This window comes from Ruegeria sp. HKCCD7296 (genome assembly GCF_013110775.1).
In the GTDB taxonomy this organism is placed as follows: domain Bacteria; phylum Pseudomonadota; class Alphaproteobacteria; order Rhodobacterales; family Rhodobacteraceae; genus Ruegeria.
Map to the genome: position 1 here is coordinate 57,672 of NZ_WVRF01000011.1, position 57,671 is coordinate 115,342.

Here is a 57,671-nt window from a genome sequence, read left to right on the forward strand (position 1 = left end):
ATCCAAAACCATGAAACCAAAGCGCAATCGATTGTCGAGATTGCCCCCAAACGGCGCCTCCATCGTGTTGGTCAGCGGCGACCAGAACTGATCCAGCAGGTGCCCGTAGGCCTGCAACTCGATCCCGTCCAACCCAGCAGCCTGCATCCGTTCGGCGGCGTCGGCATAATCGGTCACAATCCGCTCAATGTCGAAGTCTTCCATCTTTTTCGGAAAGGCCCGATGCGCAGGTTCACGATAATGCGAAGGCGACAGAGACGGCAGCCAATCGCCCTTGTTCCAACCGGTGCGCCGCCCCAGATGGGTCAGCTGGATCATCACGGCACAGCCATGGACATGGCAGGCGTCGGTCAGTTCACCCATCCAGCGCACGACCTCGTCCTTGTAGGCAAGGATGTTGTTGAAGACTGGCGGGCTGTCCCGGCTGACAGTGGCAGAACCTGCGGTCATCGTCATGGCAACACCCGCTTTCGCACGCATTTCGTGATAGGCGCGGTAACGTTCCTTGGGCATTCCATCTTCGGGATATGCTGGCTCATGACTGGTAGTCATGATCCTGTTTTTCAAGGTCAGGTGCTTCAATTGGTAGGGCTGTAACAGAACATCGCGGGTCATTGCCGCGTCTCCTGTTCCGCAGCATTGGTCACCGCGACATCCTTTGGAATGACCACTGGTGAGACTGCCCAGATCAGGCGGCAGACCCGGTCTGTTCGATTGCGGGCATGGTGCGGAATACGTGCGTCAAAACTGTAGCTGTCCCCGGCGCGCAGAGTAATGAATTCATCACCGATCCGCATTTCCAACTCGCCCTCAAGAACCAACCCGTGTTCTTCACCTTCGTGTTCCTGCAAAGGATCCTCGGGGCGTTCTGAATGCGGCGCATAGACCGCCATACCCATGTAAAACTGCCCACCAATCGAGCTGGACAACAATTGGTCGGTATAGCCAAGCTCTGCCGCATCCTGACCGTAAAGTGTATTAAGGGCACGGCGGTTCTGAGCACGCACAACAAACGCTTGCTCCATCGGTCCAGCACCGGCGCGTCGGGCAAAAAACCAGTCAGGCGTGACGCCTAAGGCGCTCGCAATGTCTTGCAGGACGTCAACCGAAGGTTTGGATACACCGCGTTCAATCGCCGACACATGGCTGAGCGAAATACCCGCCTCTTCGCTCAACTGTTTGAGAGTGAGTTGGCGAGCCTTGCGCAACTGTCGAACCTCACTGCCCAGCGAAGAAATTGCAGATGGCAAAGCGACGACATTGTCAGATGGCATTTGGCTCTCCGGATTTAGGTCAAGCGATCTATTTTCTCCAAAATTGAAATCAGACTGGAATTTTAAAGTCAAATTCTATTTTCAAATGAATGAATGTACTGTATTGCAAATATTCTTGGGATTTGCAGAACTGGCTCGAACACAAAACGCATGTGGCGGATCACTATGGCGGACCAAACCGAACATCCTTTTGACGTTACAGAGACGGACCATCTGTGGATCAGAATGCCGGATGGAGTGCGACTGGCCGCCCGGTTGTGGCGCCCTGTGACGCAAAGGCCTGTCCCCGCCATCTTAGAATACATCCCCTATCGCAAGACAGACATGGTGCGCGCGCGCGATGAACGGAACCACCCTTTTTTTGCTGCCCATGGGTATGCATGCATTCGGGTGGACATGCGTGGGTCTGGCGACAGCGAAGGACATATGTCGGATATGTACGCGCCAGAAGAACTGGATGACGCGCGACAGGTCATCGATTGGCTGGCCGCGCAGCCCTGGTGCAACGGCCGCGTCGGGATGTTTGGTACGTCGTGGGGTGGCACGGCCTCGCTGCAGGCCAGCGCAAATGCGCCAGACGCTTTGAAGGCGACAATCGCTGTTTGCGCCACACATGACCGGTTCGAGGACGACATCCACTATATGGGTGGATGCGTTTTAACGGATACGTTCGAATGGGGTGCAACCTTGCCATCCATTCTGGCCTCACCTCCGACACAAAACGTTGGGGCAGGCTGGAAAACCTTGTGGCAAGAGCGCATTGAAAACCTCTCCTTTCCTTTGGAAAACTGGCTACGCGAGGACGCACGCGGTGCATACTGGCGACATGGGTCTGTAATTCACGAGACAGATGCGTTTTCCGTACCGATCCTGTCCGTAGGGGGTTGGAGCGATCGGTATTCAAACTCTGTCATGACAATGGTCGATGCGCGCCCTGACCTGGTGTGGGGGGTGGTGGGCCCTTGGGGGCACCACTATCCCGATCACGGCGCACCGGGACCGGCGATTGGGTTTCAGCGTTTGGCACTGGATTGGTGGGATCATTGGCTGAAACCAGACACTCCGAAAACACCGGATTGGCCGCGGTTGCGAGTCTGGCTGCGCGAATTCGATACGCCGGGCGATACGCTGGTTGAACGGCAAGGCAACTGGATCGAAAGCGGCCCGACGATCGAGCATGTTGACCCTCAGACAGTCTCTTTGACCAGCCTCGAGTCGTCTGCAGGTCACGAGCCTTGGGTGCTACCAAACTCGCGAAACGTTGGGCAGATGTCCGGGGACACGGGCTATTTCGGACGCGCAGGTGGTTTGCCTCTGGACCAGTCCGACGACGACGCACGGTCTTTGGTTTTTGAAACAGCCCCGCTGTCCGAAGATCTTGTGCTGTGCGGCGCAGTGGACTTGACCCTTTCAGTTGACGTAAAGGGCTATCCTGCGGTTGTCGCAGCCCGGCTAAGCGACGTCAACGCAAGCGATGAGGTGGCACGGATCAGTTATGGCGTGCGCAATCTGGCCCTTGATGAAAACCTGGACAGTCGATCGCATCCCGATCAAACGGGCCGGGTGGATTTTTCGATGCGCCTGCACACGACAGCTTATCGCGTTCGAAAAGGGCACCGTCTGCGGCTTGCCTTATCTTCGGGCCTGTGGCCGCATTTACATTTGCACGCACCACCGCAAGATATTGTAATACAAGATGGTGCGCTGAAATTGCCTGTTTTTAATGGTGCCACCATGGACTTGTCAGCGCAATTGCCGCCGCCTGAACCGCTGCCAAAAAAGCCTTCGCACAAGGTTGTTACGTCAAACAATCTGGTGCGTTGGAATAAACAAATAGCCGGCAGTCACGAGATTGGATGGCATCAGCCGATGATGCTGGTTTTCTATCCAGACATCGGGACAACATTTGGGTATGAGACGCGCATGTCCCACACAACGTCGCTGGATTCGCACGAACACCAGCGAACCCAAGTCGATCATCGGATGGTGTTTGAGCGCACGGACGGAACTGCCGATGTTCGCGTGTCCCTTCTTGCAAGCGCATCACGTGGCGTTACTACTGTTCATGCCAACCTTACGGCAACTTGGAATGGCGCTCCATTCGCGGCACGGACCTGGACTATTCGCCACCCTGCCAAGGGGGGCATTCCAGAACGAGACGATGACAGTTGAGCAAACACTTTTGTCCGCGTGAAGCACGGATCAAGCACTAGCGGTCACCATCATTCAAACACCAAGGTACTTGGTGAGGATCGTTCCATCCTGAGCGACATTCGCAGGTGCAACGGTTTCGCGATCCTGACCGTTTTCAATGAACGTGATACGGTCTGCTATCGACAAAACCGCATCAATCCGCTGCTCTACCAGAATGATGGCATAGCCTTGCGCCTTCATTTTGACGACCACTTGTCGGATCTGTTCGATTATCGAAGGTTGCAGACCTTCGGTCGGTTCATCCAGTAGCAGGACTTTAGGGCGCAGGCACAGCGCGCGGGCTGTTGCCAGCATTTGCTGTTCGCCCCCCGAAAGCGTGGTAGCGACTTGGTCCAGGCGCTCTTTCAGCCGAGGGAAAAGTTCCAGAACCCAGTCTCGAGTGTTCGCGCCTTCGCCGCGTGCCATCAGACCCATTTCGATGTTCTCTGAAACAGTCAGCTCAGGGAAAAGCCGCCGACCCTGCGGGATGTAGCCTATGCCGCGTTTGGGCACGAGGTGCGCCGGCAAGCCACTGAGACGTTCCCCATCCAGCGTGACTTCACCTTGGTTCAAGGGTAGTTGGCCCATAATGGCCTTGAGCAGAGTCGTTTTCCCGGCCCCGTTGCGGCCCATGAGACAGTGTATTTCCCCGGCCTTGACCGACAAAGACACACCGAAAAGAACTTTTACCTGACCATAGCCGGTGTGAATATCAGTGACCTCAAGCATTGGCAGTTGTCCCGAGATATGCGGCTTGCACCGCCGCATTCGCGTGGATTTCGTCAACAGTTCCCGAGGCTAAAAGGCGACCTTGATCCAGCACAGCTACATGGTCGGCGGTCTCGGTGACTACACGCATATTGTGTTCGATCAGTAGGATTGTTGTCTCTTTGGCCATTGTCCGCATCAGCGTCACAAATGCATCCACTTCGCCTTCGGCCAAACCCTGTGTCGGTTCGTCAAGGATGAACAGCTTTGGGTCTTGCGCCAGACCCATAGCAATTTCCAGCACCCGTTGATGGCCATAGCTGAGATCCGAGGCAACCTGATCAGCCCGGTCCCCCAATCCAATCTTGTCCAGAACGGCGGCGGTCTTTTGAGCATGGGCCGTCTTGTCGTGCGCCAGCTTCCGGCCTGCCGCTAGGGCGACGTTGTCTTCGACCGTCAGCCCGGGAAAGATCGATGTAATCTGAAACGTGTAAGCCATGCCCAGTTGTATACGTTTATGTGCAGGCAAACGGCTGATGTCCTGGCCCTCAAAATAAACGCTGCCACTTGTCGGTTTCGTGCGCCCGCTGACCATACCAACGAAGGTCGATTTGCCAGCCCCGTTGGGACCGATCAACGCAGTTATCGCATTCCGCCGCAGGGAAAAATCTATGTCGGTGTTGGCCTGAAGCCCGCCATAAATCTTTGTCAGGCCTTTGGTTTCGAGGATACTTACGGCAGCCATGACACAGCTCTCTTGCGCAATGTGCCCGCAATGCCTTGCGGGGCGAACAGGGTAAGAAGAACCAAAGCAATGCCGGCAACCAGCATATAGGCATTGGTAAAGCTGCTAGAGACATCGATCAGGTAGAACATGAAGATCACCCCGATAAGAGGGCCGACCGTAGTTCCAGCGCCACCAAGCAGGACCCAAAGCAGCGGAAAGATCGAGTAATGGACCGCTGCAAAGCTGGCCCCGACATAGCCGAACAGCATCGCATAGGCAGCGCCTGCCACGCCCGAGAACAATCCCGATACAACCAGCGCGGCAAGCTTCAGCCGCCCCACGTCATAGCCCAGCATCCGGGCACGTTCCTCATTTTCCCGAATGGCGACGAGGCGCTTGCCAAAAGGGCTTTGCACCAAACGCGCCATGGCGAGAAAACAGATCGCGAACAGGATAAATGCCGTGAAATAGCGCGCCGTTTCCGTGGTCAGGTCAATTCCAGCGATGCTGCGTTGCGCCTGTTGGATGATAAAGCCCTCGTCGCCGCGAGTATATTCTCCAAAATAAAGGATCACGAGATAGAAGGTTTGAGCAAACATCAGCGTCACGATCATGAACGCCACACCAATGGTGCGCAACGCCAAAAAGCCAACAGCGACGGACAACAGCCCTGCGGCGGTAACTCCGACAGCAAAGGCGGGCAGAACAGTCAAACCGCCAAAATTCATGCTCAGCCCAAAGCCGTACATTCCGGCGGCAAAAAACATGGCGTGGCCAAGGCTCAGCAGGCCGGTATAGCCAAAAAGCAGGTTGTATCCGATGGCATAAATCGCCAGCACCATGATCCGCGAGAATGCACCCACGTGATAGGCGGGAAGCACGAAGAAAAGCGCCACAAGCGCAAGCAAAACGCAAGAATGCAAAGCGGCTGATCTGAACACCACCATCAGGCCGCCACCCGCCCCATCAGGCCCTGCGGCCTGAATACAAGCACCATTGCCACAAGGAAAGTTGCGATGATTTTAGCCAGGGTCGGCGAGAAAAAGACCGAGATGATGCCGTCACTCATTCCGATCAGAACAGCTGCAATCACCGTGCCGGGCAAACTGCCAAGACCGCCGATGATCACCACGATAAACGCCAACAACAACGGATCTCCGCCCATTAAATAGTGGGCCTGTTGGATTGGAACGACCAGCACCGCGCCCAGCGCGGCAAGCCCTGCTCCCAATCCAAAGACCCAGGAGTAAACGCGATTGACAGGCACTCCAAAGGCCTGCGCCATTCCGCGGTCCTGCTGGGTTGCGCGCATGATCAATCCGATCTTGGTGCGCGTCAGTACGAACCAAAGCACCCCCAGCACCGAAATTGCGGCAAATATTACGAACAACTTGTATGTCGTAACGCTCAGCCCCCAGGGCCAGATCATCTGGAACCCGTCCGCGCCAAACTCGAACCACGGAAGAGCCAGGCGGGTATTGAAGGGCGGCTCAACCGGCCGCGCCTCTGGACCGTACAGCATCAGCGTCGATTGTTGCACGATGTACAAAATGCCGATCGTGGCCACGATGGTCCGATCCACGTCATAGTCGATCCGTTTGAGGATCAACTGATCCACCCCCGATGCAATACATCCGACCAGTACCGGCACGATAAGCAAAGCAGCCACGAAGCCAAAAGCCGCATGTCCACCGATCATCGTGCTGACTGCCCAGGCGAAAACCGCACCCAACATGAAGAATTCGCCATGGGCGACGTTTACAACGCGCATGACGCCAAACACGATGCTGAGCCCCATCGCCGTCAGCACAAGAATAGCCGAGATGACCGCCCCCTCGATGGAGGCGAGCATCAGGTGAGGGCCGAAGTCCATACCCTGCCTCGCTTTTGCCTGTTGATGGGATCAGAAGGATCGCGTGGTGTAATCCACCTCATCCTCATACAACCCGTCCTCGATCGACGCCGTATGCACCACATCCAGCCGGCCGTCACCGACCTTTGAGATAAACTGTTTGCCAAAGGCCTGATGTGTCTTGCCGTTGAAGACTTTATCGCCCTGCGGGTGTTCGATGGATTCAGGCATGTCGCTCATTGCCTCGACCGCTTCGATCAGTTTGGCGCGATCTGCAGGGCCCTGATAATCCGCCGCTTCCATACCGGCTTTGATGACATGCAGCGTTTCCCAACACCCGAACATATGGGCGTAAGTGGCGACGTTAGAAGGGTCATCTATTGCTGCACCACTGTCATTGACACCAACGGCGGCACGATAAGCCGAGGCCGCCTCGGATTCGTTGGCCTGCTTGTAACGAGGCATACCTTCCCAGAAATATGTACCTTCAAGGAACTCCAAACCCGGGCTTTGGATATCAACCGCTTCAAGACTGTCGATAAACCCAAAAATCTCGGGTCGGCTGGGCCCAAAGAACTCGCCCATTTCCTTGACGAAGGTCAGCACGGCCGGTCCTACCATCACGTGATAAATCACCTCGGTCTCGCGAGGGATGTTTGGAAAGTAACGCGTGAAGGTCGTCTCGGTGGGTGGGATCGCAATCTTCGCAACAACCTCACCACCCTGCGCTTCGATCGCTTCCGAGAAAAAGTCGCGGTGATCGTGGCCAAAAGCAAAGTCAGGATAAATCATCGTGACCTTCTTGCCCAGATTGTCAGCCACAAAAGGCGCCATCGAAATGACCTGGCTTTTTACATCTGTAATACCGGGTTGCAGCGTATACCGGTTTAGCATGCCGCTGGCCACGTGGTGACCTTCGGAGACAACAAAATAGGGCAGTTTCAACTCGCCCGCGCGGGGTGCAGACCCGATCACGACGTGGCTGAACAGAGTGCCGAAGGCAACGTCAACTTCGTGCTGGTTGGCGAATTTTTCTAACACTTCGGCACCGCGACCGGGGTCGGTCGCGTCGTCTTCGGTGATGATCTCGACAGGACGCCCATTGATACCACCCATCTCGTTGATGCGCGCAGCAGCGGCGGTCGTCGCAACGTCATACCATCGTCCATATGCCGCACCGATGCCGGTCGCGTGCTTCTGGAACCCAATCTTGATCGGAGCCGAGCTTTGCGCTTGCGCAAAACCAAGCGAACCGGGCAGCACACCGCCTGCCGCCAAAGCTCCTGCACCGGCCCCCAGACCCAGCAATGTCTTGCGGCGACTGATATTTGAAGTCTTTGTCATGACGTTCATCTCCTCTGTTGTTTATAGGGCGGTGCTTCGCCTCTTTTGTGATCAGTTTGTATGTATGCTAACGAGTTGTCTACTTTTTTAAGCGCCGCGTGGACTTGCTAGTAGCCACAACCCGAAAATCGTATAGCAAATCATCAGGATAGACAGGCCCAATTGCAACACAAGTATGTCCCGGCGCGTGTGGCAAAAGGTTTCAGCCGTCCGGTGGCTGAGTATGACCGCCAGCACATGGGACATCACCACGACCCCGGCCTGAGTGAGCCAAATGGCCTTCACAGTGCCGGGGACCGTCAAAAACCCAACCATGACCCGACGGCTACCAAGCCCGAACAGGTTCCAGCCAAGCGCAAAAGGGTCCGCCAATGTTGCGATCACAACCTGTATTTGCACAAGGAACGTCACGAAGTAGTGGGCAAAATGATAACCAATCGCAATCGGCAGCAAAGTGATGGAAAAGTGAATGAACGCGTTTTTGAAGGGTATTTTCTCGCGCACCAGTACGGTTCCTGAAAACACGGCAAATCCAAACACGCAACTCAGCAGCAGGACGCTGCCATAAAGGCCCACCGTTGTCGGCCAGATCAATGCCGTCCGGCCCGGGTACTCCAACGGGTTGACCCCAATCTGCGCCAACCACCAAAAGGTCTCGTACAGGCCGTCAAAGCTGCCTGCTGCCAAGGTTACCAGAACCAAAGCTGCATGGCTCAGATCGAACCTACTGCCTTGAAACACCTGCCACCCCGGCAGACCAAACGCTCCGGCGCGCGCGATCCTCATAGTGCCGATCAAGTTGAACAAAACCGAAAAGCACTCGACTTGCTCCAGCCAAGGTCTGCGCCCAAACAGGGTCATTCCCGCCAAGGTGAACATCCAATACCCGAACGCGAAACGCGCAAGTCGACCGGGGTCATTTGGTGCCGCATCGGCCAGAACAAATCCTTGAAACGCCGCCATCAGAATAACCGCCGGCCAGATCGAAACCTCTTTGGGCAGCCTAAAAAGCGCTTTGTGATCCGGGGCCAGAAGGCGATGCAAACCCGGCCAGGGATTGACCCATTTCCAGACATCAAAAACCAGCGCCTGCACAACAAACAACAGCATCCACCATACTGTCCACAAAACCAAAGGCATCAGGTTCGCTTGTGGATCCGTCGGCCCTCGCAAGCCAATCAGGATCAACCCCGCCAGGCACAGGGACGCGGCAATCTGACCCCAATGGTGCCATGTGCTGTCTCCTCGCCCACGGTTCAGAACAATAGGCCTGAGCACAGTTGCAAGCTGGCCGGGCCTGAGGCAAACAAGAAGCAGGATCGTGATTGTTACGGTCAATGCTCCGCCGGTAATGTAGGCGGTAGTAGGCAACAAAAGAACAAAGCCCTGATCCGCCGCATGGGCAAAAGCCGGTTCCACGCTCGATACTGCAATGAGAAACGCGGCGAGAAGCGGCTTCAAAATCGGCGCCATTTTGTTAGCATACACACAACTTCGTTCAAGGAGGCAGATTAAATGAGAAAACGCTGGTTCGCCGTGGCAGGCATCGCGGCTGCGTTGGGTCTCGTTTACATGTTCACTGGTACGCCGCAAACCACAATGAAGGTCAGCGACGGACGGGCCATCCCGATGGGAGCCTCGGGATCGATGTTCATGGTTACGCTGAACCTGCAAAACGATGGTGAACCTCGCACTCTTCTAGCTGTCACGTCGCCTTCCGGAGGCCAAACATCCATAATGAATCCCGGACGTGACGGACCACTTGTAGTGCCCGGAAGTGATACGGCGCAACTGGCAATGGATGGCGCTCATGTCATGTTGCAAGTCCCGGAGGGCGCGTTCCCCGAAGGTACGTACCATGCGCTTGCGCTGGAATTTGATGACGGCACCGAAGTTGTCACCCGCATCTTGCACCCCGAAGCGACCGGTGGCGCGAGAGGAATGGATCACAGTATGTCCAACGGGATCGCTGTTTCACCCAGTCCAACCATCGAGCTGGCGCAAGATCCAGATGTCAGCACAGACGGGTTCGCCATTGAAATCAGTGTTGAGAATTTCGAGTTTGTCCTCATTGAGGATAGCGCACCACATGTCGATGGTCAGGGGCACGCGCATATCTATCTGAACGGTTTTAAGTTGGGCCGCCTTTATGAAGAGCGCTTTGAGATCGGCGCTCTTGCGCCCGGCGACTATATTCTTACCGTCGCACTGAACTCCAACGACCACCGCCCTTATGTTTTCGAAGCAGCACCTGTTGCTCTGACCTACAGCTTCGGCCTTTAAGAACTTGGTATGAGATAGGGGCTGTCCCTGATCGACACACAGCGCTCCGTTTTTTTCAGATGCACTTCAGACTGGTCGGCTTATTATTCGCATACTAATGACTGAGTTTCGATACACCGCTCTGCCAATTGCTTTGCGATGTTTAAGGCTCGTTCCAGAATTTTCTTGACGCGCGCTTACATCCTATATTCGTATACTAATGAATATCGGGAGGATCTTATGGAAAAACTGGTCATCAAGAACATCGGTATGATCCTGTCCGGCAAGATGGAAGACCCAATCTTTGACGGCGATTGTTTGATTGCGATCGACGGCAAGATCGATGCGTGGGGTTATGAAAAGGACCTTGATACAGACGACCCGACCTCTGTTGTTGACGCGCATGGAGTGACGCTGGCCCCCGGTTTGATCGACAGTCATGTGCATCCGGTTGTCGGCGATTACACCCCGCGACAACAGCAACTCCACTGGATTGACTCCACCCTGAATGGAGGCGTGACCACGATGATCTCGGCCGGGGAGGTCCACATGCCCGGCCGACCCAAAGATGTGATCGGCCTCAAAGCGATGTCGATTGCAGCACAGCGTTGGTACGAGAATTTTCGCCCCTCAGGCGTCAAGGTTCACGCAGGTGCCCCAGTGATCGAACATGGTATGGTCGAAGAGGATTTTGCAGAGCTGGCGAATGCTGGCGTGAAATACCTGGGCGAAGTTGGCCTGGGGTCGGTCAAAGATGGCAAAACCGCGAACCAGATGGTCGAATGGGCCCGCAAATACGGCATTCAGTCAACAATCCATACCGGGGGGCCGTCCATCCCCGGGTCTGGTCTCATTGACGCAGATATGGTGATCGAAACGGGTACGGATGTGATCGGCCACATCAACGGCGGTCACTCGGCGCTGCCAGATGACCAGATCATCTGCCTGTGTGAAACCTGCACCAAGCAAGCCTTTGAAATCGTGCATAACGGTAATGAACGCGCTGCTGTGCTGACCGTGAACACAGCGCGTGAACTTGGCAAGCTGGATCAGGTGATCCTGGGCACTGACGGGCCAGCAGGGTCAGGTGTACAGCCCCTTGGCATCCTGCGCATGATCGCGATGCTGTCAGCCTTTGGAAATGTCCCGGCCGAGATCGCCTTTTGCTTTGGCAACGGCAATACCGCACGACAGCGGGATCTGAATGTGGGCCTGATCGAAAAAGGCCTGTGCGCCGATTTTGTTCTTATGGACCAGGCCCAGCACGCACCGGGGAAAACCATGCTGGAAAGCGTTGCGCAAGGGAACCTGCCCGGTGTCGGCATGACGATCATCGACGGTGTGATCCGCTCGGAACGTTCACGCAACACACCTCCAGCGCAACGCCTGCCGGAACGCATCCTCTAAGCACGACGGAAGGTCAGGTGATCTTTCTGAGCAATGTCAAAAGCGTTTTTTGTTCAGATTTCTTGAGCGGCGCCAGAGTTTCCTGTGAGATCCCTAACCCATCTGCATAAAGCTGGTCTATCAATTGCGCACCCGCATCGGTCAATGAAATGATCGAGCGTCTTTTGTCTCCGGGATCGGCAGTCGCTTGCAACAGACCCTTGGCCTTCAGCCGGTCGACCACCCCTTTGATCGTCGCGATATCCATTGCCGCAAGTCGGCCCAGCTGATTTTGCGAAACCTCTTTCTTCTCGGCCACGCGGATCAGCGTGGAAAACTGAGTGGGCGTCAAATCTCTGGAGATACGGTTCTGAAAGATGATCGAATGGCGTTGGCTGGCCAACCGCAAAAGATATCCGACCTGATCTTCTAGACGGTAGGGATCGACGCTGTCTGACATAAGTGCTCCTAACGAAGCCCGTCTTTGCCTTCTGCGTCGTCGTGGGTCAAGCCACCAACTCGCGGTAGCGGCCGCCCGCTGTCAGTCACTGCCACAGCTACCATAATCTCGTTTGCGCGCGGCGCATCATTCAGGCGCACTTCAATCCCGTCGAAATGGCTGCGCACATAGGCCGCATCCTTGTGTCCAAGAGGCACATCCAGCACCTGACCCGGAGATCCCATCTTTTTCGAGGACGGCACCAAGGCCGCTCCTTTCTCTACTTCTTTCCGCAGTGGTGCGCCGAGTTTAGGATGCAGAATTGCAGCGGCGTGTTCCAACTCGCCATTCTCTCCCACCATGGCCGACTTACCATAGCTTTCAGCTTGTTCGGGCGCGATACCAAGGGCTTCGACGCATTTGCGACCCAACAACGCACCCAATTCCGCGCCTATCTCCATCAGCGCACTCAGGTCTTCCTGATAAGCACCTGCAAACGGGTTCTCGATCACGGCCACTGCAACTGCTTTGCGCGTGGCCGGGTCGATCTTGCGCCCGATTTCGGTATGGGTTTCTTCGATGTTCACGGCAATTTTGCGGATCTTGGCATTCATCTCAGCCCATCCTCTCCTTTGATGTCTTTTGCAGCCAGGCCACCAGCCCGGTCGTGGATGCGGGGCCCAGTGCTCATGACAAGAATAACGGCCATCTCGCCCGCCTTGGGTGCGTCATTCAAGCCAACTTCCATGCTGTCAAAATGGCTGCGCACGTATGAAGCATTGATATGGGTGATCGGCACATCCAGCCGCCCACCCACACCGGCGACCTTTTTGGATGAGGGCACAATCGCATTCGAGTTGTCCAGAAGCTCGCGCATCGCGTATCCGCCGGGCGCGTGCCACAGTGCACCATGCTCCAACTCACCGGCCTCTCCAATCATTGCGCCTTTGCCATACCCTTCGATTTTGTCAGCGCCTCCCAGCATCTCGACCAGACGCTTTGCCATTTTCAATCCCAGCGGCTTGAGGTCCTCCATGAACCACTGAATGTCGGGCTCGTACCGCCCTGCAAACGGGTTCTCGATGATCGCGATCGCCGCCGCCCGGCGCAAGGGTGTTGCAGGGACAGGGCCACCTTCGTGGAAAATCTCCTCAACGGAATAGGCGGTCTTTCGGACGTTAAGTTGGGACATTTTGGATCTCGTGTTGAATGGGTAAAATATGTGCGCCGGTCGTGACGGCGTGGCCTTGAAGGAACAGTGCCGCAGTTCTAAGGCAACCGTGGGTCTTTAACGATGTTGCGCGACGGACGCCGAAGGCCAATGCTTGCTGGCACTCGCTGGCCGATAAAGCGCCACAACCGACAACCACAGGCAAGCCCCCAAGATCGCTGTTCTCGTCAACCCCGCTGGCTGCGCGACGGCTGACCGAAGGGTGCCCTGGCACATCCACTGCATTGGCAACAAGTGTTGCTGCGGCATCAGCCTCGGCGGCAGAGTTAGCAAGAACTGTCACGCTGTCTGCTATACCCAACGACAGGCTACGCCCGTGGCGGCCCGACGTCGCGATACCGCCAATTCGATCCGCACCTGTGACCTCGATCCGGCCCAAATCGCTACCGTCATGGGCCTTGATCGCTGTTTTGAACGAGGTCCCCGGCGTCAGATGTAAGGCAATGTCGCCACCGTTATTGACATAAGCGCGGGTGATATCCGCGTTTTTGGTCATGGCCGCAAGAACCTCGTCTGCTATGCTTCCCGCCACGGCGGCCATCCGGGTTAGATAGCCTACATTCATCAAAGGCAGACACGCATCATGCATTCGGCGTGCCACCGCGCCCATGGGGCGGTTGGTAAATGGTGACAACATCGCACGAAGGTCAGGCAGCTCCTCGACCACCTCGGCAATAATGGTTTCGAACCGACGCATTGCGGCCCGATACGCGTGATCCCGCGCGCCATCCGCCCATACGATCAGATCGCTGGGGCCATGCTGCAAATGCAAGCGCTGGCCATCGGGCAACAGGCGCGCGTGCGGTTTCATTCCGCGTCTGCCTTCCAGCGGTAGTTGCCAAGGTCCATTGGATTCCCCGCTTTGGGATTTTGCCGCACATGACGGGCCTGATCAGAGTTTATGTCACTCACCTGCCGCATATGGTCGACGTGCCCGCCCAACGCGGCATAGTCGCTCACGCGCAGGGTGAACTCGATAGGCGCGACCAGAGCAGGCGTTGGAACGTAGCCAAAAGAACTGGTTGGCATGTCCAGAACGTCCACCATCACAGTGATACCGCCGCCGGGCCAAACATAAGCATCCGCCCCACCGCAGGACACATGCGTCAGCGCCTCCTTAACCGATTTGGTCAGACGCACTGGGTTTTCTGTGACACCCGCCCGCAGCGATCCCCCTGCCCCGCCCATGAACAGGACCGAGCAAACCGATGGTTCGCAGTTCTCCGCGATCAACGCCGCCGAGGACGCAAGTTTCGCGGGCACCTCTCGCTGTTGCGGAACAAGATCAGCATCAAGCTCGTAATATGAGAATTGCTCACCGGTGGTCGACACCATGAACAACCGCAACCCTTCCCAGGCTGTTTTGGGATTGAACGGGCCGAGGATCGCCAGAGGATCTTCAATATCCGTGCCGCCCCACCCTGTTCCGGGTTCTGCCACCTGAAAATACCGCCCCGGCGTCGAGCGGCGCCCCTTGATCTTGATCCCCGTCGCCGGCACGTCTAGCTGCTTGCCTGTTTCGTGCTCACTGAGAACACCGGTTATGTGATCGTCCACCACCACAACGTCGTCCACATGGCCGATCCACTGTTTCGGAAACATGCCAATGGTGGCCGAGCCGCAGCCCACGCGCATTAGGCTTTCGGTAACGCCATTTATGATCGGGGGTTGACCTGCCTGCACCACAACTTCTGTCGCGTGATCCTCTTCGCCGATTATCATGGTCACTGGTTCTCGGTTGCACAGCCGCAGCAGCGCGTCACAAGTCACACGGCCTTCTTTCTTACTGCCACCCGTCAGGTGCTCGACACCACCCAAAGACAACATCTTTGACCCGTATTCCGATGTCATTACATGGCCGATCGGCTCGCCATCCACGCGCACAACATCGCGTTCGTGGCCAATATGGCGGTCGGTGTCGATTTTTACCTTCACACCGCAATAGCTAAAGATCCCCTCGGTCACGACCGTGACCATATCGACACCTTCAACCTTCTGACTGGCGATGAAGGGGGCGGGCTTGTAATCGGGATAGGTTGTTCCTGCGCCAACGGCAGTAACAAACTGACGCTCTCCTTTGAAGATGTCACCATCCCAATCCGCGGACGCGCCCTCTCCCATAAACGGTACAAGATCCGGCCCGCTTTGGATGATGGTCAGCGGATCCAACCGTACCAGTTCACCACCATGGTTTGCATAGCGGTCACAAGCGCCGGACTTGCCGTCGGCGATGTAACACATCACCGGGCAGGCATCGCAGCGGATCTTTTCGGGCTTCGAAGCATTGGTCATTGCATCACGCTCTTCTTCAGGGCCTCATGAACGACGCTGGGGGTCGCAGGGCCTTTGTACAACCGCACCCCGGTTGCGTGTTTGATCGCGTTCAAAAGCGCAGGCGCGGTGGGGATCAAGACGTGCTCTCCCAGACCCTTGGCCCCGAAAGGCCCATGCGCATCAGCCTCTTCGATGATGATCGCTTCAATCGGAGGGATATCCCCAATGGTCGGGATCAGATAGTCATGCAGGTTCTCAGTCCGGCCAGGGATGTATTCTTCCATCAGCGCCATGCCAAGTCCCTGAGCAATCCCACCGTGAATCTGCCCTTCCACAAGCATCGGATTGATAGCCTGGCCGACGTCATGAGCCGCGACAAATTTCACAGGTCGGACAATGCCCAGCGCGGTATCTACCTCGACCACGGCCAAATGCGCGGCATAACCGAATTGGGCGTAAGGATGCCCTTGCCCGTTGTCGTCCAGGGGTTTTGTCGGAGGATCATAGCTTTCTTCCGCACGCAGAACAAAACCGTCTTCATCGGCTGCAAGCGCAGACAGGGTCAAAACATGAGATCCTGCGGCATCGGTTGCATGGATTTCTCGGTCTCTGAAGCCCAGAACTGCATCCTCTGCCACATTCAAACGCTCCAGGATCGCAGCCCGCAACGCTTTGCCCGAAAGCCGCGCCGCATTACCCGAGACAAAAGTCTGGCGCGAGGCCGAGGTTTTGCCCGCGTCAGGTGTTACATCCGTATCCACGCCAACGCGCGTGATCTGACCTGCTTCGACCCCAAGCGCGGTTGCAAATATCTGCGTGATGACGGTGTTGGCCCCCTGACCAATATCCATCGCACCTTGATGCAGCACCACCGAGCCATCTGCGCGAATACCACATTTGATGGTTGACGGGTTGGGCAAAGATGTGTTGCCGCACCCGTACCAGCCACTTGCGATGCCGACGCCGCGTTTCAGCTTTTCGTTGCGGGCGTTGAACCCCTCGGCCTCTGCACGTTCTAAATCCCAGGCAGGCCGCAACGCCTCAAGACAAGACTTGATCCCGACGCCCTGATCAAAAACCTGCCCGCACACGGTCGGCACATCATTGTCCAATGCGTTCGCTATGCGGAATTCCAGCGCGTCCATTCCCAATTTCTCGGCCAGTTCGTCAAAAAGACTTTCTTGCGCGATGGCCGATTGCGGCACGCCAAAACCACGAAACGCACCGGATGGCGGGTTGTTGGTGTGAACGCCCTTGGCCTGCGCTACATAGTCCGCAACGCGATATGGACCCGAGGCATGGACCGGAACCCGGTTCGCCACCGTTGGCCCCCAACTGGCATAAGCACCAGTGTCGAAGCTGCCGCGAAAGTCAAAGCCGCACAGCTTGCCATCTTCATCAGCTCCGATCCTGAGTGTGATGTCGCACGGGTGCCGCTTGGTCGAGCTTTGCATGGATTCCGTGCGTGAATAACAAAGCCGTACCGGCTTGCCTGTTTTAATCGCCGCAAGCGCCAGATAAGGCTGAACGCTCATATCCAACTTGGCACCAAATCCGCCGCCAACAGCAGTAGGAACCACCCGGATTTTGGCGCGATCCAACCCCAGAACAAGCGAAAGCCCGTCAAGATCCATCACCGGGGCCTGCGTGCAGGCATGCACCTCAAGACGACCGTCTACGAGTTCTGCAAACCCCGCTTCTGGCTCTATATAGGCATGTTCCACAAAGCCGCTTTGAAATCGGCCTTCCACAGTCACATGGGCACGCTCCAGCGCCGCCTCAGGGTCGCCGCAGGTCACAAACCCGGTGCACATCACGTTGTTATTCCGCCCCTTATGCAACTGTGCCGCAGAGACACTCTGAGCTGCGCCCATGTCCTGAGCTGCAGGCAACTCAGTCCAAACGATCGGCAATACGTCAGGATCAATCGCGCGCAGAGCATCCCGCGCGCCGACCAGGGCAGCGACCGCCTCACCCCGGAACCGAGTTTCTCTCTCGGCGAAAACGGGCTGATCCTCAAACCCCGGAATGACACCAAAGCAATTCTGGCCCGGAACATCCGCCACCGTCAGGACCGCGTCCAGCCCAGCCGCCTGCGCAAACCCCTCAAGATCACCGATTTCGAAGGTTGCCCGCGCAAAGGGCGAGCGGATTACCATAACCTCAAGGCACCCGGCCGGCGCCACGTCGTCCCCATATTTCACGACAGCTGAGACCTTTTCGATCCCATCCAAGTGTTGGATCGCGTCACCCACCTGGCCTGCTGTTTCGGTTGCCATGGCAGGCGCGCCCATGACAGCGTCGATGATTTTGCGGTAGCCCGTGCAGCGACACAGCACGCCACCCAAAGCGTCTTGCACCTGCGTCTCGGTGGGCGCAGGCACATCTCGCAAAAGCGCGACAGCGGACACGATCATACCCGGCGTACAGATGCCGCACTGCGCCGCCCCATGATCCAGAAAACTCTGCTTTAACCTCGTGGCAACGGGGTCTTGGGCGTTCAACCCCTGCACAGTCTCGACCTTGCGCCCTGCAACCTGATGCGCCGGGGTCAGGCAGGCGCAAACTGGGTCACCATCGATCAGTACGGTACACGCCCCGCAATCCCCTGCGTCGCAGCCGATCTTGACATCACGCTGACTCAGACTTTCACGCAAAACCTCGGACAATCGTTGGCCAGGTGCGACGAGTGGGGCCGCCTCTCGACCGTTCAGTTGGAATGGAACCGGGGTATCTGACAACGCTTTGTTCATGACGTAACCGCCTTGTGAATTGCGCGCTGAACTTGATGACGCACCGCGTCGAACCGGTACGATGCCGCCCCCCGGACGTCATCAATGGGCGTCAGACTCGCGATGTCGTCCTGCGAAATCCTTAGTTTATAGGGATCCTGCCCGATCAAACGCGCTTCCAGCGCTGTCAGCCGCTGCGCCACAGCGGAACAGGACCCTACGGCGACGCGGGCATCTGCGATTTTGCCCTGTGCATCCAGCAGGATGTTAACCGCCGTCATGGCAATCGAGATGACCAAATAGCGGCGGCTGCCTAGCTTCTCAAAGCCGGATGTCATGCGGACATGTTGTTTTGGCACAATGATGGCTGTCACCAGCTCATCTTCTCTAAGCACCGTTTGCCGCACTCCCGTAATAAATTCGCCCAACGGCAGAATGCGTGTCCCTCGCGCTGCGCTGGCAAGCTCAACCTCAGCGTTCAAGGCCAGCAGAGGCGGAACACCATCTGCCGCCGGTGACGCGTTGCAAATGTTCCCGGCAATCGTGCCCGCGTTCTGGATTTGCAGGCTTCCGACCTCACGCGCTGCCTGTTTCAAGGCGTCAAACGCTGCGGGCAAATCCGCTCTAACAACATTCGACCAAGTAGCAGCCGCACCAAACCTTGTGGCGTCTTCCGTTTGCTTGATGTCAGACAGGCCACCGACTCTGGTTATGTCTAACACATTCTCCGTCTGCTCACCCGGTCGTAGTGCCGGATAAAAATCTGTGCCACCCGCGATTACACGAACCCCAGCCTGCTTACGAAGACACAGCGCATCCGACAGCAAGCTTGGTTGTGAGTAGGCCATGCACAAATCCATTTTCGTTAGCGTACTAATGATAAGAGGGAGTTTCCACTAAAGTCAACATGACTGGCCAGGGAACGAAGAAGAACGGGATGCGTTCCGGGCAGTCTGTTGGTGTCGCATTCACTGGAACCCCGAACTGCACACGTCTGTGTTGACAGAATTCCGAAGCTGGCTAGGGAACATGACGCAACAAGTGCTGAACAGATCGGCGCTCCGAAATCGGTGCGGGTCGCCCTCACGCTAGAGGAGGGGATCCGATCCGGCAGGCTGGACAAGGGTGCGCCGCAGGCCAGTGAGAACACGCTGAACAAGCGGTTCTAGGTCAGTCGCAACATGGTACGAAAAAGCCTGGAGATCCTCAGCCGCAAGGGCCTGATCACAACGAGGCGCGGGGTTGGATCATTTGTCACTTTCGGCGGCAAAACCGTCGACGATCACACGGGATGGAGCGTGACATTGTCCTCAGGTGAAACCGAACTCGCCACGCGCGTCTTTCGTTTAGCGCGTGGAGAAATGGATCTGGTAGGTGCACCTGATACGGCTGGCACCGATGTCCTGATGGTCGACCGCCTGCGATTTCGGGCAACCACTGGCCAAAGCGTCTCACTGGAACGCAGCCGCCTTCCTTGGCGTGCAGGATTCTCCGAGATTCTTGAAAGCGGGCTGAAAAAGTCGATCAATGAAAATCGGCGCACCATCTGATGTTGTACTTCAGACTTGCCTTCGAATATGACCCCCTTAACCTGCCTCGCTTTGTTGCTACCATGGAAGCTTTGGCAGTTTGCATGGAAACTTTATTCAACGAAAATGATTGAATTTGCGTCGCGTGGAAATCCTCTAACAATTGTCCGCGAAGTTCAAAATCGAGCAATAGTAACAAACCTAAACAAGCAAAAAAATGATTGATTCCTGTTTGGTTGTCCGCCCATCAAGTGTCTCGCCACGATATTTAGACCGGCTCTTGTTTTTCAAGCCCGACAACGGCGATGGAATTCGCCTGGCTGGTTAAATTCACGTTCCGAAACTAAATAGGGTCGGTCGGTATCTCACCCGCCGTCCCTTTTTCCATTTTGTGGGCGATCTCAGCGTCCAGCGAGTAAAACAACCCTCACCGTGCAGCCAAGATCCTAAAGCTGAACCCGCTTTGAATCCGCTGTTGGTCCAGCAAATTGGTGTATTCAGCTATAAGCAACCGTGTTTTGTTGCTGTATGCCGAGGCCTTCGATGGAAAGTCGAATTTGTTGACCTTCTCTCAGAAATACCGGTTCAGGCTTTTGCCCCATACCGACGCCCGGAGGCGTGCCGGTGGAAATGATATCGCCAGGCTCCAGAGTCATAAACCGGCTGCAATAGGAGATGAGTTCTGCCACTCCAAAGATCATTGTTGAGGTCGAACCATTCTGATATCGAACGCCGTCCACTTCTAACCACATGGCAAGTGCCTGCGGATCCGGAACTTCATCCCGAGTCACCAGCCATGGGCCAATCGGGCCAAATGTGTCACAGGATTTTCCTTTAACCCACTGACCGCCCCGCTCGATTTGAAACTCGCGTTCAGAAAGGTCATTTACAACGCAATATCCCGCGACGTACGAAAGGGCATCCGCCTCGGAGACATGACGAGCAGTTTTTCCAATCACGACCCCGAGTTCAACTTCCCAGTCAGACTTTTGAGAGCCTTTTGGGATAATGACATCATCAAAAGCGCCGACGATGGAACTGGTCGCTTTCATAAACAGGATCGGCTCACTAGGGATCGGCATATTCGCTTCCTTGGCATGATCGCTGTAGTTCAGCCCAATGCACAAGAACTTCCCGATACCGGATACACAGGCCCCCAGACGAGCCCCTTCTTCTGCTAGCGGAAGACTGGAGACGTCCGCGGACCGAAGAACTTCAAGCGCGGAATCGGTAAGCACGTCACTGTTGATATCAGCGACAACTGTCGACAAGTCGCGGATCCTTCCTTCTTCGTCTACAATTCCCGGTTTTTCCTGGCCCGGTGAACCAAATCGCACAAGTTTCATTTCATCTCCGATTTTATGCTAGAGCAGTTGGGCTATAGCCCTAAGCCTAGATTTCGATGCGATGGTGTGGTCAATTTCATCGTTATGAACATAAACCAGCTCAAAACGCTACTCGCAGTCATTGAACAGAAATCTTTTGCTGCTGCAGGGGAAGTCATCGGGCTGTCGCCTTCGGCTGTAAGCCTTCAGATAAAGGCCATGGAAGATGAGTTGGGCGTACAGTTGTTTGACCGTATCAAGCGACCCCCTGTACCGACGGCGCGGGGACGCGCTCTGGCAGAGCACGCGCAACAGACTCTGACCCTCTTCGAAGCGTCGGCGCGTGTAGCACGGGGTGAGATCGTCAGATCAAGATTGGCGATTGGGGCTGTCCCCACGGCCTTGGCAAGCTTCCTTACGGTTGGCCTGAAGGCGCTGCAGACGACCTATCCCGCCTTGCAGGTCGAGGTAAAAAACGGAAGTTCATCTGCATTGGCCCAGAAGCTCACGGATGGGCATGTAGACGTTGCGATATGCACCAAACCTGTGAACCCGATCCCCGGTCTGGATTGGCACAGTATCGCGATTGAACCTTTCGTTGTTGTAGCTCCAGCGCATGCCAAGGGCGACAAATGGCAGGACTTGCTGCGCACGCAACCGTTTATCTGGTTCAACCGTAAGACTTGGGCAGGCCAGAGCATTGAAGAAGAACTGCGTGCTCAGAACATTGACGTGAAAAGTGCGATGGAGATCGACTCACTGGATGCAATTTCCAATCTTGTCAGTGAGGGGCTCGGGGTTTCGATTGTTCCGCTCTGCAAAGGTCGTCGGCCATTTTCGAACCGCCTGCGCACGCTTCCTTTTGGGGATCCGCCGTTTTCCCGAGAGATCGGAGCTTTCACAAACTCCGACGGCCGGGCAGATCTTGTAATCGATACTTTCATAGGGGCGCTGCAGTCTTCATGAGGAAACCTCATGCAAGAAACAAGAAATTGAAACTAACATAAATTTTTTTGGCGATGCTATGCTGACTTTATCAACAAGGCGAGCGCACCATGCTTCAAGACGCTAACTATTCAGCAACCCCGTCATTCGAGCTATCCGTCAGACAACGCGAAATTCAAAACAAGGCTCGGCACATCGCCGAAACCGTCTCCGGCCCGCTTGCTGCAGAAACTGATCGTTCCGAGAGGTATCCGGTCCGCGTTGTCGAAGCGATGACCAAATCGGGGCTAATGGGCATGAGCGTTCCCAAATCGCTTGGCGGTCCTGGTCACAGCTATTTTGACGTCGCACTTGTTGTTGAAGAGTTGGCTGCAAAATGTGGAGTATCGGGTCGGATCGCTGTTGAAGGAAATATGGGAGCCGTCGGCGCGATTATCACCTACGGATCACACGACCAAAAGAAAAGTGCGGCAGCGCATGTGTTGGCCGGTGACAAACCGGCAATCTGTATCACAGAGCCTGATGCAGGAAGCGCCGCGACCGAAATGACCACTACAGCGGTGCGCGAAGGCAATGCATGGGTTTTGAAGGGAAAGAAACACTGGATCACGGGAGGTGGCGTCTCGCAGCTCTATTTGATCTTTGCCAGAGTTATTGAAGAGGGCGAATTCAAAGGGATCGGTGGCTTTATAGGCTATCTGGGCGAAGACGGGCTGATGATCGGCGCGCGTGAGCCGACGCTGGGCCTTCGTGGCATCCCGGAAACCGAGGTCATTCTGGATAATCTGCGCCTGCCCCTGGACCGGTTGATTTCACCGCCCGACGGGCTGAAGCATGGCTTTTCCGCATTGATGAACGCCTACAATGCGCAACGCGTCGGGGCGGCGGCGGTCGCGCTTGGGATCGCACGCGGAGCGTATGAGGCAACGTTGGCGTTTGTAAAAACGCGCGAGCAGTTCGGTCGCCCGATTGCCGAATTCCAGGGTCTGCAGTGGATTATTGCCGATATGTCGATGCAGATTGATGCCGCTCGGATGATGATCTGGCGCGCAGCGGCCAGTGCAGACCGACAGCACTTAGGTTTTCCTGATCCCATGTTGGCGGCGCAAGCCAAGGTCTTCGCCTCGGAAATGGCGGTGAAAGTGACCAACGACGCGTTGCAGTTACACGGCGCACGCGGGTATTCGCGCAACACTCCCATCGAGCGCATGATGCGTGATGCACGAATGTTCACAATAGGCGGCGGCACGGCGCAAATGCTGCGCAACCTCGTGGCTGGACAGGTTTTGAAAATGAAAACCCCGCAAACACGGGGTGGATATCTTCCGAAAAACGAAAACGCTTGAAGAAACAATCAGAGACCAAGACGTATTGGACAAAGCGCATCCCCTGGCTTTGAAGCGGCGCGGAAGGCGTGACGTTTCCCGGAGAATGCACAACCGACGGCGTGAGCAACTTAGACTTGCAATTGGCTTAGCTTTCCAGCGGAATACCTTCACCTTAATTTCAGCTTTTGTTGGAAGGAGTGCGCATGACGGCCGTATCTGAAGTCTCACACAAACGGGCAACTTTCACCGATTGTCGGGGCGTGCCAATCTCGTATAAAGACTCCAAGGCCATTGACGGATTGGAACGCGCGATTGAGATGTCGTTGTCTTTTCGGGGCGACGCGATTGCGGAAATCGACGCGGTTCTGGCCGAGCATCCTGAATTTATCATGGGTTGGCTTTTTAAGGCCGGTTGGCTGACCCAATCCATGGAAACTCGCATCTACAGCGAGATGGTCGCGGCTTTGGACGAGGCGGGCAAGCGCCTCAAATCCGCCAATGATCGCGAGATTGGCCATTACGAGGCGGTCAAAGCCTGGGTAAATGGTGATTTCTACGGTGCGGTGCAGAAATGGGAGGCCGTGCTGGTAAAATACCCCATGGACCTCTTGGCAATGGAGTTGGTTCACTACACCGACGTTCTTCTAGGAGACGTCGCTGGGCAGCGCGACGTGGTCGCCCGCGCCTCCACGCTCTGGGAAGAAAGTATACCCGGATACGAATTCGTGCTGGGTTTCTATGCTTTTGGCCTCGAAGAGAACCGTGACTTTTCCCACGCCGAACAATTGGCGCGTCAGGCTTTGGCCATTCGCCCTGATCACCCCTACGCCGTGCATGCTGTCGCCCACGTTATGGAAATGCGTGGCCGCCAGATGGGCGGCGTGCGGTTCATGCAAGAACGCGCAGGTGAATGGGGCACGTCCAATTTCGCCAATCACCTTTGGTGGCACACCGCACTCTACCACCTTGATATCGAGCAATACGACAAGGTGTACGAAATTTTCGATGCGCATTTGGACTCGCGCCAGAAGGACGGCAATAAATATGAGGAACTGGACGCTTCAGCCTTGCTGTGGCGCATCAACCTTGTTGGCCAAGAGTCTGGCGACCGATGGAAACACCTCGCGGACAAGTGGGAGCCCGCCGCGCAGGACACGCTTTATGCGTTTAACGATGTCCACGCGATGATGACCTTTGTGTCAGATAACAGGGTCGAGGCACAAGACAAGCTATTGACGGCCAATGAGCGATATCTAGAAAACGCGTCTGATGCCAACGTCGCCATGAGCCGTGAGATTGGTATGCCTTTCTGCCTGGCCATGCGCGATTTCAAGAATGAGAAATATGGTGATTGCGTGGATCGGCTTTTGCCCGTCCGCTACCTGACCCACCGGCTTGGCGGATCCTTTGCTCAGCGTGACATCATCGGTTGGACATTGTTGGAGGCCGCCTTACGTGCGCGTCGGTTTGATCTTGCACTGGCCTTGGCCAACGAGCGCACCGCACTCAAACCAACCTCGGCGCAGAACTGGCGGGCCGTAGCGCGGGCGTTCAAAGGGTTGGGCGACACTTCCAATGCTGATCGGGCGATAGCCAAGGCGCAATCCCTAATCCTTGCGTGATCGGGCCAGACCCTTTCGGTTTACATATGAAAAGGCCTTTAAGCGCCCCGACCGGTGACGCTGTGCCGCCATTGTGAAGTGAACTTACTTACCTATTGGGTGGTCAGGTTCGTACTTGAAAAACTGAGAGCCAACATTAAAAGCGAAACGGCACCCAACCACGCTGCAATTACACGGAAAGAAATTCCAACCCACGGCCGTGTAAAGTGCTTCCCGACTAAAAAGCAAATACCCACAAGATACAGCAAACCTAAGTTGGCACCGATCATCGAACCGGACATCGTGAACACCCTGTCTTGGGATGGGCCATCGTCCGGCACCGAAGCATCACCGATCAAAAATGCACCCAGCCCGATCACTAAGGTTGCAAGAAGCGTAGGTTTTCCGGGAAAAAGTGCAGCCGTTGAACAAGCCAAAAAGGCCATTGCAAACATCATTGAATCGATTTCAGCAAAGCCAATCGCGAAAATGAGGCCAGCTAGGCTGGTGACAAAAAAGCTTACAAGAAGAAATCTCGCATGTGCTGGTTTGAACCCGCCAGCAAGCAAACGCAGGCCAATCATCAGCAGGGCTTGCGGTGGCGTTGAAAAGGGGTGGATTATTCCAACGTAAAACCCCTCGATACCCGGCAGGGAACTATGTGCCGACGCCGGATCGGCCACCAACACCAATGGGACAGATGCAAGGGGTTTGGGGTCGTTCATCCTCAGGCGACACCCGTGAGAAACGCAATCCCGGCAAAAGCAATCAGACCACCCGCGCCGCAAAACCACCACCATACCCATCGCCGGAGTGGGCGTACGCGGCAAATGTAGTAAGAAAGTATACCAAAGAAATAGCAAGAAGGCTGTGCACGATACGAGTAGGGAAAACAATTACCCCTTTGAAAAGGGGCCCTTCATTATTGGTAAGCTACGTATTCGAATGATTAAACGTGAGATGATCCAAGCGTTGTCTAAGCGTATGCCGCCCCGCGCAGTTAGGCACTACTATGCCTCCCCCTCTGTTCTGACAATACTGGTGCTGGGATTGGCAGACACATCCTCAAGCATCGCAAGGACTTCAGATTTCCAGCCCGCTTTGATGTTCAGGGCCAACTGTGAAGGAGGGCGGTGTACTGGCTCTAATATCGCGTATTCATACCTAAGTGGGCTTTCGATGGGCAGAAACACGACCTTTCCGCCAGACAGCTGCAATTCCCGTTCGGTTGCAACGGTCAGAGGATCCACGATTGTGCAACACTGCCCCGAACTTACGAAGGGGATCAGGGGTAAAAAGTACTGACAGGTCACCGTCGAGTTATACTGAGCAGAGGCCCCTTGGAACTGTGCCCTTATTTTGCGCTGAAACGGGTGCGTCTCATGAAGACCACCCATTGGAACCCCGTCGAGATCGGAGACCGAGATGCGATCACGTACGGCAAGCGGGTTTTCTCGGTCAATGGCACAGAAACAATCCGCCATAATCAATTCGACGGAATACTGCGGCCCTTTACCGTTGGAATGTTCGAAATCCGCAAAGCCAAAATCGATATTCTGTGTTCCCGCAAGCTCGATAATTTGCGGTGAGCTGCGCGTTGACAAAGTGATTTTAATGTCAGGGTTTTCACCAACTGACTGGCTAATAAACCGCGGAAACAAAAAGGCAGAAGGACCGGGCATGGTTGCAATATTCAGGCTGCCTGAATGCCCTTTAATAAGCCCCTCCATTGTGTTGGAGATCGCAGCTAGACGGTCCAAGATACCAGTCGTCTCAGCAAGCAAATAATGCGCTTCGGGGACCGGCACCAACCGCCGCCCTTTACGCTCAAACAATGTCAAACCCAGAGTTTTTTCCAGGTTCTTCAGTGCCAAGCTGATCGCTGGTTGGGTGCGGTTCAGCTTTCTGGCCGTCTGAGCGATGGAGCCTGTTTCCATAACTTCGCGAAAGACTGTGAGCTGTGTCAGGTTCATAACTCATATATAAGCTAAACTTTAGTTTTGTGAAATATAACAAATTTGTATTAATGAAATTTGTCTTTACGCTCTCAGGATCGAGGTTCGGGAAAACCGAATCCCACGATCCAACAACGGAGACGACTATGAAACTAGTGAAATGTCTGACGGGTCTGGCTTTGGCTGGTGCGCTGGCCGCACCGGCGCTGGCGCAGGATCCGACCTTTTTCCGCATCGGCACCGGTGGAGCTGGTGGAACCTATTTCCCCATCGGTGGCACCATTGCGAACGGTATCTCGGCCCCTCCGGGCTCGCGTCCTTGCGAAGAGGGTGGCCAATGCGGCGTACCAGGACTCATCGCGATTGCACAATCGACAACTGCGTCTGTCTTTAACAATGCTGCCGTACAGAATGGCGAGCTTGAGGCCGGTCTTGCCGCAGCCGACGTGACCCGCTCGATGTATCTTGGCGAAGGCAAATTTGAAGGCAAACCCCACCCCAACCTGCGCATCGTCGCAAACCTGTTCCCCGAAGACCTGCATCTGGTGCTTCCAGCCGGTGAGACGATCAACGATCTGAGCGATCTGGAAGGAAAACGCGTTGGTATTGCGCAGGCCGGTTCTGGTACGCAGGTTGCAGTTTTGCAGATGTTGGACGCCTGGGGCGTCAACCGCGACAACATGGAAGAAGCCGAGCTGAACAACAGCCAAAGCGCCGAGCGTCTGGCAGATGGTCAGTTGGACGCCTATTTCTACGCTGCAGGTTGGCCTGTTGCCGCGATGGTGCAGTTGTCTTCGACCAAAGGCATGAACCTGTATTCCTTCAGCGACGAAGATCTGGCGAAGATCAACGAGATCATCCCAGCCTATATCCCGTCCGCCATCCCTGGCGGCGTTTATGAAGGAATCGACGCAGAAACCAAGACCCCTGCGGTCAGCGCGATGCTTGTGGTGTCCTCTGAGTTGTCGGAAGACCTAGTTTATCAGTTGACCAAAGCTTTGTGGAACGACAACACCCGCAAACTGCTGGACAATGGCCATGCAAAAGGCAAGCAGATCACGCCTGACACGGCGCTGGACGGTGTCGAAGCCTTGGGTGTTCCGCTGCATCCGGGTGCCGAGAAATTCTATAAAGAAGCCGGTCTGCTTCAGTAAACGAACCCAATTGAAACCTGTCGCTGGTGCCCCTTATGCGGGGCACCGCACTCTGGAAATTTGCGAAATCGGGGGGCCATCATGTCCGAGACCCAGAAACTTGATGACCACGAACTGACGGCCGAGGAACTGGCGGCCATCGAAGAACAGTTCGATGAAGGTGCTGCCGTCCGGCAAGTCACGCCCACCACAGGCAAGGTGCTGCGCGTTGTCGCCCTGATCTTTGCGTTTTATGAATTTTTTACTGCCGGATTTGGCCTGCCCGCCGACCATTGGCATATGGGTATCTATTTGGCGCTGCTGTTCATTCTTGTCTACGCCACGATCCCGATTGTCGGGGCCAAGAGCCTATATGCCCTTAAGGTCAGCCGGTTCCGCATTGGGAATATCCCCCTCTATGACCTGGTTTTCATGGCGCTTGGCATCACGGCCGCGTTGTATGTTGGTCTTGCCTGGCGCGGCATCCCGTTTCTGGGAATCGAGGAACAGACCTTCCGAATGGGCAATCCCAACGGATATGATGTGTTTCTTGGCGTCATCATCATCCTGCTGGTGCTGGATATAGCCCGCCGCACGTTAGGGTGGGTGCTTCCGCTGATCATCTGTGTCTTTATCTCATACGCCCTGCTGGGGCCGTACTTCCCCGGGTTGTTGCAACATCCCGGCGTGAACTTCAAAACCTTCGTTTCGTCGATGTACTTCCCGCAAGAGGGTATCTACGGGGTCACTCTGTGGGTTGTTTCAACCATCGTCTTTCATTTTGTCCTGTTTGGCGTCATCGCCCAGCGCACCGGATTGGGACAATTGTTCATCGACAACGCTACAATTTTGGCGGGCCGCTATACAGGCGGTCCGGCAAAAGTGTCGGTGGTGTCCTCGGCCTTCTTCGGCACGATCTCGGGGTCTTCGGTGGCCAACACCGTATCAACCGGCGCGCTGACAATTCCCAACATGAAGCGCCTAGGATACCCCGGCCACTTTGCCGGGGGTGTCGAGGCCGCGTCTTCGGCTGGTGGACAAATCACCCCACCGATCATGGGGGCCGCCGCCTTCATCATGGCCGAATTTCTTGAAGTTCCTTATACCACAATCGTCATCGCGGCGATCTTCCCGGCCATCCTCCACTACGTAGGCGTCTTTGCCGTGGTGCATCTGATGGCACGCAAACTGAACCTACAGGGCCTTGCCAAGGAACAACTGCCGCAACTCAAAGCCGTCTGGGCCGAAGGTTGGGCCAATATCGTGCCTCTGATTGGACTGCTTGTCGTATTGTTCACTGGCTACACGCCGTTCATGTCAGCTTTCTGCGGAATCTCACTTGCGGTCATCGCAGGCATGTCGCGGCTCAGGCAACCTCCAACCTTGATTTACGCGGCAGCCTTTTTGGCCTTTGTGCTTTGGAAATTCTCGGACGGCGGATTCGACCTGAACATGACCCTGATCTTATGTGGGCTTTCAGCAGTCGCAACGTTGAACCCCCAGAAACGCATCGAAGTACCTGAAATGCTGCAAGCGGTCGAACTGGGCGTAAAATACTCACTGGCCGTGGGTGCTGCGGCGGCCGCGGTTGGCATTGTTGTCGGTGTGATCAACACCACCGGCATCGGCTTCCGCATCGGATTCATGGTGACGCAGGGCGCGGGGAATCTGGCGGCTGATCTTTACAACATGATCTCGTTCGGCAGCTTCCAGTTGTTTGCCATGGAAGACCTTCAGCTGTTTATCTCGCTTGTTTTCATAGCCGTGGTGTGCATCCTGATGGGTGCAGGCATTCCCACCACTGCACTATACATCATGCTGGTCTCTGTAGCACAGCCAGCACTGGCGCAGTTGGGCGTTCCACCCATCGCAAGTCATCTGTTCGTGTTGTACTATGGTGTTGTGTCCGAGATCACACCTCCGGTCTGCACCTCAGCCTACGCGGCAGCGGCCATTGCGAACTCCAACCCATTCCGAACCGGTTTGTCCGCCTTTACCCTTGGGCTGGGCAAGGTGATCGCGCCAATGGCTTTTGTCTACGCTCCGGTGCTGTTGTTTGTATCCTCAACCGGTTTTGATCTGTGGGAGTTCACGTACACTGCGGCCAGCTGTATCGCCGGTGTCATCGCCCTGTCCGCAGCTGTGGTCGGTTACTGGCTGAAGTCATTGAACATAGCGTCGCGTATTTTGATGGCGATCGCGGGGGTGATCTTCGTCGCGCCAAGCCTGACAGCGGACCTGATCGCGTTGGCAGTGGCCTCGCCAGTCATCATCACCCAATTGATCGCGCGCAATCGCACCCATTCTCCGGCCTGACAGGATGACACAACAAGTTACCATCATAGGCGCTGGCATCGTCGGAATTTGTTGCGCGCTGTCGTTGCAAGAGCGGGGCATACCGGTCCGTCTTGTAGACCGGGGTGAGCCAGGCCAGGAAACATCATTTGGCAATGCAGGCGTGGTGTCACCCTGGTCGATAATTCCTCAGGCAGTTCCTGGAATTTGGAAGAAACTGCCACAAATGCTGTTGGATCCGAAAAGTGCGCTGTCGGTACGGGCGTCATTCTGGCCGAAGATGATACCTTGGGGGATGCGCTTTCTGGGAAAATCCGGCGAAAAAACCGTTCGTGAAGTCTCGGATGCGATGGAGCTTTTGTGCCGTCCATCCATCGATTTGTACCGTCGGCATCTGCACGGCACCGGGCATGAAGATTTAATTGCCGACAGTTATTACATCCACGCTTTCCGCAATTCTGATCAGGCCAGCCTGGACGAGCTTGGTTATCGGATCCGCCGAGAAAAAGGCGGGGAATTGGAGCGTGTCGACAGCGCCGAGTTGCGGCGCCTGGAACCTGCGCTTTCAAAAGCGTTCAAGGCCGCAATTGTGATCAAAGGCCAGGCGCGCGCGATCTCTCCGGGACGCTTGGGCACTGTGCTTGCAGAAAAAGCGCGCGCGCAAGGGGCCGAATTCGTGCGAACCGAAGTCGCCAAGCTGACACAAGCCGAAGGAGGCAATTGGCAGCTTGATACTTCGCAAGGCAAAATACATGCACATCATGTCGTTCTTGCCGCCGGGGTATGGTCTGCCGACCTGCTGAAGCCATTAGGACTTCCCGTACCACTTGTGGCTGAACGGGGTTACCATGTTGAATTCCCTAACCCCTCTGCGGTGCTGAACAATTCGGTCATGGACGTGGATGCAAAGATCGTCGCAAGCTCGATGCAAGGTGGATTGAGAGTTGCTGGTACAGCCGAGTTCGCAAGCGTCGATGCTCCAGCCAATCCACGAAAAGAAAAGATTCTGACCGAGCAAGCCAAAGCATTGGTGCCGGAGCTTAATACAGGCGAACCGCAGTTTTGGATGGGCCGTCGCCCCTCTTTTCCCGACAGCCTGCCTGCGATTGGGCCGCTGAAGGGCAAAGACGGTTTATTTGCCGCGTTTGGACACTCTCACTACGGCCTGATGATGGCGCCGAAGACTGGGGAACTTGTGGCAGACCTTGTGTCTGATCGCAGCCCAAATATCGATTTGGCCCCATTTTCGCTGGACCGTTTCTAAATCTCCAATTCGAAAGGACCTGAGCACATGCCAATCTACAATGGCGGTCAAAACATTTGCGGGGCTTCGATCGGGGTTTTGTGCCTTGAAAGTTATTTCCCCAAACCCCCAGGACACATCAAGAATCCGTCCAGCCTTCCGTTTCCGGTGCTCTACGAAATGATAAGCGGGATCACCGTCCCTACCCTTCTAAACAACCCAACGCCTGAGTTGCTGGCTCCATTTATTGAGGGCGCAAAACGCCTTGAAGCCGAAGGTGTTCGGGCCATCACCGGAAGCTGCGGTTTTCTGGCGTTGTTCCAAAAAGAACTGGCCGCGGCTGTTTCTGTACCTGTCTTTGCATCCAGTCTTATTCAGGTGCCTCTGGCCTTTCATATGACCGGAGCAAGTGCTCCAGTGGGCGTGCTGACTGCAGACGCTTCAGCGCTGACAGCGAAGCACTTCGAAGGTGTCGGAGCAGCTACCATCCCCGTTGCAGTGCAAGGTTTAGAAGACACCAATGAATTCGCAGAGGTGATCTTACGGAACACGCGGACACGCATGGACACCGACCTGATCGAGGCCGAAGTTCTGGAAGCTGCGCGAAAGCTCATACAACGTGCACCTGATATTCGGTCGCTGGTTTTGGAATGTACCGATTTGCCGCCATATGCCGCGCTCCTTCAGGAAGAGCTGCGTCTTCCAGTCTTCGATTTGACGACATTGGCACAGATGGCGCATACCGTTGCCACGCGCAAAACTTATGGAGGCCTCATGCCTTGGGCGTAAAAGCGCCTGCAGTATCATGAGGGACAACGGGGAAATCAGTGTCCGTTGACTATTCTATCTTGATGGTCGCCATAGGCCTTGGTGCTATGATGCAGGTCGGTGTCGGCATCGGATTTAGCATCATTGCCGGGCCACCGATGATGATCCTTCTTGGAACGGCAACAGCAGTTCCGATACTGCTACTTTTGAACACTGTCGTTTCAGCGGTCGCAACAGACCAACGGGTGCTGAAGAGCGACAAACAGACAATTCGCACGGCAATCATTGGTTGCCTCGTCGGAGTGGTGTCAGGCCTCTCGATCTACCCCTGGCTAAGCGAAGCGTTTGTCCTTGTTCTGACGGCCAGCCTTTTGCTGATTGGGCTTCTTACGACTTTGCTGCCCGTTCGTTGCTCAATTGGTACAGCAGGATTTTCAACCGTTTCCGGTTTGTCAGGGGTGGCAACCGTTTGGGCGGCGACGCCCGGCCCGCTAATGGTTTTCGGATTGATTGCGAAAGGCCATTCCGCCAAAGAGGTTGCAAAACTGGTGCAACCCATTGCGCTGGTGGCGTACGGTATCGCTTTTGTTTTACACTGCCTGACAGAGACTCAGATGCTCAGTTTTGGCCCGCAACTTTGGGGTTTTATCGCGCTCACACTGACAGGCAGCCTGCTTGGTCGCACTGTAGGCCCCCACTTACCGCAGACACTGGTCACGACTGCCATCCGCGTGATTTCCTTTATCGCCTGCGGTGTTCTTTTTCATCGCGCATTGACGATCGCGTAACTTCGAAGGTCAAACCATGATGCAAAAAAACATTCTGGACAGGTTCCCTAGAGCCCAACTCATGTCTGGCCCTACACCCTTGGAGCGGTTGGACAGGCTGTCTTTAGAACTGGGTATAGACCTATGGTTGAAACGTGATGATCTGACAGGTCTTGGATTTGGCGGAAATAAAACGCGGCAACTTGAATTCTACTTTGGCGATGCTGTTCGACAAGGCGCCGACACTATTCTGATCACTGGCGCTGTTCAGTCTAACTTTGTTCGATCTGCGGCAGCTGCGGCTGCCAAATTGGGCATGCAATCCGTGCTGCAGCTGGAAGAGCGTGTACCAGATATGGGTAAGGAGTATTACAGGTCCGGGAATGTGTTGCTTGCAAAGATTTTAGGTGCGGAACACTTGAGCTTTCCCGAGGGCGAAAACGAAGTTGGTGCCGACGCTGCGTTACACGCGCGGGCCGAAGAACTGAGAGTGCAAGGACGCAAACCCTATGTCATTCATCTGGGTTTACAACATCCACCTTTAGGTGCCTTGGGCTACGTCGCTGCCGGACAAGAATTGTGCCAGCAGATGTCGAATGTTGACGCGGTCGTCGTCCCTTCAGGTAGCGGCGCAACACACGCTGGTATATTGGCAGGCCTCGCGCTGGAAAAGAATGCCTGTTCTGTGTTTGGGGTTTGCGTTCGCCGAAATCAACACAAGCAAAAAACCCGAATGAACACTGTCCTGCAGAAACTAGCGGATTTGCTGGAAATCGACGCTGGGCCCTTGCAAGACAAGGTCACCGTTCTGGACGAGGTGTTATCCCCTGGCTACGGCAGACTAAGCGAAGTGACCCGTGCAGCCTTGGAAAAGATGGCGCGCACCGAAGGAATATTCCTTGACCCCGTTTATTCCGCAAAAACATTTGCGGGGTTATTGCACCTGCTGAGTAAAGGAGACATTCAGCCCAGGCAAACGGTTGTTTTGCTGCATACAGGGGGGCTACCTGCGCTCTTCGGATACCAAAACGAACTGGCAGACAACATGGAATCAAGCCAACCAAATTAGTCTCAATAGCCTGCCGACTTGCGCGGCAGATTTATTGTTGCTGAACGCGATTGACCTCAACGGCCATCTGCTGTTTGGCGTCGACAAGCACTCAACTCAAGCTTCCTCAACTGGAAAGACATAAGAAATGACCATTACTCGGATCGAAACCGCCCAGCGCATGAGCCGGATCGTTAAACACAACGGCGTCGCCTATCTTTGCGGGCAAACCTCGGACGCAGCTACTGTCGCTGAACAAACACGCGACATCTTGGCCAAGATTGAAGACCTGTTGACCAAAGCAGGCAGCGACAAGAGTCGTATTTTGAGATGCGAGATTTGGCTGGCCGACATGGCAGACTTTGCTGAGATGAATGCTGTTTGGGACGCTTGGGTGCCCGAAGGTCACGCTCCTGCCCGCGCCTGCGGAGAGTCCAAACTCGCCCGCAGCGTCTTGAAGGTGGAAATGATTGTGACCGCAGCCTACGACTGAACCGAAACCCAGGGGTGTAGACGAGATCAGCTATACGTTTTGACGGCATGGCAGCATACGTCCCTGGCTATCCAACAAACGTCAAAGCAGCCGCACAGTTTGGCCAATCCAAGAACCGCGGGTCAGTCCGAGTGTGATCTCCAATCCAAACCTTTAGGATGAATGTATTGACGTAAACTCCGGCATGCCCGCCGGTCAGATGGGTTGCCGGTTTTTCAGCACCCAGTCACGAACGGTTTCCGCTTTGGGCGTCAACGACCCGATCTTGGACCAAACCAGATAAAACCCGTTTCCAGTTTTCCAGGCCCATTCGGGACGCCCCGCCAACAAGCCCTTTCTCACGAAAGGATCGACAAGGTGGTGCCGACCGAAGGCAAACCCCTCGCCCGCAATGGCGGCCTGCAACACAAGAGCGTAATCATTCAGTCTCAGCCCGCCACTTGGCGGCATGTCCTTAACACCAAATTCGTGAAACCACTGCTGCCAGGATGGTCGTTCGCGGATCGGTTCCTCCAAGTGAATCAAACGTTGGCTCAGTAACCCCGGTACGTTTTTCAGGTTTACGGCCGCAGCCATCACGCGGGGCGCGGCGACCGGGTATATCACTTCTTCGGCAATTAAAGCGCATTCGCATTCCGGCCAAGATCCATTGCCACGACGGATGGCCAAACTAATCGTCTCAACACTAAGATCGGATTCCCGATCACTCGATTGCAGACGCAAGTCGATTTCAGGGTGATTTTGCTGGAACGAACCAAGGCGCGGCAAAAGCCAGTAATTGTTGAAGGCAGACGATGCGCTGAGGGTGACATGGTCGCTGCTTGCGAATTGTCGGATCGATGCTGCGGATTGTTCCAATTGGGTAAACGCCCGGGTCACATCTGAAAACAAACGGCTTCCAGCATTGGTGAGAGTGATCTTTCGGTGGCTACGCTCAAAGAGCACAACACCCAATGACACCTCCAATTGTTTGATTGTCATGCTCACTGCAGGTTGCTGAACATTTAGTTCCTGCGCGGCATTCGTGAAGGATTCCGTTCTGGCCGCCGCTTCGAAATATACCAGATGACGCGGTGAAGAAAAATGAGACCAGAGGTTTTGCATAAGCTCCACTTATCCAAATCATATATTATTTCAAGCGTCACAAAGGCGGATTCGAAAGCTATTTTCTAGGTACTTGCTTAAAGAGGGGTCCAATGGCTCGTAGGTCACGCACATCAAGGGCACGAAACGCCGTGCAAACCGGCGCTGCTCCGTCTCCCTTCATTCGCCGAACACTGCCTCATTACGACGTGTTGGACGAGGATCAGATCGCCCGGCTAGAGGAGCAGGTGGATTGGATATTGCAAGATGTCGGCATCGCCTTTCGCGACGACCCAGAGGCGCTGGAACTTTGGAAGCGCGAAGGTGCAACCGTCAACAAAGACATCGTGCGCGCGCCGTCCGATTGGATACGCAATCTCTGTGCCAAGGCTCCACGCGAATTCACCCAACTGGCGCGAAATCCTGAACGGTCCGTTCAGATTGGCGGGATGAGCCAGGTTTTTGCTCCGATTTACGGCGCGCCCTTTGTACGCGACGTTGAGGGCGGGCGCCGGTATGGCGATCTTGAGTCATTCGAAAAGCTGGTCAAGCTGACCTATATGCATCCAAACCTGCATCATGGCGGTTTTGTCACCTGCGAACCCTGTGACGTTCCGGTCAGCAAACGGCACCTCGATATGCTGTTCGCGCACATGACCCTCAGCGACAAGCCGCATCTTGGCGCCATTACCGAGATGAGCCGCGCACAGGATAGCGTCGAGATGGCCGAGATCGTTTTTGGGGCCGACGTGATGGCAGAAAACTGCGTCATAATGGGTAACGTGAACACGAACTCACCGCTCTTGGTGGACCGGGTGGTAACAGAGTCGGCCCGCGTCTATTCGACCCGCGGTCAGGGTTTGATTGTAGTGCCCTTCATCCTGTCCGGTGCCATGGGGCCGGTCTCGACGGCCGCATCCGTGGCCCAGGCCATGGCCGAGGCGATGATGGTCTGTGCCTACGTGCAATTGCTGCGCCCGGGTGCGCCTTTCGTACTAGGAAATTTCCTTTCATCAATGTCGCTGAAATCCGGTGCACCGACCTTTGGCATGCCCGAACCGGTGATTTCCAACTATGCGATCGGCCAGTTGGCGCGCCGTGCCGGACTACCACTGCGTTGCGGCGGATCGCTGACCGCCTCGAAGATCGAAGATGCGCAGGCCGCCTACGAATCCGCAGATTCTATGCATTCCACAATGCTGGCCGGAGCGAACTTTGTACTGCACTCCGCGGGCTGGCTTGAGGGCGGGCTGTGCACCGGCTTTGAAAAGTTGATCATGGATGCCGATCGACTGGGATCTTACCAGAAGGTGCTGGGTCAGGGTCTGAACACCAGTGACGAAGCCTTGGCCCGCGACGCCTATGACGAGGTTGAAGCCGGAGGTCACTTCCTGGGCTGTGCCCACACCATGCGTAACTATCAAACGGCATTTTATGAGCCGAAACTCAGCGACAGTGAGAATGTCGAAAGCTGGGAAGAAGGTGGCTCGAAAGACATGCGTCATCGCGCTTATGAGCGCTGGAACCAGATGCTAAACGAATACGAACCGCCCGCGATGGATGAGGCCAAAAAAGAAGAGTTGGCCGCCTATGTTGCGCGCCGTAAAGAGGAAATCCCAGATGCATGGTATTAGGCTCAGGACCCGTTGATTTCCGTTTGGCTGCGTGATTCATCGCGTTCAAAACAAGCGGTGAACATATCTGATCTTTTCTGGTTGAGCGACGAGCAAATGGCGCGTCTGGCGCCGTTCTACCCAGAGTCTCATGACAAACCTCGCGTTGATGACAGGCGTGCCTTGAGTGGGATTATCCTCGTCAACCGCAGCGGGTTACGTTCGCGCAATGAACCCAGGAAATATGGACCACACAGTTGAAGGGGACCGCGGCCCCAAGGGGGCCGCGAAAGCCCTGGAAACGCTCTACAATCGTTGGAAGCGGTGGAGTGACAAAGGTATCTTTGCCCGGATTTTGGTTGGCTTGGCTGCCAACCACGGCGAAGAAAAGACGGTCATGATCGATGCTAAACACCTGAAAGTCCATCGCACAGCTTCCAGTCTTGCCGTGAAAAAGAGGCCCTGGACTTCTGATCGGGCGCACCAAGAGCGGCATGAACATAAAGTTGGATGCAGTTTGTGATAGTCAGGGACGCCTTTTGAACCTGTTCTTCACTGCTGGTCAGGTCAGCGACTACATTTGTGCTAGGGCATTTGTCAGCAGTCTGCCAAATGTCGAATAGTTGCAGGTTGATCGCGGCTATGATGCCGATTGGTTCAGAGAAGGGCTAAAAATCCAAGGGATACGCGTGTGTATCCCAGGACGCAAACAGCGCAAAACAACCGTCCGATACGACATGCGCCGCTACAAACGCGCAATCGGATTGAGATCATGTTTGGCAGATTGAATTGAAGGACTGGGGGCGTGTCGCGACGCGGTACGACAGGTGTCTCACAGTCTTCCTCTCAGCCATCACTCTCGCCGGTATGGTCATCTATTGGCTATGAGTTCTGCCCCTAAGTCCGAGAGGCTTCGAACGCCGTCCATGCTTTTTCAAAAGTGTCGAAATCGAACCCTGTTGCGCGGGCGGGTTCAAGGATCAGTTTTTCGGTTTCAAGCAGCTTGATGATCGCCTGCTCTAGATCGTCCACCACTTCGGGTGGGACAACAAGGGCACCATGCCGGTCGGCATGCACAAGGTCTCCATCTTTGATCACAAGGCCGTAGATTGTCACCGGTGTGCCAACTTCTTTCACGTGCACGAATCCGTGGCTTGGCCCGACAGACCCGGCAACTACCGGAAATCCATCCGGCAGGTCGCCGAGGTCTCGCATCACGCCGTTGGTCAGGGCGCCGCTGATGCCGAAACCCTTGTGTACGGTCGTATTGATCTCACCCCAATAAGCGCCGATGCAGTTGGGGTAGTCCGTGTCTTCCACAACGGTCACAGATGGGCCACTGCCCGAGGCCATGTGCCGGTAATAGTCCATTCGGCGCGCGCGGATCACGTCGGGGGCCTCGGTCGGCGGATTCACGGCGGCAATCTTAGCGGTGCGGGCATATCCCACCATCGCGCCTGCATCGGGATCAGAGCACAGCATTGTGCCCCGGGTAAAATCATTGAATCCGCGCTTGCCCTGGGCCACTTCGATGGCGTTGCAAACAGTCGGCGTGTCGACCTTTTTCAGCAGGTCCAGCAGGGATTGTTTCATATCAGCTCCAGCCAGCGGGTCAGAGCCGCCGTGGTTTGTTGCGGTTGTTCCAGTGTAGGCAGATGGCCGGCGTTTTCGATAATCTCCAACCGGCTCTGCGGCATCAGATCGTGCATCAACTCATGCCTTGAGACGGGACACAGGGCATCGTCGCGCCCGCACAGAACCAGTGCTGCGCCGGTAAAGTCCCGCAGGGTATTGCTCTGATCGGGGCGATCACGCAGAGCATTGGATTGATTAATGAAAACGCCCGGCCCAAGTCCCATGGCCATATCCATGCACAAATCCAGAATGGCGGCGCGGCGTGGGCCGTCAGTCAGGTAGTTCGGCTTCATCTCTTCGGCCATCACCTTGTGCAGGTTGCCGCGTTCGACGGCATCGATCTGAGGACTGCGCCTCGCCCTGACCTCGTCCATCTCTGCCATCGGGTTGGTGTCCATCAACGCTATACCAGTCACACGATCCGGTGCTTGACGTAGGATTTCCATCGCCACGATGCCGCCCATAGAGAGCCCGGCCATAGCAAATCGTTCAGGCGCATAGGCCAGTACATCGGCGGCCAGCGCTTGTATCGTGTCCTGTCCGCCAATGGGTGCAGACAGGATCGGGTATTTGCCTGACAGCGCGTCAATCTGCGGGGTGAACAACCGCGCATCGCACATCATGCCGGGCAGAAGGATAAGAGGCGTCATTTAACCAATGCAGCCCCTTCAGCAAGCGCACGCAGCTTGGCATAGGCGATATCCGGGTCGACCGCGCCAAAGCCAGCAAAAGTGCCAAAGCCACAATCCGATCCGGCAATCACCCGCTCAGACCCAACAATGTTAGCAAACCGCTCAACACGCTGCGCGATCAGTTCCGGGTGTTCGATAAAGTTGGTCGTGGTGTCGACAACACCGGGCACCAGAACTTTGTCATCGGGAATCTCATCCTTGCTGTCGCGGAACACCGTCCATTCATGCGCATGTCGCGGGTTCGAAGTTTCAAACAGAACATAGCGGGACTTGGTGGACATCAGCGTTGGAAACACCTTGTCCATGCCGATGTCACAGCAATGCGGCCCCTCGTAATTGCCCCAGCAAATATGGACACGCACTTTGTCAGAAGGGACGTTTTGCAGCGCGTGATTCAACGCCTCAACATGCATGTCGGCGATTTTCACGAATTCATTGTCAGAAAGATCATTGAACAGCATATGACGAGACAGCGCAAGGTCAGGACAATCGAGTTGCAAATCCAAACCCGCACCAACGATGGTCTCATATTCTTCCTTCATCGCGTCGGCCAGCGCGACCAGATAAGTCTCACGCGTTGGGTAGTAATCATTCTGCAAAAACAGGGAAATCACCCCAGGGCTGGCGGCATTCATAAAACCGCGCTCAACCCCGTGTTCCGCCATCGCGGCCTTGAGATTATCTATGTCCTTCTGCAATTCGCCCTGCCCCTTCGAGCGCACCTCACCTACGCACATGGGCCGCGCATATTGCGGCGTTCCGCCGTCATCTGCCAAACGCTGCAGAAAACCCGGAAACATCTTGAGGTCCGCCGGCGCGTTGCGTGGGCTGTCACCGGAAAAGCCGGTATAGCGGTCCTTTACATAAGTGGCATATGAGATTTTTGAGGTCTCGCCGTCTGAAACGATATCAATTCCGGCATCGGCCTGTTTGCGCACCGTCTCAGACACTGCGGCGGTCATACAGGCATCGAATGCGGCTTGATCGAACGGTTCCTCTCGCTCGCGTGCGAAGATGAAGTCAACAACCTCCTGACTGCGCGGCAGGCTTCCCACATGGGTGGTTGAAATGCGGGTCATGTATTCATCTCCCTTCAAATCTTGTTCCTGCGCCGGGCCGGAAACCGGGCGCAGGATGTGCTGAGCATGTCCCGATTGATTTCGGGAGACGCAATTTTGGCGTTATGCCCCTGTCCAGGTTGCGCCAGCCGGATCGTCGGTGGCAGTGATACGGTACAGACCCGCTTCGCCGGTCATCGACGGCTCGGCGCTGTAGCTTTCACCGGGCAGAACCAGCGCGGTATCACCGTTGGACAGGGTGGTTTCGACCTCATTGATTTTGATGCGCCAATGACCGCTGGCCGGCATCAGAACCACAGGTTTTTTCGCTATGACCTGTTTACAAACGGCGGAACCGCGTGTCAGGAAATCCACCTCAAAGCCGGGCTTGTCCTTGATCAGACCATTTTCGCCAATCACGACCGCCGGCTTGTCCGCCGCCAACGCCATCAGGTCCCAGTACCGGGCGACATATTTGCCGATCACCGCATCAACGGGAACCTCGGGGTACGCTTTCATCTCTTCCTCGGTTAACAAGGGCATGGGCTGCACGTTGTGCGGCAATTCCTCGCCCTTTTTGCTGTCATAGAGCACCCCGTTATTGCCTAGAACCAAGCCATGGGCCTGCGCGTCCTGAATAACTTGCGGAGCCCAGGTCACACCGCCACCTGCGTCATCGCCGCCCAGCATCGACATGATCATGCCATAGTCCTGGCCGACATTCTCGAACCCACGGAAGATGCCTGTCGGGATGTTGAAGATATCGCCTTCCTCGGCGATAAACTCTCCTGCGGTCCCGTATCGACCCCAGAAGAACCGCCAGCGGCCTTTCGCAACAAAGAAGACCTCGGCTGTGGTGTGGCTGTGCAGCGAGTTGCGGCATTTCGGAGGTTGTCCCGCTGCTCCGATGTTGAACCCGATCTTGTCGGTGATGTGGACGTGCTGATCGGGGCTTTCGCTGACGCCGCCGCCGATGATGGTAAAATTCTCTTTCTGGTCCGAGCCTGGCGTGTGCGCATCGATGAACGCGGTCTTACAAGGTTTCAGCTCGCCATAACGGACGATGCGGCTTTGAATTGTACTCATATCTTTTTCCTTTTGATTTGCGTTTGATCGGATCAAACCAAACCTCCCGGCGGGCGATTGTTCAGCCGCCGGGCGCGCAGGCTGGCGCGATGGGCGTGGAACCGCCGTAACGCCTGCCCGGTATCCAGATTTGAGATACGGTGCGGCATTCTAGAGATCGCCGGTTTTCAGCAGAATCTGTTTCCAGATCGAGGTTTCGTCAAACAGGGTGTATTCCTTGCGCAAACCCCAGGGACCGAATTCGGCCTGGCTGATACCCAGCACAAAAACCTCGGCCCCTGTCGGCACACCAAAGACGCCCCAACCGTCATGCTTGCCGTGCAGCGTCCAACGGATCGCGGCACGCGGGGGCATCATCGGATCGTCGCGGCCAATCTGGTGCTGAACTTTGAATTCTGCGTTCGGGAAAGAGGCGCGCAGGCCCATCCAGAACCGATCCACTGGCCCCCAACTATGCCCCGTGGTACCGCCGGGATATTCCGAAAGGACCGCGCGATCATACTCTGCCTGGATTACACCCATATCGGCATTCATGATCCGGGTCAGGATCTCAGAGTATTTCTGGCCCCACTCATTATCGTTGCCATGGCCTTTATAAGGACCGGGCTGATCGTTTGCGGGCGTGTAGGGCTGAACACAGGCGTCGGGTCCGCCTTCGCGTGCGATCAGGTCGCGGGCATATTCCTTGGGATCCCAACCCATCTGCTGGACGATCGCGCTCTGGTCGCGGATCAGCCATTCGTCGTTGATCTGGTTGTTGATAGCGTGGCAGTCGGCGAGAATGCGATAAACCAGCTTTTTAGCGGTTGCATTGCCATAAACGCCGTCGCCCAAATGTGTTGCCGTGGACAGCAGCCGGTGCGACGACAGCATGCCCTCTTCCGGTGTGCCCGACCAGATCACATCCTCGCCGAGCAACGTACGATCCGGAAACTCGGCAAGAGTCGCCATCGTGGCGGCGATAACCCCTTGATTGCCAACCACAACCGAAGCGGGCGAACGCACCACAATGTCCGGCGCATAATAGTGGTGCAAAGTGGCAATGCCGCGATCTTCCCAAATCTCTTTGGTGATGCCGATGATATAGTCGGGAAAATCTTTGAATTTGGGATCAAATCCCTTCATGTCTTCCATCCTTCAGGTATGCGGGCAGAGCCGCGAACAATTAGCGGTCCGTCAATCTCTAACCGGCGCGGACCGACGTCCGGGCCTTCGATTTTGCTCAGTAAAATGTCCACGGTTTCGGCAACCATACGGTTGGCGGGTTGCCTCACAGTGGTCAGGTCATAGGTGGGCCATGCAGCCACGGCCACGTCATCATATCCAACGACAGAAACATCATTGGGCACGTGCAGCCCCAACTCAAACCTCAGAGTATCCATTACCGCAATCGCCATATGATCATTGGCGACAAACACGGCGTCAGGCGGATCAGAGGCAAACATCTCGAGGGTCGCCTCGCGCGACTTTTCGCTGGAAAAGTCACCAAACCCGCGCGCGTGCAACGCGACGCCCGCTTTGTTCAACGCAGCTAAAAATCCTGCTTCGCGGTCCCGTTGGGTCGAGGCCCCTTCCCAGCCCGCAATGTACCCGATTTTCTTATGACCGCCTGCCAGAAGAAAATCAGCCACCTTACGGCCTCCGGCAATATTGTCAGACGAAACCGCTGACATCCCCGGATCGTCCTGAGCCCGGTTGAACAGCACCACCGGAATACCGGCTGCCTGACACCGATCAGACAGATCAGACGACAATGCAACCGACGCGGCAATGATCCCATCCACTTGGAAATCAAGGATTTCCTCGACCACCTTGTCGATGTTCTGCGCCGAGTTCGATGCCATAAAGACCAGCACGTGATAGCCACGTTCCTGCAGCGCGTTCGTCAGCTTTTCCAGGGCTTCGGGGTAGAACTGGTTGTTCAGATACGCCACGACCAAACCAATGATCCGGCTTTTTCCAGAAACAACTGCGCGGGCCAGTACGTTGGGTCGGTACCCCAGCTCGTCCGCCGCCTTGCGCACTTTCTCAGCTGTTTTCTTCGACGCGGATGCGCCGGGCGTAAACACCCGGCTGACCGCAGATTGACTGACCCCAGCCAAACGGGCAACGTCCAAGGATGTGATCTTTTGCCCAGGCATCAGTCTGCTGTCCACCCACCGTCAATCATCATCGCAGTCCCGGTCACAAGCGCTGAGGCGTCTGAAGCGAGATAGACCACAGCCCCCATGATGTCTTCGATTTCACCGGGGCGACCCAGTTTGATCTTGTCCAAAATCCAGGCGCGTTTGTCCGGGTCATCGAAGGTCGCGCGCGTCAGGTCCGTCAGGATAAAAGTTGGGCAGATCGTGTTGACCCGGATTTTCGCGGGCCCGAACTCTAACGCCATCGCCTTGGAGAACCCTTCAACGGCGAATTTCGACGCGCAGTAAACGGCGCGTTCGCGGCCGCCGACATGGCCCATCTGACTGGAGATATTGATCAACGAACCGGAGCGGCCAGCATCGAGCAGGCCCTTGGCGACGGCCTGGGTCAGGAAATAGGCACCTTTGACATTGACGCCCATCACGGCATCAAAATCTTCCGGCTGCGTGTCCACGGCCTTGCTATGGCGGGCAAGCCCGGCCGAGTTCAGCAGAATATCAAAGGGCCCGCTCTGCGCCACGGCTTCAGAAGTTGCTGCCACGTCCGACACATCCAGTTCCAGAACCTCTGCCAACCACCCCCGAGCCGACATGTCCTTTGCAATTTGCTGCAGCGCGCCAGTACGGCGCGCCGCCAGAGTGACCTCAGCACCATGTTCCGCCAGCGCCACAGCGCAGGCCATGCCGATGCCGGACGAGGCTCCGGCAACCAGCGCGCGCTTGCCGCGTAGTTTGAAACTGGGTGTGCTGGGGAATTGGGGCATATCAGACCTCGCCGACCGGGAACGCAATTGTGCCCGGAACGCGTGCCTTGTTGAACTCACGCAGGCGGGCAAAGACATCTACGCCCAGTTGGCGGTATGCGTCCAGCAGATCGACCATGACCCAGTTCTCGCGGATCAAACCACCTTCGAGCCGCCAGAAATCAAGGCTACGCATGGTGATCCGCTTGCCAGAGGGTGCAATGCCCATCCAGCCATCGTGGGTGACAGTCTGGATCATGTCGGGCCAGCCGGTCACAGCTGCATAGTCGCCATCGCCAAAGAAGTGATAGGTGATTTCATCAACGAATTTACCGCGGTCGGGCATGCCGTTCAGAAAGGGTATCTGGTGCCAGTTGCGGAAGCCCGAGATGCCGCGCCCGGTTCCGATCCCGGCAGGGCCATACCAGTTCATGCGCGGGTGCCAGAACTTTTCCATCTCCATTACTTCGGGCCCACCCTGACTGGGGTGTTTCTTCAGGTGGTTCAGCATGTCGACGATATGGTTGCACGAGGCCTGTGATGTCGCCTCATCCCACGGTCCGGGCACGATCCCGTCCAGTGTCACCGGGCCGGGAATGCAGAACTCCAATCCCAGTGATGGGGCCATCGGCCAGGCCTTCGCCTGCATCATCACTTCGGGAATGTCCCAGAGCGTCTGGATCTCGACAACCTTGCCATTTTCGAAGCGGTAGAATTCGTGGAACCGCATATGGGTCAGGTGCCCGGTCGGCGGGATGTCCAGCCAGGGGGCAACGAAAGTACCAACGTAGTGGCCACCACAGCCGATCCAATCATTGCCATGTTCCGTGGGTCCACCCATCACGATCCAGTCGCGACGTTCCAGATCTGGCATGGATGTCAGCAGCGGCGCATAGCAAGTATCGTAGAGCTCCTGCGGGCCGGTCAGGTCACCGAACGGATGCGGCATGTGGATGACGGCGTCAGGCGCAACCACAGCGCCCAAAGCGGCCCGAACGCCGGTTTCGTCAAAGTTGTACATGGCTTCGCGCAAGGGCGCGATCAGAGCCTTGTGAGTAGAATGTGTGTCCATTGCGACATCTCGCATTGTGTTATCTGCTTCTCTTTCAAAATCCGTAACACCTGGTCGATCCCGGGCGCATGTTCTGTGGCGGTTACCTGGCGGTCACGAAGACGCCTCGGCGGCCTCGCGATAAGCCGCGCCTTCACCGTAGGGCACGTTAATGCCCCCATAACGGCGAACTCGGATGTTGCATTGCTCGGCATGGCCAACAAAGCCCTCCAGCATACACAGGCGCGAGCCGTATTCGCCGATCATCGCCGCAGCCTCGTCAGTGATGACTTTCTGATAGCTGTGCGTTTTCATGAACTTGCCGACCCAGAGCCCACCTGTATAGCGACCGGCTTTTTTGGTTGGCAGGGTGTGGTTGGTGCCGATCACCTTGTCGCCGTTGGCCACGTTGGTGCGTGGCCCAAGGAACAACGCGCCGTAGCAGGTCATGTTTTCCAGGAACCAATCGTCGCGGTCTGTCATCACCTGAACGTGCTCGGACGCGATGTCATCCGCCAATTGCAGCATTTCCTCATAGGTATCGCAGACGATGATCTCGCCATATTCCTCCCAACTGACTTTGGCTGTGCTGGCGGTGGGTAGGATACCGAGGATACGGTCGATTTCGACGAGTGTTTCCTCAGCCAGCTTGCGCGAGTTGGTGATCAGGACACATGGGCTGTTATAACCATGTTCGGCCTGTCCAAGCAGATCAGTCGCGCAGAGCTCGGCATCGGCTGCGGTTTCATCGGCGATGACCATTGTCTCTGTCGGACCCGCGAAAAGGTCAATGCCGACGCGGCCAAACAACTGGCGCTTGGCTTCGGCCACAAAGGCATTGCCTGGTCCCACCAGCATGTGAACAGGGTCGATGGTCTGGGTCCCTATCGCCATTGCGCCAATCGCCTGAATACCGCCCATGACATAGATTTCATGCGCGCCGCCCAGATACATGGCCGCGATCACCGCCGCGTTTGGTTTACCCTGAAAAGGTGGTGTGCATGCGATAATCCTGGGAACGCCCGCAACTTTCGCCGTTGCCACTGACATATGCGCCGAGGCAACCATCGGGAACTTGCCGCCTGGCACGTAGCAGCCCACGGACTGCACCGGGATATTCTTGTGACCCAGGATCACACCGGGCAGAGTTTCAAGCTCGATATCCAACATCGAGTCGCGTTGCGCCTGAGCGAAGTTAATCACCTGCTTCTGAGCGAACTTGATGTCGGCCAGCTCGCGTTCAGTCAACGACGCGATCAGGTCGTCGATCTGCCGTTGGCTCAGGCGGAAACTCTTAGGCGAGTAGTTGTCGAATTTCTCCGACAACTCGCGCACTGCGATGTCACCGCGGATTTCGATATCTTTCAGCGTCGCCTCGACGACGGTACGGGTCTTGGCATCGTCTTCGGCCCGGTCGGCCTCGGGTTTGCCGCGTTTCAGATATTCGATTGCCATTGTCCTAATCCTCAATTGTCGGGGCGGGGCGGAGTTTTCTCTCCCCGGTCAAATGTTTCCCAGCCTTCACCATTGAACAGATCAACGCCAAGCTGTGCGGCGACATGGACAAAATCGACGTTCACCCAGTTGTCGACGATTTTGCCGTCAACGACTTTCCAGAAATCCATGTATCGGATTTCGACCCGCTTGCCGGTCGGGGCGATGCCCAAAAATTCGCCCGAATGCGTCGCCTCCTGTCGGCCGAAGGCCGCAGCCCATTCGCCCATGTAAAGCCGGGCCTCGTCGATGCAGGTCTTGTCTGAGAACGCCGCCTGAAACGGGCGTTGCCAGTTTTCCTGAAACTCTTTCAACCCGGTTTTGGTGCCGCAGCCCTGGTTGCCCAGCCAGCGGAACCCTTCCGAAAAGAACTCGCCTATATCGTCGATGCGGTGGTCGTTCAAACCATCGACCATCCCCTCGATCACGGCGCGGGTCTCGTCGGTTTTGCTCATGTCCGTGTCTTTGGTCAGCACGGCCTGTTCGGGGCGGGAGCCCTTCATGTGTCTCTTCCTTTTTAGGTGCGTGAGGAATCTTCTGATGTGAACCGCGCGGTTAGCGCGCCGACAAAAAATCCCTCGGCATCCGGTTGAGCGCTGGGTGACGCGCAACAAAACTATTTCTTGCAGCCGAGCTCATGCCGCTTCCTTCATATCGCTTAGGGCGGCCATACGGGCGAACACGTCCACACCCAGCTGTCGGTAAAGATCAATCATATCGACCATGACCCAACATTCTTGAACCAGATCATTCTCGATGCGCCAGAAATCTAGACTGCATCGCGTGACCCGACGACCCGTCGGGGCAAGCCCGAGGAACCCGTCTCCGGAGTGAGTGGCGGTGCCAGATGGCCAACCGGTGAAGGCCACCAGATTGCGGTCACCGAAAAACACCCCATCTTCTAAATGGCGCGTATTGTCTGACAGTCCCTGCCGAAAGCCTCTAAAGATTCTGTTCCGAATTCCTGCGTGACCGCGTGCTGTGCCCAACCCGGTTGGGCCAAACCAATAGGCATTGTCGCTCCAATACCCACCAAGACCACGACCCGGGGACGTCGCATCGCCTTGCTTCAGGTCATGCAGCATGTCCCAAACGAGGTGTACTGACGCATCAGTCATCGCCTTGTCATTTGGCGCAGTCACCACGCCCTGCCCATCCGCCGGTCCGGGGCACATCCATTCGACACCCAACTGTGGAGCCATGGGCCAAACGCCAGCCTGAAGCATAACTTGAGGAATGTCCCATAGACCTTCCATCTCGACGACTTGCCCGTCTTCGACGCGCAGATATTCGTGGTAGCGCATGAAAACAGGCTGGCCAGTCGCTGGGATACCCAGCCATTTCGCGTGCAACGTGCCAACAAAGTTACCGCCCAAGCCGACCCAGCTACCACCGGCGGAGCCACCCCAACGCGGGCCTGCCATGACAATGAAATCTCGGCGTTCCAGATCGGGCATAGCAACCAGAAGCGGGCGATAAACACGGCTCCACAGTTCCTGAGGGCCTGTTATTTCGTTGAACGGGTAGCCAAGTCGGATCCTCGCGTTAGGCGCGAAAATCCGCAGGATTTCCTGCTGCATCCTTTGCGGATCGCCGGCCCTAAACGCAGCCCGCAATGGCTGTAAGAGGACCTTGTTCTGATCGTGAATCGTCTCCATGTTCAGCCCTTTACGGCTCCGGCGGTCAAACCGCTGACGATCTGGCGCTGGAAGAACAGGATCAGGACGAACAGCGGGGCAGTCGCCGAAACCACGGCGGCGACCGCATACATGACCTTGCCTTCAACCTGAGTGGTGCCCATGAAACTGTTGATCGCAGGTATGATGGTTTCATTCTCTTCGCTCAGCAGCATCACCGCGACGGTAAAGTCGTTATAGGCCAGCAGGAAACTGAACAGGCCAGTGGTGATCACGCCGGGCCACATGACCGGGACGATCACGTGCCGGAAGGCCTGGAACCGGGTGCAGCCATCGACCATGGCACTTTCGTCCATGTCTTTCGGGATGTTCTTGAAGAATGAATGCAGCATCCACAGCGTGAAAGGCTGATTGATTGCCACAAGCACAATGATGGTCGTTGGCAGAATGCCCCAGACGTTCCACTCGAAGAACCACAGCAGGTAACCAGAGACCAGCGTGATGTGCGGCATAGCGCGGAACACCAGCGCGGCCATAAGGATCCAGAATGCATAGCGAAAGCCGGAACGGGCCAACGCGTAACCGCCCAATGTTCCGAAGGTTAGCGAGATGACTACTGTGAAAAACACCACGATGCCGGTGTTCTTGAAGTTGAACCAGAAGTCTTCTTCAATCCACGCGCCATAGTAACCCGCACCGGTAAATGCGCTGCCGGTTTGCTCGATCGTGTTAGTGCCGCGCAGTGCATTCATCCAATCGGCCTTGGACAGGAAGTCAGCTTGCACCTTGAAGCTGCCCCAAAAGGTCCAGAAAAAGGGAAACGCAGCAATGATCAGCCAAAGGGCCACAAAGCCAAAAGAGAACAGCTTTAGCGGGGTCATGCGGGATTGTGCTTTGGTCGCCATGTCGTGTCCTCAGTGAGATTTACGGGTGAAGTCGCGCCAAGTGCGCACCAGTACCGGCATCATCAGAATGACAACGATGATGATGGTGATCAGCGAGGTCGCTCCAGCCGAGGCATAAAGCGGATTGCCACTTTCGCGCAGGTCGTTGAAGATAATCCAGCTCAGCGAGCGCGCATGGGCCTCGGCTTTGAAGCTGACGATGGGTTCAAAGACACGCAAGTTGTCCATGATCATCATAAGGGTCACAAACGAAACCAACGGCATCAGATGCGGCACGACCACATGGATCATGCTTTGCCATTTGCTGGCACCGTCGATCTGCGCGGCTTCCATCGTGTCTTCGGGCACGGTCTGAAGCCCGGCATAGAATGTAATGAAGCTGAACGGCAGGGTGTGCCAGACACCGTAAACCATCAACATGATCCACATCAGCGGCGTGGACGCCTTCAGGCTTAGGGTTGGATCATTGAAAAGCCGTTGAATTGTTGCTCCGATCACCCCGTCACCGTCGACCATCCAGAACAGGATCAAGGAACCAACCAGTGGGGTTACGAGGAATGGCAAAAGGGAAATGAAGATCGCAAGGCCCTTCAACGCGCGTGGCAGGTTGTTGACCCCAACCGCAATCGCCAGACCCAACACCAAGACCAGAGGCGTCACAATGAAGGTATAGGCCAGCGTGAAGGTCAGAGCGTTGTAAAATGGCAGGTTGTAAACCTTCGACCAGAACTCACCCAGGCTTTCTGAAGTTGCCCATGCCTCCCCAATGTCGGCGAGGGCCAGGTGTGACCTGTCGAAATACGTGCCCAGACCGTTGAAACGGCCCAGCGGTTGTTCTTCCCGCAGCTTCTCGGTCGCTTCGATATCGACTGTCGTTGTCGGGTTGCAACCAAACGGACCGCAACTTTCCGAGACGACCAGAACCTGTTCGTGTTCGACAAAAAGCGACTGGATAAACACCGACACGATCGGCAGCGCGATGAACAAAATCATCGCTGACAATGTCGGCAGAACAAACCAGAAGAAGGTGCGGTGTTTCATGACATGCGTCCCGATTCAAATTCGAGAAAGAGAGGGGGCCGCGACAGCCCCCTCAAGTCGGGGAGATTTACTGGAGGAAGCCAGCCTCTTTGGCGGACGTCCGGTAAGACGCCTCAACATCAGCGAGCGCCTGTTCAGCGGACTCGTCGCCCTTCAGGAAGTCAGACAATTCCTTGCCAAGCGCGGCATGCAGAATGCCGATCTGCGGGATCATCGGATACGGTTTGGCACCGCCCTGCGCCGTCGCCGAAACACCAGCAGCGGCTGGGCCAGGCTGATAGCCATTCAGCAGCCAGACGGCATCATCGTTGTTTGCCGCCACCATCTCCGGTGTCAGGGCGCTGACCAATGCCGCAAAGGTGGCTTCAGCTTCTTCGTCTGATACGTTGGACGCGATCGAGATTCCGTCCCACCACAGCGTTGCAGCCGGGATCGAACCACCGCCAACGGTCGGCGCCGCGGACAGAACCGTGTTCGACGTCACTTCTTCCGAGGAACCCTCGTCATCCAGGATCGGCGCACCGCGCGAGCCCCACATGACACCAAGTGCGGCCTGACCAGCTTCCCACAGGCCTTGGGTTTCGTTCGAGGCATGGGTCAGGTGGTCGGGATGCGCATATCCAGCAAGCGCCTTCATAACTTCAAGCGTAGCCAGACCTTTTTCGTTGTTGATCGCAGGCTCGGCAGTGCCCGGTTCAAAGAACTCTCCACCATGGCCAAGGTAGATCATGTTGAACACCTCGGCGAGGTTCCAGCCACCGTCACCGGCGCTCAGGTTCATCACGATCGGATGTTCCATGATACCGGCGGCACGGATCATCTCGGCGGCCTCAAGGACTTCCTCATAAGTCGCTGGAATACCCTCAAAGCCGGCCTGCTCGAGAATGTCGGTCCGCGAGAACAGATGCTGCGAGTTGGCCATAAAGGCCACAGCCATGACATTGCCATCGATGGTGATCAGCAAGTTCGGCGAGATGTTTTCGCCGTATTTTTCAACCAGATCATTCAGCGGACGCACAAGGCCGTCATTCATCAGCTGAGTCAGCGTCGAGTTGGCCAGAATAACCGATGTGTATTCAGACGGGTTCGGCGTCAGGGCCGCGTTCATGATCTGGCGCGCCTCGGTTGTGTGGTTTGTCGAAAACTCAGACGCGCCACCTGCGCAATTTTCCTCGGCGGTGCCTGCAACGGCGTGGATGGCCGGGAAGTCACTGGCCAGAATTCGGATGGATTGACCTTCGGGACCGCAGTTCGCCGCATACGCAGCCGAACCCATCAATCCGACGAAAGTGGTTACGGTAGCTAGCTTTCTCAGAAACATCTCATCTCCCTGTTTCTCTGAAGTGTCGTGCGCGCCCCTGTCGCGCACAAAGTTCGGGCCCCGGGGCTGATCCCCGGTGATTTGCGGGGCTACTTTCAGATCCGTTCGCCGGTTTGGCCGTCAAACAGATGACAGATTTCGACCGGCACCGAGATCGACACCATGTCGTCAATTTCAGCCCGGAAATTCTTGTCGGCCTTCACGGACACCAGCGCTCCACCAACGCGGACCGAGATCATCGTCGCGTCGCCCAGCAACTCCTGGGTATAGATCGGAGCATTGATTTGCCCCCGCCCGTCTTCGGCAAGCGTGGCGTCTTCCGCACGGAAGCCGAGCGTAAGAGGACCGTCAGGTGCGTTGATATTCGCGATTTCCACGTGGTCGGCTAGAAACGTGCCGTTGCGGACTTGGCCTTCCATCAGGTTCATGGCCGGGTTGCCGATAAAACTGGCCACAAAGGTATTGGCCGGGGTGTCGTAAATTTCGGTCGGGCTACCCACTTGCTGCACGACGCCTTGTTTCATGACAACCACGCGATCGGCAAGCGTCATCGCTTCGATCTGGTCGTGGGTGACGTAAATTGTGGTCACCGCCAATTCGTGGCTTAGGTTTTTGATCTGTGCCCGAGTGGACACGCGTAGCTTGGCATCAAGGTTGGACAGCGGTTCGTCCATTAGGAACACATTGGGTTCGCGAACAATGGCACGGGCAAGCGCAACACGCTGGCGCTGACCTCCCGACAATTCTGCTGGCTTGCGATGCAGGAAGTCGTCCAGTTCGACCATGGCGGATGCGCGACGCACTTTTTCGTCATGCGTAGACGGGTCGATGCCGCGGACTTTCAGCGGGAACCGGATATTTTCGTAGACGTTCATGTTCGGATACAGAGCGTACGACTGGAACACCATCGCGACGTCACGATCCTTGGGCTCCATATCATTGACCCGGGTACCGTCAATCAGAATGTCACCTTCACTGGCGTCCTCTAGGCCGGCGATCATGCGCATGGTCGTCGTTTTGCCACAGCCTGATGGGCCGAGAAGAACCAGAAACTCTTTGTCGGAAATCGTTAGATCGAAATTGTCGACCCCGACAAACGAACCCCAACGCTTGCCAACGTTGCGAAGTTGAATCTCGGCCATTGAGTCCCTCCCTGCGGGTCGTCATGCATACGTTTGCAAAAAGCATAGACAACAAAAGAAACATCTGGCAAGCTTTTTTTGCATGCGCATGCAAAAGCGGATTTGCCCCTCATAAACTGCTCTGATGCAACAGTTAAAGCACTGAAAGAAATTGATAATGTCTTACGATGCCGAAAAAACGATCGTTCTTGAGTACTACGAGGCGCTAGGCAACGCAGATGAATCGGATGTCACTGACACGATGTCTAACTACTGCGCGGAAGACTACCTGTGGCGCGGATTCCATCCGTTTGATGAACTGCACGGCTCTGAAGATGTGGCCCAGAAATTCTGGCACCCTCTGAAGCACAGCCTAAAGCACCTGCAACGTCGGATGGACGTGTTCATGGCCGGTAAAAACGAGATCGACGGGTTCAGCTCGATCTGGGTCGTGTCGATGGGTCACCTCATGGGCCTTTTTGACAATGAGTGGCTGGGTATCGCCCCAACAGGCAAGATGGCGTTTCTGCGCTACTGCGAATTCAACAAGGTAGATAATGGCAAAATCAGCGAGACGGCGATGTATTTCGACATCCCTCACCTCATGATGCAGGCCGGGCTTCAGCCCTTCCCGCCACAGACCGCAGCCCATCTTGTTCAACCCGGACCGATGACGCATGACGGGCTGATGTTTGGCCCGCAGCCCGCCGAAGAGGGCAAGAAAACGCTCGGCACGATTAATGCCATGATTTCCGATCTGGGCCAATGGAACAGCGGCCTGAGCCTTGTGGACGAATTGCACCAGACATGGTGCGAAGACATGATCTGGTGGGGTCCTGCCGGGATCGGTGCGACTTATACGATCGAGCGCTATGCAAAGCAGCACTCGGGCCCGTTCCGCGCATCCTTCACGGACCGCTCAAAGACCAAACATATCTGCCGCATGGCTGAGGGTCAATATGGTGGTTTTTTCGGCTGGCCGAATTTCACGGCGCGACCCACCGGCGGGTTCATGGGCATGCCCGCCACCGACAAGGCCGGTGAATTCCGAGTTATCGACATATATCGACGCGACGGTGACAAACTGGCCGAGAATTGGATTTTCATCGACCTGCTGCATTTCTGGAAACAACAGGGGGTCGATATTCTGGCCCGTATGGCGAAGGTACCACGGACATGATTGGCTGTGTCGACGCGCATCACCACCTATGGGACCTTGAGACAGTGCACTACCCTTGGCTGATGGCGCGCGGTGTGGATAGGTTCTTTGGCGACCCGACGCCAATCCAGCGGGACTACCTGCTAGATGAATTCCGGTCCGAGGCCGCACCCAGCAGTGTACGCGCTTCGGTCCATATTCAAGTTGGGGCCGAAAACGGTCTGGACGAAGCTCGGTGGGTCCAATCCGTTGCCGATGCCAATCCAGATTGGCCGATGGCGCAGGTTGTGTTTTGTGACCTGACCTCAACCGACCTGCCCGCCCAACTCGACAGGTTTCAGACCCTCCCGACTGTTCGCGGCGTGCGCCAGATCGTTGGCCGCGCACCCGGAGAGGACGCGCAGACAGGCACCAATACCCTACTCGACGACCCACGTTTTCTGATCGGCTTGCAGGAAGCAGGGCGGCGGGGTCTCAGCTTTGATCTGCAACTCATCCCTGAACTGATCGAAAAAACCGCTCGAATTCTAGCACGGGCGCCGAACACGCGGATCGCGCTGTGTCACGCAGGCTCACCGCATGATCGCAGCGCGGCAGGCCTGAACGACTGGGCTCAGAGACTGCATGCGCTGTCTGATCTGCCGCATGTCTCATGTAAATTGTCTGGCCTGGGCATGTTCGACCACAAATGGACCGCGGAAAGCGTACGCCCAATTGTGGATGAGTGCCTCGCCCAGTTCGGAGCGAATCGAGTCATGTTCGGTTCAAACTTCCCGGTCGACAAGCTCTACGGTGACTACGCCTCTCTGATGCAGGCTTACCACGATCTGGTGCCCGCTGAGGTGCACTCGGCAGTGTTCAGTCAGACCGCTGCGCGTTTCTATGATCTTGAGCTGCCAGAAATCTCTGAGCTTGCGACGGTAACTTGAACCGTCCCACGATCTTCTGTCGTTTTCGGCCCGTTAGATGCGTTTGTTCTGCACGGTTGCTCAACACTTTGTGGGATCGGTATTTGGCTGACGGCGCAAGACTCTTTACCGGCTCGAAATAGCCGCGCAACTTGTCCGATATGACAACAAGCGGGTCTTCATATGCACTTTTGAAACGCTGTAGAAATCGCCTGGCTGCCTTTGCATTGCGCTGCTTCTGGACCAGAAGATCAAGCGTGTTGCCATATCCAGATGCCACTTGTCACTATGCCCGGGACGGTCACGTTTGATGCAACTCGCAAAAGGGCGGCCAAACCGGTTCACCCAAAGCCGAACGGTTTCCCGACTGGCAGCCACACGGCGTTCGGCATACAGGTCTTCAACATCAGCCGTACTAAAAGAAAACCGATGATACGCCCAGATCACATACGCGATCAATGCGCGTGGAAAGCGGAAGCCTTTGAGGTCGGGCATATCTGTTGGTATCTTCATCCAAATGCTCCAACCAACCCACCCTAGAAATTCAATTTGGTAATGCCACGCCCACCTCTGCGAGCGCGCATTCCCACTCCTGCGCCGACGTCGCAATAGCTATCGGGATATGGCAGATGCCCAGCCCCTGCTTTCAATGGCGCAGCATGCTTGTAGTGTTCGGGACGACCCTCATTCGCGTAGTTGCGCGCTTGTGTTTGAAGCCACGGCTGCCCAAGTTCAGCGTCAGGGTCAGTCAACAGGCAATCAATCATCATCCGCGAACTGAGTGCCGTCGCAACGCTGGTTCCGTTCATCGCCAGCGCCGCGCCGTCCCGAGGCCCGGCCCCCAGGATGCCTGATTTTGTGTCACTGTCGTCGCACGGGAAAATAACATCAACATCCGATTGACTATTGAACGCAGGCGGGGCGTGATACCCGGTGGCAGAGTATGTCGCCGGACGACCGTCAGAGTTGCGATACCCTCCAATCATAGAAACATAGGGGGTTGAAGCGAGCGCGTTATGGGTTCCCACCCGGCTGATTGGCCCGTTATCAAGGGGTTTGTCAGGTTCGCAATACGAATAGCTGTCACGCACATGTCCGCTTTCCAGGTAGTCGCGGTAAAGCCTGTGGTCGAAATACGCGCGCCTTGCGTTTTGCGGCAACGGACCGCCAAACAGATCAGCCTGAATGTATGCGTCAAATCGCAGAGTGTTTTTTATCCCTTTGAAAGTAAATTTCCAACGACCAGCGGGGGCAAGCTTTACCGTTGTGTTCCGGCGTTGGTTTTTCATCGGGAAAAAAACCAAAGTCGGCGCAAGGGCAACAACAACACGCAATCTAACTTGATCCTTGGCGCGCAAAGGCGACTGGTTCAGATTATAGTAGACCCGCCCGATCTGAGCTGAATTGTCCGGCGAACTTATTTGCCGCACTTCCGGAGCTCCGCGCCCTGGGTTTTTTAGACCGATTGGAATTTTTCGGCCGTCGGGAAGATCGATTTGAAGTTCAAGCCGCTCCAAGTAACCAGAACTCTTGTTGAAAGGTTCTGACCAGAACTCGACATAGGTTGAGGAATGATCGCTGGGCTGCACAATAACTTCGAAAGGCTCATGACCGTCCGGTTTGACCAGATCACGCCCCGAAACACGCATCAGGTTAGAGTTCCCTGCCGGCATGTTGACGAAGGTCTTCACCTTCCGTGGCCTACATTTCCGTTTGCGGTTCTTCAACGGCGCGTCATCGTCAAAATCACAGGCCCTATTGCGAATTTCGTTGCGGATCACCTGTTCCATCTCCAATGAACCATCTTTCGGCCCGGCTTCAAAACCGAATGAAAAGTTCACAACAACAGGAAACTGGTGATCTGCGTCAAAACCAGGACACTTAGCTTTGTGTTTGGCCGCGGAAATTGCATCAGCGAGGCGAATAATTCGGATCAAACCCAGAACTGCATGATATTGTAGAAAGTTCCCCGCGTGACCGTGAAGGAAAAGTGGTGGCAAGGATATAGCCACCAAATGGCAACGTGGGCGCCCATCGTCCAAACTCGCGCCCAGCGCGCCTGGGTTTATTCCACCCGCCACATCAAGAATATGCGTACCATGAGAGGCAGAAAGTTGAAGTTCTTTGG

52 protein-coding genes and 2 pseudogenes (2 of these 54 cut by a window edge) are annotated in these 57,671 nt (G+C 55.8%); 18 read left to right on the forward strand and 36 right to left on the reverse strand.

Going from position 1 to position 57,671, the window contains the following annotated elements; genetic code table 11:
- Together GS632_RS14865 and GS632_RS14870 are read right to left on the reverse strand one after the other, a co-directional pair.
- Positions 1–615: the beginning of an NADH:flavin oxidoreductase gene (locus GS632_RS14865; protein WP_171176444.1), read on the reverse strand. It extends 1,425 nt beyond the left edge of the window; the window shows 615 of its 2,040 coding nt (coding positions 1–615); the start codon lies at positions 613–615; the stop codon falls past the left edge of the window.
- Positions 612–1,274, reverse strand: a complete 663-nt coding sequence (locus GS632_RS14870; RefSeq protein ID WP_171176442.1) for a helix-turn-helix domain-containing protein — start codon at positions 1,272–1,274, stop codon at positions 612–614. Before GS632_RS14870 ends, GS632_RS14865 begins: the two co-directional genes overlap by 4 nt.
- A gap of 165 nt (positions 1,275–1,439) precedes the next feature.
- Between GS632_RS14870 and GS632_RS14875 the strand changes: the two genes are divergently transcribed.
- On the forward strand, positions 1,440–3,446 hold the full coding sequence (locus tag GS632_RS14875; protein ID WP_171176440.1) for a CocE/NonD family hydrolase: 2,007 nt from the start codon (positions 1,440–1,442) through the stop codon (positions 3,444–3,446).
- A gap of 54 nt (positions 3,447–3,500) precedes the next feature.
- Here the strand turns inward: GS632_RS14875 and GS632_RS14880 are convergent, their stop codons facing one another.
- From GS632_RS14880 to GS632_RS14905, 6 genes are all read right to left on the reverse strand, one after another.
- On the reverse strand, positions 3,501–4,196 hold the full coding sequence (locus GS632_RS14880) for an ABC transporter ATP-binding protein (RefSeq protein ID WP_171176438.1): 696 nt from the start codon (positions 4,194–4,196) through the stop codon (positions 3,501–3,503).
- Positions 4,189–4,920, reverse strand: a complete 732-nt coding sequence (locus GS632_RS14885) for an ABC transporter ATP-binding protein (RefSeq protein ID WP_171176436.1) — start codon at positions 4,918–4,920, stop codon at positions 4,189–4,191. Before GS632_RS14885 ends, GS632_RS14880 begins: the two co-directional genes overlap by 8 nt.
- Positions 4,908–5,849: a branched-chain amino acid ABC transporter permease gene (locus GS632_RS14890; protein WP_171176434.1), complete on the reverse strand. Its 942-nt coding sequence runs from the start codon at positions 5,847–5,849 to the stop codon at positions 4,908–4,910. The genes GS632_RS14885 and GS632_RS14890 overlap by 13 nt, the downstream gene beginning before the upstream one ends.
- Positions 5,849–6,775 (reverse strand): branched-chain amino acid ABC transporter permease, encoded by a 927-nt coding sequence (locus tag GS632_RS14895; RefSeq protein WP_171176432.1) that lies wholly within the window; start codon positions 6,773–6,775, stop codon positions 5,849–5,851. Before GS632_RS14895 ends, GS632_RS14890 begins: the two co-directional genes overlap by 1 nt.
- 30 nt (positions 6,776–6,805) lie before the next feature.
- On the reverse strand, positions 6,806–8,098 hold the full coding sequence (locus tag GS632_RS14900; protein WP_171238004.1) for an ABC transporter substrate-binding protein: 1,293 nt from the start codon (positions 8,096–8,098) through the stop codon (positions 6,806–6,808).
- 87 nt (positions 8,099–8,185) lie between these two features.
- Positions 8,186–9,571: a hypothetical protein gene (locus GS632_RS14905; RefSeq protein ID WP_171176429.1), complete on the reverse strand. Its 1,386-nt coding sequence runs from the start codon at positions 9,569–9,571 to the stop codon at positions 8,186–8,188.
- A gap of 42 nt (positions 9,572–9,613) precedes the next feature.
- Between GS632_RS14905 and GS632_RS14910 the strand changes: the two genes are divergently transcribed.
- A complete protein-coding gene (locus GS632_RS14910; RefSeq protein WP_171238002.1) occupies positions 9,614–10,381 on the forward strand; it encodes a copper chaperone PCu(A)C in 768 nt (255 codons plus the stop codon).
- A gap of 219 nt (positions 10,382–10,600) precedes the next feature.
- Complete coding sequence (locus GS632_RS14915; RefSeq protein WP_171176424.1) at positions 10,601–11,767, forward strand: amidohydrolase family protein; 1,167 nt, start codon at positions 10,601–10,603, stop codon at positions 11,765–11,767.
- 13 nt (positions 11,768–11,780) lie between these two features.
- Here the strand turns inward: GS632_RS14915 and GS632_RS14920 are convergent, their stop codons facing one another.
- Genes GS632_RS14920 through GS632_RS14950 form a run of 7 tightly spaced genes read right to left on the reverse strand, consistent with a single transcriptional unit; the run spans position 11,781 to position 19,270 of the window.
- On the reverse strand, positions 11,781–12,206 hold the full coding sequence (locus tag GS632_RS14920; RefSeq protein WP_171176414.1) for a MarR family winged helix-turn-helix transcriptional regulator: 426 nt from the start codon (positions 12,204–12,206) through the stop codon (positions 11,781–11,783).
- An 8-nt stretch (positions 12,207–12,214) separates the two neighbouring features.
- A complete protein-coding gene (locus GS632_RS14925; RefSeq protein ID WP_171176412.1) occupies positions 12,215–12,799 on the reverse strand; it encodes an amino acid synthesis family protein in 585 nt (194 codons plus the stop codon).
- Positions 12,796–13,377, reverse strand: coding sequence for an amino acid synthesis family protein (locus GS632_RS14930; RefSeq protein ID WP_171176409.1), 582 nt, complete (start codon positions 13,375–13,377; stop codon positions 12,796–12,798). The genes GS632_RS14925 and GS632_RS14930 overlap by 4 nt, the downstream gene beginning before the upstream one ends.
- Positions 13,364–14,227: a UPF0280 family protein gene (locus GS632_RS14935; RefSeq protein ID WP_171176407.1), complete on the reverse strand. Its 864-nt coding sequence runs from the start codon at positions 14,225–14,227 to the stop codon at positions 13,364–13,366. Before GS632_RS14935 ends, GS632_RS14930 begins: the two co-directional genes overlap by 14 nt.
- On the reverse strand, positions 14,224–15,708 hold the full coding sequence (locus GS632_RS14940) for a 6-hydroxynicotinate reductase (RefSeq protein ID WP_171176405.1): 1,485 nt from the start codon (positions 15,706–15,708) through the stop codon (positions 14,224–14,226). The genes GS632_RS14935 and GS632_RS14940 overlap by 4 nt, the downstream gene beginning before the upstream one ends.
- A complete protein-coding gene (locus GS632_RS14945; protein WP_171176403.1) occupies positions 15,705–18,443 on the reverse strand; it encodes a molybdopterin cofactor-binding domain-containing protein in 2,739 nt (912 codons plus the stop codon). Before GS632_RS14945 ends, GS632_RS14940 begins: the two co-directional genes overlap by 4 nt.
- Complete coding sequence (locus GS632_RS14950) at positions 18,440–19,270, reverse strand: xanthine dehydrogenase family protein subunit M (protein ID WP_171176402.1); 831 nt, start codon at positions 19,268–19,270, stop codon at positions 18,440–18,442. Before GS632_RS14950 ends, GS632_RS14945 begins: the two co-directional genes overlap by 4 nt.
- A 333-nt stretch (positions 19,271–19,603) precedes the next feature.
- On the opposite strand from GS632_RS14950, the gene GS632_RS14955 reads away from it, so the two are divergent.
- A complete protein-coding gene (locus GS632_RS14955) occupies positions 19,604–19,972 on the forward strand; it encodes a hypothetical protein (RefSeq protein WP_174827339.1) in 369 nt (122 codons plus the stop codon).
- Positions 19,973–20,448: 476 nt separating this feature from the next.
- On the opposite strand, the gene GS632_RS14960 is transcribed toward GS632_RS14955, so the two are convergent.
- Positions 20,449–21,297, reverse strand: coding sequence for a fumarylacetoacetate hydrolase family protein (locus GS632_RS14960; RefSeq protein ID WP_171176400.1), 849 nt, complete (start codon positions 21,295–21,297; stop codon positions 20,449–20,451).
- 66 nt (positions 21,298–21,363) lie between these two features.
- On the opposite strand from GS632_RS14960, the gene GS632_RS14965 reads away from it, so the two are divergent.
- From GS632_RS14965 to GS632_RS14975, 3 genes are all read left to right on the forward strand, one after another.
- The gene (locus tag GS632_RS14965) at positions 21,364–22,242 is read left to right on the forward strand and encodes a LysR family transcriptional regulator (protein WP_171236271.1); all 879 of its coding nucleotides are present in this window, start codon (positions 21,364–21,366) and stop codon (positions 22,240–22,242) included.
- A gap of 89 nt (positions 22,243–22,331) precedes the next feature.
- Positions 22,332–23,567, forward strand: a complete 1,236-nt coding sequence (gene acdA, locus GS632_RS14970) for a 3-sulfinopropanoyl-CoA desulfinase (protein ID WP_171176396.1) — start codon at positions 22,332–22,334, stop codon at positions 23,565–23,567.
- 185 nt (positions 23,568–23,752) lie between these two features.
- Complete coding sequence (locus tag GS632_RS14975) at positions 23,753–25,171, forward strand: tetratricopeptide repeat protein (protein WP_171176394.1); 1,419 nt, start codon at positions 23,753–23,755, stop codon at positions 25,169–25,171.
- A gap of 92 nt (positions 25,172–25,263) precedes the next feature.
- Here the strand turns inward: GS632_RS14975 and GS632_RS14980 are convergent, their stop codons facing one another.
- On the reverse strand, positions 25,264–25,875 hold the full coding sequence (locus GS632_RS14980) for a hypothetical protein (RefSeq protein ID WP_171620782.1): 612 nt from the start codon (positions 25,873–25,875) through the stop codon (positions 25,264–25,266).
- A 285-nt stretch (positions 25,876–26,160) separates the two neighbouring features.
- Positions 26,161–27,123, reverse strand: a complete 963-nt coding sequence (locus GS632_RS14985) for a LysR family transcriptional regulator (protein ID WP_171176390.1) — start codon at positions 27,121–27,123, stop codon at positions 26,161–26,163.
- Between the two features lie 128 nt (positions 27,124–27,251).
- Between GS632_RS14985 and GS632_RS14990 the strand changes: the two genes are divergently transcribed.
- From GS632_RS14990 to GS632_RS15020, 7 genes are all read left to right on the forward strand, one after another.
- The gene (locus GS632_RS14990) at positions 27,252–28,259 is read left to right on the forward strand and encodes a TAXI family TRAP transporter solute-binding subunit (protein ID WP_171176388.1); all 1,008 of its coding nucleotides are present in this window, start codon (positions 27,252–27,254) and stop codon (positions 28,257–28,259) included.
- A gap of 81 nt (positions 28,260–28,340) precedes the next feature.
- A complete protein-coding gene (locus GS632_RS14995) occupies positions 28,341–30,554 on the forward strand; it encodes a TRAP transporter fused permease subunit (protein ID WP_171176386.1) in 2,214 nt (737 codons plus the stop codon).
- Between the two features lie 4 nt (positions 30,555–30,558).
- Positions 30,559–31,797: an FAD-binding oxidoreductase gene (locus GS632_RS15000; protein ID WP_171176383.1), complete on the forward strand. Its 1,239-nt coding sequence runs from the start codon at positions 30,559–30,561 to the stop codon at positions 31,795–31,797.
- A 27-nt stretch (positions 31,798–31,824) separates the two neighbouring features.
- Positions 31,825–32,565 (forward strand): aspartate/glutamate racemase family protein, encoded by a 741-nt coding sequence (locus tag GS632_RS15005; RefSeq protein ID WP_171176381.1) that lies wholly within the window; start codon positions 31,825–31,827, stop codon positions 32,563–32,565.
- Between the two features lie 38 nt (positions 32,566–32,603).
- Entirely contained in the window at positions 32,604–33,332 is a 729-nt protein-coding gene (locus GS632_RS15010; RefSeq protein WP_171176379.1) for a hypothetical protein, read from the forward strand.
- Between the two features lie 61 nt (positions 33,333–33,393).
- Positions 33,394–34,380: a D-cysteine desulfhydrase family protein gene (locus GS632_RS15015; protein WP_245223162.1), complete on the forward strand. Its 987-nt coding sequence runs from the start codon at positions 33,394–33,396 to the stop codon at positions 34,378–34,380.
- Positions 34,381–34,507: 127 nt separating this feature from the next.
- Positions 34,508–34,852 carry a RidA family protein gene (locus GS632_RS15020; RefSeq protein WP_171176377.1) on the forward strand — a complete coding sequence of 115 codons (345 nt, stop codon included), beginning with the start codon at positions 34,508–34,510 and terminating at the stop codon, positions 34,850–34,852.
- 195 nt (positions 34,853–35,047) lie between these two features.
- Here GS632_RS15020 and GS632_RS15025 read toward each other — a convergent pair whose 3' ends face one another.
- Positions 35,048–35,956: a LysR substrate-binding domain-containing protein gene (locus tag GS632_RS15025; protein WP_171176375.1), complete on the reverse strand. Its 909-nt coding sequence runs from the start codon at positions 35,954–35,956 to the stop codon at positions 35,048–35,050.
- A gap of 92 nt (positions 35,957–36,048) precedes the next feature.
- On the opposite strand from GS632_RS15025, the gene GS632_RS15030 reads away from it, so the two are divergent.
- Both GS632_RS15030 and GS632_RS15035 read left to right on the forward strand, forming a co-directional pair.
- Entirely contained in the window at positions 36,049–37,569 is a 1,521-nt protein-coding gene (locus tag GS632_RS15030) for a trimethylamine methyltransferase family protein (RefSeq protein ID WP_171176373.1), read from the forward strand.
- Positions 37,570–37,632: 63 nt separating this feature from the next.
- Positions 37,633–38,436: pseudogene (locus tag GS632_RS15035) on the forward strand (IS5 family transposase).
- A gap of 9 nt (positions 38,437–38,445) precedes the next feature.
- Here GS632_RS15035 and GS632_RS15040 read toward each other — a convergent pair.
- The 15 genes from GS632_RS15040 to GS632_RS15110 all read right to left on the reverse strand — a co-directional run bounded on the left by GS632_RS15040 (position 38,446) and on the right by GS632_RS15110 (position 53,497).
- The gene (locus tag GS632_RS15040) at positions 38,446–39,141 is read right to left on the reverse strand and encodes an RraA family protein (protein ID WP_171176371.1); all 696 of its coding nucleotides are present in this window, start codon (positions 39,139–39,141) and stop codon (positions 38,446–38,448) included.
- The gene (locus GS632_RS15045) at positions 39,138–39,833 is read right to left on the reverse strand and encodes an alpha/beta fold hydrolase (RefSeq protein WP_171176369.1); all 696 of its coding nucleotides are present in this window, start codon (positions 39,831–39,833) and stop codon (positions 39,138–39,140) included. The genes GS632_RS15040 and GS632_RS15045 overlap by 4 nt, the downstream gene beginning before the upstream one ends.
- A complete protein-coding gene (locus GS632_RS15050) occupies positions 39,830–40,954 on the reverse strand; it encodes a cobalamin-independent methionine synthase II family protein (RefSeq protein ID WP_171176367.1) in 1,125 nt (374 codons plus the stop codon). The genes GS632_RS15045 and GS632_RS15050 overlap by 4 nt, the downstream gene beginning before the upstream one ends.
- Before the next feature lie 102 nt (positions 40,955–41,056).
- The gene (locus GS632_RS15055; protein ID WP_171176365.1) at positions 41,057–42,019 is read right to left on the reverse strand and encodes a cupin; all 963 of its coding nucleotides are present in this window, start codon (positions 42,017–42,019) and stop codon (positions 41,057–41,059) included.
- Positions 42,020–42,169: 150 nt separating this feature from the next.
- Positions 42,170–43,144, reverse strand: a complete 975-nt coding sequence (locus tag GS632_RS15060) for an ester cyclase (protein WP_171176363.1) — start codon at positions 43,142–43,144, stop codon at positions 42,170–42,172.
- On the reverse strand, positions 43,141–44,160 hold the full coding sequence (locus GS632_RS15065; RefSeq protein WP_171721277.1) for a LacI family DNA-binding transcriptional regulator: 1,020 nt from the start codon (positions 44,158–44,160) through the stop codon (positions 43,141–43,143). Before GS632_RS15065 ends, GS632_RS15060 begins: the two co-directional genes overlap by 4 nt.
- Complete coding sequence (locus GS632_RS15070; protein WP_171176359.1) at positions 44,160–44,927, reverse strand: SDR family NAD(P)-dependent oxidoreductase; 768 nt, start codon at positions 44,925–44,927, stop codon at positions 44,160–44,162. Before GS632_RS15070 ends, GS632_RS15065 begins: the two co-directional genes overlap by 1 nt.
- A 1-nt stretch (position 44,928) precedes the next feature.
- On the reverse strand, positions 44,929–45,993 hold the full coding sequence (locus tag GS632_RS15075) for an ester cyclase (protein WP_245223163.1): 1,065 nt from the start codon (positions 45,991–45,993) through the stop codon (positions 44,929–44,931).
- A 78-nt stretch (positions 45,994–46,071) separates the two neighbouring features.
- Positions 46,072–47,412, reverse strand: a complete 1,341-nt coding sequence (gene hisD / locus GS632_RS15080) for a histidinol dehydrogenase (protein WP_171721276.1) — start codon at positions 47,410–47,412, stop codon at positions 46,072–46,074.
- Positions 47,413–47,423: 11 nt separating this feature from the next.
- Positions 47,424–47,954 carry an ester cyclase gene (locus tag GS632_RS15085; protein WP_171721275.1) on the reverse strand — a complete coding sequence of 177 codons (531 nt, stop codon included), beginning with the start codon at positions 47,952–47,954 and terminating at the stop codon, positions 47,424–47,426.
- Between the two features lie 132 nt (positions 47,955–48,086).
- Positions 48,087–49,109 (reverse strand): ester cyclase, encoded by a 1,023-nt coding sequence (locus GS632_RS15090; RefSeq protein WP_171176354.1) that lies wholly within the window; start codon positions 49,107–49,109, stop codon positions 48,087–48,089.
- A 2-nt stretch (positions 49,110–49,111) separates the two neighbouring features.
- Positions 49,112–49,993, reverse strand: a complete 882-nt coding sequence (locus tag GS632_RS15095; protein ID WP_170575797.1) for a carbohydrate ABC transporter permease — start codon at positions 49,991–49,993, stop codon at positions 49,112–49,114.
- A 9-nt stretch (positions 49,994–50,002) separates the two neighbouring features.
- On the reverse strand, positions 50,003–51,034 hold the full coding sequence (locus tag GS632_RS15100) for a carbohydrate ABC transporter permease (RefSeq protein ID WP_171176352.1): 1,032 nt from the start codon (positions 51,032–51,034) through the stop codon (positions 50,003–50,005).
- A gap of 67 nt (positions 51,035–51,101) precedes the next feature.
- Entirely contained in the window at positions 51,102–52,355 is a 1,254-nt protein-coding gene (locus tag GS632_RS15105) for an ABC transporter substrate-binding protein (protein WP_171176350.1), read from the reverse strand.
- A gap of 95 nt (positions 52,356–52,450) precedes the next feature.
- A complete protein-coding gene (locus GS632_RS15110; RefSeq protein WP_171176341.1) occupies positions 52,451–53,497 on the reverse strand; it encodes an ABC transporter ATP-binding protein in 1,047 nt (348 codons plus the stop codon).
- A gap of 157 nt (positions 53,498–53,654) precedes the next feature.
- Here GS632_RS15110 and GS632_RS15115 point away from each other — a divergent pair, with 157 nt between their 5' ends.
- Positions 53,655–54,656 carry an ester cyclase gene (locus tag GS632_RS15115; protein ID WP_171176339.1) on the forward strand — a complete coding sequence of 334 codons (1,002 nt, stop codon included), beginning with the start codon at positions 53,655–53,657 and terminating at the stop codon, positions 54,654–54,656.
- On the forward strand, positions 54,653–55,564 hold the full coding sequence (locus GS632_RS15120; RefSeq protein ID WP_171176337.1) for an amidohydrolase: 912 nt from the start codon (positions 54,653–54,655) through the stop codon (positions 55,562–55,564). The genes GS632_RS15115 and GS632_RS15120 overlap by 4 nt, the downstream gene beginning before the upstream one ends.
- On the opposite strand, the pseudogene GS632_RS22175 reads toward GS632_RS15120, so the two are convergent.
- Together GS632_RS22175 and GS632_RS15130 are read right to left on the reverse strand one after the other, a co-directional pair.
- A pseudogene (locus GS632_RS22175) lies at positions 55,512–56,056 on the reverse strand (transposase); the annotation flags it as partial. The gene GS632_RS15120 and the pseudogene GS632_RS22175 sit on opposite strands and share 53 nt — an antisense overlap.
- Before the next feature lie 23 nt (positions 56,057–56,079).
- Positions 56,080–57,671, reverse strand: the 3' portion of a protein-coding gene (locus GS632_RS15130; RefSeq protein WP_171237996.1) for a hypothetical protein. The gene runs 565 nt beyond the window's last position; the window shows 1,592 of its 2,157 coding nt (coding positions 566–2,157); its start codon lies off the right edge, out of view; its stop codon occupies positions 56,080–56,082.

What these genes read in the sequence shown, in the direction of transcription:
- GS632_RS14870 (WP_171176442.1), bottom strand. Translation starts at nt 1,274, where the DNA reads ATGCCATCTGACAATGTCGTCGCTTTGCCATCTGCAATTTCTTCGCTG.
- GS632_RS14875 (WP_171176440.1), top strand. Translation starts at nt 1,440, where the DNA reads ATGGCGGACCAAACCGAACATCCTTTTGACGTTACAGAGACGGACCAT.
- GS632_RS14880 (WP_171176438.1), bottom strand. Translation starts at nt 4,196, where the DNA reads ATGCTTGAGGTCACTGATATTCACACCGGCTATGGTCAGGTAAAAGTT.
- GS632_RS14885 (WP_171176436.1), bottom strand. Translation starts at nt 4,920, where the DNA reads ATGGCTGCCGTAAGTATCCTCGAAACCAAAGGCCTGACAAAGATTTAT.
- GS632_RS14890 (WP_171176434.1), bottom strand. Translation starts at nt 5,849, where the DNA reads ATGGTGGTGTTCAGATCAGCCGCTTTGCATTCTTGCGTTTTGCTTGCG.
- GS632_RS14895 (WP_171176432.1), bottom strand. Translation starts at nt 6,775, where the DNA reads ATGGACTTCGGCCCTCACCTGATGCTCGCCTCCATCGAGGGGGCGGTC.
- GS632_RS14900 (WP_171238004.1), bottom strand. Translation starts at nt 8,098, where the DNA reads ATGACAAAGACTTCAAATATCAGTCGCCGCAAGACATTGCTGGGTCTG.
- GS632_RS14905 (WP_171176429.1), bottom strand. Translation starts at nt 9,571, where the DNA reads ATGGCGCCGATTTTGAAGCCGCTTCTCGCCGCGTTTCTCATTGCAGTA.
- GS632_RS14910 (WP_171238002.1), top strand. Translation starts at nt 9,614, where the DNA reads ATGAGAAAACGCTGGTTCGCCGTGGCAGGCATCGCGGCTGCGTTGGGT.
- GS632_RS14915 (WP_171176424.1), top strand. Translation starts at nt 10,601, where the DNA reads ATGGAAAAACTGGTCATCAAGAACATCGGTATGATCCTGTCCGGCAAG.
- GS632_RS14920 (WP_171176414.1), bottom strand. Translation starts at nt 12,206, where the DNA reads ATGTCAGACAGCGTCGATCCCTACCGTCTAGAAGATCAGGTCGGATAT.
- GS632_RS14925 (WP_171176412.1), bottom strand. Translation starts at nt 12,799, where the DNA reads ATGAATGCCAAGATCCGCAAAATTGCCGTGAACATCGAAGAAACCCAT.
- GS632_RS14930 (WP_171176409.1), bottom strand. Translation starts at nt 13,377, where the DNA reads ATGTCCCAACTTAACGTCCGAAAGACCGCCTATTCCGTTGAGGAGATT.
- GS632_RS14935 (WP_171176407.1), bottom strand. Translation starts at nt 14,227, where the DNA reads ATGAAACCGCACGCGCGCCTGTTGCCCGATGGCCAGCGCTTGCATTTG.
- GS632_RS14940 (WP_171176405.1), bottom strand. Translation starts at nt 15,708, where the DNA reads ATGACCAATGCTTCGAAGCCCGAAAAGATCCGCTGCGATGCCTGCCCG.
- GS632_RS14945 (WP_171176403.1), bottom strand. Translation starts at nt 18,443, where the DNA reads ATGAACAAAGCGTTGTCAGATACCCCGGTTCCATTCCAACTGAACGGT.
- GS632_RS14950 (WP_171176402.1), bottom strand. Translation starts at nt 19,270, where the DNA reads ATGGCCTACTCACAACCAAGCTTGCTGTCGGATGCGCTGTGTCTTCGT.
- GS632_RS14955 (WP_174827339.1), top strand. Translation starts at nt 19,604, where the DNA reads ATGGTACGAAAAAGCCTGGAGATCCTCAGCCGCAAGGGCCTGATCACA.
- GS632_RS14960 (WP_171176400.1), bottom strand. Translation starts at nt 21,297, where the DNA reads ATGAAACTTGTGCGATTTGGTTCACCGGGCCAGGAAAAACCGGGAATT.
- acdA (WP_171176396.1), top strand. Translation starts at nt 22,332, where the DNA reads ATGCTTCAAGACGCTAACTATTCAGCAACCCCGTCATTCGAGCTATCC.
- GS632_RS14975 (WP_171176394.1), top strand. Translation starts at nt 23,753, where the DNA reads ATGACGGCCGTATCTGAAGTCTCACACAAACGGGCAACTTTCACCGAT.
- GS632_RS14980 (WP_171620782.1), bottom strand. Translation starts at nt 25,875, where the DNA reads ATGAACGACCCCAAACCCCTTGCATCTGTCCCATTGGTGTTGGTGGCC.
- GS632_RS14985 (WP_171176390.1), bottom strand. Translation starts at nt 27,123, where the DNA reads ATGAACCTGACACAGCTCACAGTCTTTCGCGAAGTTATGGAAACAGGC.
- GS632_RS14990 (WP_171176388.1), top strand. Translation starts at nt 27,252, where the DNA reads ATGAAACTAGTGAAATGTCTGACGGGTCTGGCTTTGGCTGGTGCGCTG.
- GS632_RS14995 (WP_171176386.1), top strand. Translation starts at nt 28,341, where the DNA reads ATGTCCGAGACCCAGAAACTTGATGACCACGAACTGACGGCCGAGGAA.
- GS632_RS15000 (WP_171176383.1), top strand. Translation starts at nt 30,559, where the DNA reads ATGACACAACAAGTTACCATCATAGGCGCTGGCATCGTCGGAATTTGT.
- GS632_RS15005 (WP_171176381.1), top strand. Translation starts at nt 31,825, where the DNA reads ATGCCAATCTACAATGGCGGTCAAAACATTTGCGGGGCTTCGATCGGG.
- GS632_RS15015 (WP_245223162.1), top strand. Translation starts at nt 33,394, where the DNA reads ATGTCTGGCCCTACACCCTTGGAGCGGTTGGACAGGCTGTCTTTAGAA.
- GS632_RS15020 (WP_171176377.1), top strand. Translation starts at nt 34,508, where the DNA reads ATGACCATTACTCGGATCGAAACCGCCCAGCGCATGAGCCGGATCGTT.
- GS632_RS15025 (WP_171176375.1), bottom strand. Translation starts at nt 35,956, where the DNA reads ATGCAAAACCTCTGGTCTCATTTTTCTTCACCGCGTCATCTGGTATAT.
- GS632_RS15030 (WP_171176373.1), top strand. Translation starts at nt 36,049, where the DNA reads ATGGCTCGTAGGTCACGCACATCAAGGGCACGAAACGCCGTGCAAACC.
- GS632_RS15040 (WP_171176371.1), bottom strand. Translation starts at nt 39,141, where the DNA reads ATGAAACAATCCCTGCTGGACCTGCTGAAAAAGGTCGACACGCCGACT.
- GS632_RS15045 (WP_171176369.1), bottom strand. Translation starts at nt 39,833, where the DNA reads ATGACGCCTCTTATCCTTCTGCCCGGCATGATGTGCGATGCGCGGTTG.
- GS632_RS15050 (WP_171176367.1), bottom strand. Translation starts at nt 40,954, where the DNA reads ATGACCCGCATTTCAACCACCCATGTGGGAAGCCTGCCGCGCAGTCAG.
- GS632_RS15055 (WP_171176365.1), bottom strand. Translation starts at nt 42,019, where the DNA reads ATGAGTACAATTCAAAGCCGCATCGTCCGTTATGGCGAGCTGAAACCT.
- GS632_RS15060 (WP_171176363.1), bottom strand. Translation starts at nt 43,144, where the DNA reads ATGAAGGGATTTGATCCCAAATTCAAAGATTTTCCCGACTATATCATC.
- GS632_RS15065 (WP_171721277.1), bottom strand. Translation starts at nt 44,160, where the DNA reads ATGCCTGGGCAAAAGATCACATCCTTGGACGTTGCCCGTTTGGCTGGG.
- GS632_RS15070 (WP_171176359.1), bottom strand. Translation starts at nt 44,927, where the DNA reads ATGCCCCAATTCCCCAGCACACCCAGTTTCAAACTACGCGGCAAGCGC.
- GS632_RS15075 (WP_245223163.1), bottom strand. Translation starts at nt 45,993, where the DNA reads ATGCGAGATGTCGCAATGGACACACATTCTACTCACAAGGCTCTGATC.
- hisD (WP_171721276.1), bottom strand. Translation starts at nt 47,412, where the DNA reads ATGGCAATCGAATATCTGAAACGCGGCAAACCCGAGGCCGACCGGGCC.
- GS632_RS15085 (WP_171721275.1), bottom strand. Translation starts at nt 47,954, where the DNA reads ATGAAGGGCTCCCGCCCCGAACAGGCCGTGCTGACCAAAGACACGGAC.
- GS632_RS15090 (WP_171176354.1), bottom strand. Translation starts at nt 49,109, where the DNA reads ATGGAGACGATTCACGATCAGAACAAGGTCCTCTTACAGCCATTGCGG.
- GS632_RS15095 (WP_170575797.1), bottom strand. Translation starts at nt 49,993, where the DNA reads ATGGCGACCAAAGCACAATCCCGCATGACCCCGCTAAAGCTGTTCTCT.
- GS632_RS15100 (WP_171176352.1), bottom strand. Translation starts at nt 51,034, where the DNA reads ATGAAACACCGCACCTTCTTCTGGTTTGTTCTGCCGACATTGTCAGCG.
- GS632_RS15105 (WP_171176350.1), bottom strand. Translation starts at nt 52,355, where the DNA reads ATGTTTCTGAGAAAGCTAGCTACCGTAACCACTTTCGTCGGATTGATG.
- GS632_RS15110 (WP_171176341.1), bottom strand. Translation starts at nt 53,497, where the DNA reads ATGGCCGAGATTCAACTTCGCAACGTTGGCAAGCGTTGGGGTTCGTTT.
- GS632_RS15115 (WP_171176339.1), top strand. Translation starts at nt 53,655, where the DNA reads ATGTCTTACGATGCCGAAAAAACGATCGTTCTTGAGTACTACGAGGCG.
- GS632_RS15120 (WP_171176337.1), top strand. Translation starts at nt 54,653, where the DNA reads ATGATTGGCTGTGTCGACGCGCATCACCACCTATGGGACCTTGAGACA.